We start from the raw sequence: 57671 nt of genomic DNA, 5'->3' as shown, positions 1-57671 counted from the left end.
GATGTAATGCAGATTATTGTTTACGCAGGTAATGCCAAGTCATTGGCAATGAATGCAATTAAAGAGGCAAAAGGTGGAGAAATAGCAAGTGCGAAAAAAATATTTGAGGAGAGTAAACAAAATTTAAAAGTTGCTCATCAGCATCATACAGATATTTTACAAAAATTTGCGAGTCATCCAGAAGAAACAGCTAATATGTTTTTGACTCATGCACAAGATCACATGATGGCGGCGATAACAGCCACAGATTTTACAAAAGAATTTATTGATTTACATGAAGAACTGCAACAATTGCGTATATTATTTAAAGAAGATGCAAAAAATTAAATGAAAAAGGATGATTAGGATGAAAATTACATTAGCATGTGCAGGCGGAATGTCAACAGGAATGTTAGTTAAAAAAATGGAGGATTATGCGGACTCACAAGGAATTGATGCAGATATTTCTGCTTGTGGACTTAGTGAATTAGAAGAAAAAGTATTGGGATCAGATATTATTCTATTAGGTCCTCAAGTTGGTTATCAACTGGAGGATGTAAAAAAAGAATATCCAGATATTCCAGTACTTGTCATTGAAATGATGGATTATGGCATGATGAATGGAGAAAAAGTTTTTAAAAAGGCTCAAGAGGTTATTGCACCTAATTAGGGGTAGTTAAAGGAGGAAGACGAATGTCTGAAACAAAAAAAAGTTCATTTATTAACGGATTGAATGTTTTTGTCAATAAGTTTTCAAATAATACGTTTGTTAAAAGTATAGCGAACGGCATGATGATGACCTTGCCGATTACAATAGTAGGAAGTCTTACAACGATAATTGGCATGATTCCGGGGTTACCTGAGCTTGTTTTGAAAGCTTGTTCTTTGGGAACGTCTATTTCGAGTAATTTAATTACAATCTACGTGATTATTGGTATTTCTTGTGCAATGGCAAGAGAGAAAAAAGGGGATACGATTGCTTCGATTATTTTGTCTTTAGCAACGTTCTTCGTTTTAACACCAATAACTGCTTTTGATATTGGAAAAGAAAAACCTGTATTGGCTTTTGAATTGACTTATCTAGGATCAAAAGGAATCTTTGTCGGAATGATCGTAGCGTTGGTTGTCACTTGGATTTTTGCTAAGATGGTGGAAAAACGCATTACATTTAGAATGCCTGATAGTGTACCAACCGCAATCGCTAAGACTTTTGAAGCAATTGTTCCTGCTGCAATTATTTTTATCGTTGCTATCGTGATCAGTACCGCATTTGCTGAAACTAAATTTGGGAATATTCATGACTTTATTTATACTAATCTACAAACACCACTAGAAGCTTTAGGTGGATCTGTTTGTTCAGCGTTATTTATTATGTTTCTATCAGAATTATTGTGGTTCTTCGGTATTCATGGAAGTATGGTAGTAAGTTCTGTGATTGCAGTTTTATTTACAACACAAGCATATGCAAATATGGAAGCAGTAGCAGCAGGAGAAGCAGCTACAAACATTATTAACTCATTTTTCTTAGATGCATTTAAAGGCCCAAGAGCGTTAGCATTAGCAGTTATTTTAGTTTGGATGAGTAGAAGTGAAAAGTTTAAATCAATCGGGAAAATTTCCTTAGTTCCTAGTATATTTGGAATCACTGAACCAATGAAATTTGGTATTCCTATGATTATGAATGCAGTCATTTTTATTCCCTTGACTCTTTCAGCAGCTGTTTGCGTAGGAATTGCTTACTTGGCAACGATTATTGGTTTTCTACCAGTTATTAGTGTTAATGTTCCTAAAAATTTACCGACATTCTTATCTGGTTTTATGGCAGCAGGTTGGCAAGGATTAGTCGTTCAACTGATTCAATTTGTTGTGGTATTATTACTGTATTTGCCATTTATGAAAAAATTAGATAGTCAAGGGATTGCAGAAGAAATAGCAAACCTTGAGAAACTTTAGGAGCGTGAAAAATGCAAACACTTCAAGTGAAAAGAGATGCCGATCAATTATCAATCTATATACCAGAGGTAGCAGAACTTCCTGCTAAAATTTATTATGGAACTGACATTTCAGTAATAAATAATACTTGCTATATCGAATTTGCAAGAAAAGGATGGCAAAGTTTTAAAGATCCTAATCCTAAAACACGCCTTTATTTTAAATTAGAAATAGATTCAGAGTTATTTATCGGAGCAGAACGGCGCTTGCCTTTAAATAATTTATATAATTGTCGTGACATGGGAGGCTATTATACAAAGGAAGACCGTTTAACACGCTGGGGAAATGTTTATCGTTCAGATGCTTTACATCAAATAGAGGAGACGGGTCAAGCCTATATTGTGGGAATGGGAGTGAAGACAATTGTTGATTTTCGTTCACCAGAAGAAATATCCAAAGATCCAAATAAATTGATTTGGACAAGTGAGGTATTCAATTTCAATCCTCATGCAGACATTGCACAGCAAGCTAGTACGCAATCTGTTTCAAGGAAAGATGAAGAGAAGATAGCTCAATTAGAAATAATGGTTCAAACTCAAGAAGGTAAGGAACAACTGATCAAAAATCGAAATGTAATGATCAAACAAATGGAGCAGCTAGTTTTAGGAACAAATGCAATCAAAGCGTATAAGCAATTTTTTAAAAAGCTTTTAGAAGACGATGTAACTCCACTGATCTTTCATTGTCAAGGTGGAAAAGATCGAACAGGCTGGGCAGCGGCTTTATATTTAGGTGCTTTAGGAGTTGACAAAGATCAAATCTATCAGGATTATTTACTAACAGATAAAATGAATGCGCCAAGAAATGCAAAAAGAATGGCTATCTACAAAAAATATACAGAAAATGAAGACGTGTTAGCGTTTCTAAGTTCTTTGCAGCAAACGAGAAAAGATTATCTGGATGGGGCTTACAACACCGTAGAAAAGCACTATGGCACGATAACTGATTATTTAAAAGAAGAATTAGAACTAGATAATGGACTATTAGAAAGACTAAAAAGTAAATACTTGTATTGATATACAACTATTATTAGCAAGATAGAATAACTAAATCTGTCTTGCTAATGTCTATTTATTGTAAGTAATGATAGTATTGAATAGAAGTCACCTTTTTTTTAGCTAAAAGATGTTTTTCACTTTGTTGACAACGCTTTATTTTCATGTTTTAATAACAAGAGAAATCAAGATTGTTACTGAATGTTCAGGCTATACTTTATTTCTTTTTGTTAACATTAATTAGCTAGCTGATCTAATCTCATTGAGGAGATATTATGAAAGTAAAAAAAGTAATCAACAATAATATTGTAAAGTCTCTTGATGCTGACAATAATGAAGTACTAGTGATGGGGAAAGGTATTGGCTTTAAAAAAAATGTCGGTGATGTTATTGAGGATGTTCTTGTTGAAAAAGTATATACAAGTAATCCCGATTTAAATACAAATAAGCTCACTCAACTACTTTCCAATGTTCGTTTAGAACATTTACAGGTTGCTAATGAAATTATAGGATTTGCTAAAGTTTCCTTAGGCAAAAAGTTGAATGAAAATATCTATCTTACATTAACTGATCATATCGATTATGCAATTGAGCGACATAATAGTGGACTCCCCGTTAGAAACGCACTACTTTGGGAAATCAAGCGTTTTTATAATCATGAATATTTAATCGGAAAAGAAGCATTGAATATCATATCCAATCGACTGAATATTTCACTTCCAGAAGATGAAGCTGGTTTTATTGCATTACATATCGTAAATGCAGAACTAGATTTGTCACAAGTGAGTCAAGTGTCTGAAATGACAAAAGTCATTCAAAAAATCATTAATATTGTGAAATATCATTATAAGACCGATTTGGATGAATACACGCTAAATTATGAGCGATTTATTACCCATTTGAAGTTTTTTGTTCAACGTTTGTTTAGTGGAATAGAATTGGATAAAGATAAAGATGAAGGCTTCTTGTTTATGTTAAAGGAAAAGTACCAAGAAGAATACCTTTGTGCGTTGAAAATTCGTGAGTATATAGGAAAAGAATTTGATCGAGATCTGCAAGAGGATGAGATGATTTATCTGACTATCCATATCAGAAGAATAACCAACAATTAAAGGATTGTTACTGCGTCAAAGCAGGCTATACCTAAGAAAAATCTCTTTTAAATGAGAGGTTTCTTAGGTATTTTTTTATGGATTTCTGTTTATAGTAAAAGTCTATTACTTGTTTAAAATTAATTAACTCTAAGATTAAACTTTTAAAATTAGGAGGATAAATGATGAATTATCAAGAATTAGCTCAAACGATTATTGAAAAAATTGGTGGAGAGAAAAATATTTCTGGTTTAACACATTGTGCTACAAGATTACGTTTCAATTTGAAAGAAGAAGGAAAAGCACAAACAGACCTATTGAAACAAACAGATGGAGTGATGGGGGTTGTTTCAAAAGGTGGACAATACCAAATAATTATTGGTAGTGATGTAAGCAGTGTCTATAAAGAAATTTTAAAAGAAATACCTGTCTTAGATGGAGAGCACGTTGAAGCGAATGAAAAGGACGAACGTGGTACAGCTTCGAAAATTATAGATACGATTACAGGTATATTTACACCTATTTTGCCGGCGATTACTGCTGCCGGAATGTTAAAAGCTGTTTTGTCTCTTTTAGTTGTTTTTAATGCGATCGACAAAACAGGACAAACATATATTATTATCGATTTTATGGCAGATTCTGCATTTTACTTTTTACCTATTCTGTTAGCAGCATCGTCTGCCCAGAAATTTAAAACAAATATGTATCTAGCTATGATGGTTGGAGGGATTTTGTTACATCCAAACTTTGTTGGAATGGTGAATGCCATTAAGGAAGCTGGTGAAGGTGGTATTCATCTTTTCGGATTACCAATATCTGCAGTAACCTACGGATCATCAGTTATTCCGATTATTTTAGCGGTCTGGTTTATGTCTTTTGTTGAACCGATGGCGGATAAAGTATCACCTAAAGCAATCAAATTCTTTAGTAAACCGTTGATTACGATTGCAATTGTTGGAACTGTTTCTTTAGTAGTTGTTGGACCGTTGGGTTATTTCATTAGTGACGCCATTTCAAATGGAATCAAAGCATTGGAAAACTTTAGTCCGTGGTTAGTTCCAACGATTATTGGTTCGTTGACACCATTATTTGTAGCAACAGGAACACATTACGGTTTAGTACCGATCGGGATTAACAATCGTATGACAAGCGGCTATGATAGCGTGATCTATCCAGGAATGTTAGCATCGAACCTAGGTCAAGGAGCTGCTTCTTTGGCTGTAGGTGTGAAAAGTAAAGATTCTTCGATTAAACAATTAGCAGCTTCCGCTGGTCTAACAGGTTTGTTTGGCATTACAGAGCCTGCTTTATATGGGGTTAACTTGAGATTTAAAACACCTTTATATGCAGCAATGATTGGTGGAGGATTCGGTGGTTTATTTATGGGCATCACACGTGTTAAGAATTTTACTGGAGGTTCACCAGGCTTATTGACACTGCCAAGTTATATTGGTGATGATACGCTGAAACATTTATATATGGCTTGTATTGGTGCAGCCATCAGTATTGTGCTTTCATTTGTCATTTCCTATATTTTATACAGAGACCCAGTGACTGAAACTTCAAAAACAACGATTAAAAACAGCGAAGGAAACACCATTTCTAAAGAGAATGTTATCACAGAAGTTGTCACACCGATCAAAGGTGAAGTAGTGGACTTGAAAGAAGTTGAAGACGGAATGTTTTCAGAAGAAATTTTAGGAAAAGGTTTTGCAGTAAAGCCTATAGAAGGTGTTGTCTATGCACCAGTTTCAGGAACAGTAACTGCAGTGTTTGATTCCAAACATGCAATTGGTTTAACGAGTGATTCTGGTTTGGAGCTCTTGATTCATATTGGGATCGATACTGTTAAATTAAATGGTGTAGGATATGAATACTTTGTTGAAAAAGGTCAAAACATTAAAATAGGGGACAAACTTATTGAATTTGACTTAGAAAAAATCGCTGAAAAAGGCTATAATATAATTACGCCTGTTGTTTTAACAAATTCAACTGATTTTGGTGATATTATTACTTTAACTAAAACTTTGGCTGAACCAGGAGAACAAGTAATGAAAGTCATTCGTTAATAAGACTTTTATTCAAATAAATTAGTGGAGGATGAATGAAATGGCATTTAGAAAAGATTTTTTATGGGGCGGCGCAACAGCTGCCAATCAATGTGAAGGTGGCTATAAAGAAGGCGGACGTGGGTTAGCGAATGTAGATCTAGCACCTGTTGGACCAGATCGTTTTCCAGTGATCACAGGCGAGAAAAAAATGTTTGCGTTTGATGAGGACCATTTTTACCCAGCTCAAAATGCGATCGATATGTACCATCGTTATAAAGAAGATATTGCACTATTTGGCGAAATGGGTTTTAAGACGTACCGGTTATCGATTGCTTGGAGTCGTATTTTCCCTCTAGGAGACGAAACAGAGCCGAATGAAGAAGGCTTGAAGTTCTATGAGGATTTGTTCAAAGAATGCCGCAAACACAATATAGAGCCCCTTGTAACCATTACGCACTTTGACTGTCCAATGCATTTAGTAGAGAAATATGGCGCATGGCGCAGCCGTGAAATGGTTGGCTTTTATGAGAACTTATGTCACGCGATTTTCAACCGATACAAAGGCTTAGTAAAATATTGGCTGACCTTCAATGAAATCAATATGATTTTACACGCACCGTTTATGGGCGCTGGTCTTTACTTTGAAGAAGGCGAAAACAAAGAACAAGTCAAATATCAAGCGGCTCACCATGAATTGTTGGCAAGTGCAATCGCAACAAAAATTGCGCATGAAGTCGATCCAGAAAACCAAGTGGGCTGTATGTTAGCGGCAGGCACAAACTATGCCTATACTTGTAAACCAGAAGATGTTTGGGCAGCGAAAAAAGCGGATCGTGAGAATTTCTTCTTTATCGATGTGCAATCTCGTGGGGAATACCCAGCATATGCACTGAAAGAGTTAGAACGTGACGGGATTGTATTACCGATTGAAGAAGGTGATTTGGAACTACTGAAAGAACATACGGTAGACTTTATTTCATTCTCTTACTATTCATCTCGTGTGCAATCAACAGATCCAGCAGTCAATGAAAAAACAGCCGGCAATATTTTCGCTTCAGTGAAAAACCCATATTTAGAAGCAAGCGAATGGGGTTGGCAGATTGATCCGTTAGGATTGCGTGTGACAATGAATGACTTGTACGATCGTTATCAAAAACCATTATTTATTGTTGAAAACGGCTTAGGTGCTGTTGATACACCAGATGAAAATGGCAATGTGATTGATGATTATCGAATCGAGTATTTAGCAGCGCACATCCAAGCGATGAAAGATGCGGTAGAGCTAGATGGCGTCGACTTATTAGGGTACACAACATGGGGCTGTATCGATCTTGTCTCTGCCGGAACAGGCGAAATGAAAAAACGCTATGGTTTTATCTATGTCGACCGCGATAATGAGGGAAATGGCACCTTGAACCGTTCGAAGAAAAAATCATTTGACTGGTACAAAAAAGTGATTGCGACGAATGGAGAAGATCTGACGAACTAGATCTATTTCAATAAAAAATAGCAAAAGGTAAGGACGAATTTTGATACTCGTTCTTACCTTTACTTATTTGTTAATAAATAGACAGCGAAGAAGAAGGAGAATATCTCTTGGTTCTAAATAACTAACTTGATATTATTTGCGAGATGCTTATCAAAAATATACATAAAAAAGTTGTCTTGAACAAAAATCGATCAGGACAACTTTTTGATTATAATTTACCATAGTCATGTTGATGTTTTGGTGTATATTTCAAAAATGAATAGGCAGCAATAGTGATTGCCGATAGAGTTGCTCCTGTAACGAATATTTTTTTCATAGAACATCCTTCCTTTCAGTTAGAAATAACAACTATATAAATCAAGTGCAAAAGTTCTGCACATACGTGGACGGTAGGATTCGAACCTACACCTCATCAGGTCGAGAATAAACATCCGTTAGTCCTCAAAGAGTTTTAACACCACGTTCATCCACAAAGTTATTGGCTGTTTACCATGATTAAACTATACCCTTAACAGATTAAATCAAACATAAAAAAGCTTGAAAAAAGTGTGAATTCGTTTGAATTTGCTATGAAGAGTATGAATATATTACCGAATAAAAAAACAAAACCGTATGTTAAAACAGCTTCACTATATCAAGCAGGTAAAAGGTAGTATTCAAATTTTATAAGCAGAAACCGATAGTGAAAAGAAATAATAAGTCTATGGTATAATAAGTAACAATTAATAAATTTCTTATTTATAAAACATAGAAAAGAGTGTGAACTGAAAATGTGGAAAACCAAAGAGGAAAAGAGCGCGACATACCAACTTTTAGTACAACAACAAGCCGTGATTATTGAAATTGAGCATGACAAAATCGCTAATCTTGCTAATTCTTCTGCACTACTAGCAGATGCATTACCTAATACCGTTTTTGCTGGTTATTACTTGTTTGATGGAGAAGAACTAGTCTTAGGTCCTTTTCAAGGGAAAGTTTCATGTACCCGAATTAAAATGGGAAAAGGTGTATGTGGAGAATCCGCAGAAAAGTGTGTAACATTGATAGTTGATGATGTAAAAAATCATAAAAATTATATCTCTTGTGATTCAGCTGCTCTATCCGAAATCGTTGTACCAATGGTCAAGGACGGAAAATTACTTGGCGTTTTAGATTTAGATAGTTCCGTAACACATGGTTATGATGAAATAGATCAGGAGTACTTAGAGCAATTTGTTCAAACGCTTTTAAAAGATACAGATTTTTAGGAGAGTACGAGCAAGCTTTTCGCTTAAGCTATTTTTACTTGAGATAATGTTAAACATAGATAGAGTGGATGATATCCAGGTTAGAAATATACTTGAATTTTAAGAACGATTTTATGAAACAGTATTTGTTGCAAGTAGACGAGGAGGAAAACTTTTTTGATAGGGTATGGATATCTTTTTATCGCTATAATAAGCGAAGTTATTGCGACAAATTTATTAAAAGCGACAGATGGATTCAGCAAATTATTGCCATCAGTTGAATGTTTGGTTGCGTATCTTGTCTGTTTTTATAGCTTATCTAAAGCAATAAAATATATGCCTTTAAATGTAGCATACGCATTATGGGGAGCGATTGGAATTATTTTGATCACGATTTTTTCGGTTGTATATTGGAAAGAACAGATCAATACACCAACAATTATTGGTATTGGTTTTATCATTATTGGAACGATTCTAGTCAATACTTTTGGAACGGGGCATTAATTTTTTGTCCAGAAATTACTCAAAGAGTGTTATTCGGCTGTAATAGAAAGGTAAAGAAACAAAAGCTGATCCTTTAAAATGCCAGAAAATTATGTTATACTATTAAAAGCGTATATTATGCTATTTAATCTTAACGGGGACGTTACGGATTCGACAGGCATAGTTGAGCTTGAATTGCGTTTCGTAGGTTACGTCTACGTAAAAACGTTACAGTTAAATATAACTGCTAAAAACGAAAACAATACTTTCGCTCTAGCTGCGTAAAAACAGCGGGTGAAGATCCTCCCGGCATCGCCCATGTGCTCGGGTAAGGGTCTCAAATTAAGTGGGATACGCTAAATTTTTCAGTCTGTAAAATTTAGAAGAGAACATCAGACTAGCGAGAGTTTGGGCCTGTTATGCGGCATAAACTTCAGCGAAGCCTTAAAATAGTATGACTATGAGCGTAGAAGTTTAAGTGACAATGTGTTTGGACGCGGGTTCGACTCCCGCCGTCTCCATTTTTAGTAAATGTGAGAAGAAAAGTTGAAACGTAAAAACAGTTATAAATACCTGTCTATTGGTATTTATAGGCTCTTTGTCAACTAATGTTGGTGAAGAATTCCAAAGAATTAAATCACTAATGAAGCCTAGAGGGAAATTCCTCTAGGTTTTTCTATTTGATTGAAAAAGAACAGTGCCAAAGCATAAAGTAATTCTCAATTTAAAATTATAGAAGTTACGGAAGCCATAGGCGTTTCTCTTTAATACTTTTATATGGTTATTCAAGCATTCTAATGGTCCGTTGGAATAAGGCAAATTCAACGCATTTTTAATGCCCGTTTGAACTTTTTTAAAGGTAGTAATGGTCGTTTGATAATAAGCTGGAAGCCTAGAATGATCTTGTTCTAATAACGCATGAAACCGTGTGTAATTTCTTGTTTGTATGGCATAGAGAAAATTCTGATAACAGGTGTAGCCAGCTTTCAAATTTTCATCATAAGCAAGTAACAGATCTACGAGTTCTATTTCTGTTAAATAGGCACGGAAGGAAGGACTTCTGGCAAGGTGAGTCGATTGATTTTTTTCGGTTCGTAAAACTGTTTCAATACGCGATACACAGAAGAAACGGAGACTTTTTTTGACGGGCAATTTCGCTCATAGTCGTGGTTTTTCTTAAACGATTGGCAATCGAGAGCTTTACATTATTCGAGATCGAACAACACTTTTCGATAAGATTTGTTTCAGCGACAAAGGTTCTATCACAAGAATGACAGAAGAAAGGTTGTTTCTATAAGCGTAAATACGTTTGGTATTCAGAAACATCATTGACTAAAATCAGACCCGTTGTAAAGTTCCAACGAATAATCGATCCGTCTTCTTTGGCACCACAATGAGGACAGGAGTGGGCTAAATAGTTCAGCATATCGGCTTTAGTCGACTTAATTCTAAAGGTTATCAGGGTGTCTTTTCTAATAGTTTGTATAAAAAAATAAAAAAAGATGCCGGTGATTGTTCACCAACATCAGAAAGTATAGAGCCGTTATAAATGCCTGACTATTGGTATTTATAGCTGTTTTTTATTTTCTCATTAAGTCTAAATAAGCCTTAACGAATAGATTTTTAAAAATGTAACCATTTCAAATGAAGTAAAAATTTGTTGTAAAGTACAGATTTGATTCTTTAATAAGTTGAGGCAGAGAGAATTAAACCAATTTTAGTAGACGTAAAAATTCTTTTGAAGCACGTGAAAAAATTTTATCTTTTTTCCAAACGATAGTGATATTCGCAGTTAATGCTGGTGAAAAGGGAATAAAGGTTAGGTTTGTATTCGCCGTATTCACAATACCGTCAATGCAAAGGGCACTTGCGACACCTTCTTTTACCAGCAGTGAGGCATTATAAAGTAAGTTATATGTACCAACAACATTAAGGAGTTCGATATTTCCTCCAAACCATTCAGACAGTTGTTTATCAACTAGTGATTGATTTGAAATGAGTAAGGGAGTGTCCTTAAGATCATTTGGTGTGACTGAACTTTTCTTTGTTAGAGAATTTGATTTATTGACTAAAATCCCCCAATGATCAATGACAGGTAAACGTAGATAGTCATATTTTTGCTTTTCTACAGGATCAATAACAAGTCCGAAATCTATTAGCCCTTTATCAATTTTTTGCAAGACATCATCAGCATTTCCGCTATAAAGATGTATGCCAATTTCTGGATAGGTATCTCTTAGTTTATGCAAAATAGTTCCAATAAACGTAAATGCTTGTGTTTCTCCTCCGCCAATTGTTATTTCTCCAGTTATGATATCATTTTTGACAAGGTTTGTTGTTGTTGACTCAACTAAAGCTAGAATTTCTTTTCCTCTGTTCATTAAATAAATACCATCTTCTGTCAACGTGATTGATCGATTTCCTCGGATAAATAGTGTAACATCTAGCTCTTCTTCTAATTCTTTTAATTGTTTTGACAGAGTTGGCTGAGACAAATGTAAAACCTCAGCAGCTTTACTAATTGTTTTTTCTCTTGCAACAGTTAAAAAATAAGTTAACACACGAAGTTCCATGTAATACTCCTTCCTATAACTAAAAAGAATAGTTGCGTATAAGTTATTAGTATTAGTTAAGTATAAACGATTCAGGTATAATTTAGATAGTATAAATTAAAAGGACACTAGGAGGTAAAAGGAATGACAGATAGTGATTTACAAAAGAAAATTGTAGGGAAAGAGATTTTAAAAGATTCACCTCTATTCAACGAAATTCATTTGATAAAAAAAGAGAACGAGCAACTGATCATGATGCTGAATGCGCAATATTATCCTAATGAAGAGATCTTACAGTATTTAGAGAAAATTACTGGCCAAACAATTGCTTCATCAGTAACAGTTTCACAGCCATTTTACAGTGATTTTGGCAAGCATATCACGTTTGGAAAAGATATATTTATAAATCAAAATGTGACCTTTGTAGATTTAGGAGGCATTATGATTGAGGACCAAGTTTTAATTGGTCCAGGATCTAGGTTAATCACAGTTAATCATTTGATTTCTCCTAAAAATAGACGCGGAATCAAAGTAGAGCCTATACGTATTAAGAAGAATGCATGGCTTGGAACAAATGTGACTGTTTTACCTGGGGTTACAGTTGGAGAAAATTCGATTGTTGCTGCGGATTCTACAGTGACAAAAGATGTTCCAGATAATGTAATCGTAGTAGGAAGTCCAGCTAAAGTGATAAGGAAAATTGAGGAAGAGGAAGTATAAGAGTCTTTAGAGTTTTATTTTTCTAAGCAAACTATTTTTTAGGAAATCATAAAAAATGACGTTTATAGGCAAAAAAATGCAGTTGTTGAACCTGAGTGACGTACAACGCATCAAATAAATAGAAAAGTAAGTTTATAAATAGAAGTGCAATTAAAAATATTTATTAACTAAAGGGTTGATATTTATAACATTGTGTAGTATTATAAATATACCCTAATAGTATTTTCATTTTACTCAATCCGAGTAATACTCCTTATCCCATCTTGAAAGAGATGGGATATTCTTATTTTTACGTAAACTAAGATTCTTTTAATAACCCGACTGCATAGTTATTTAGCATTTTTTCACTGTCTCGTTCATGTATCAGCATCTTCACTTCTTTTTTTACCTGTTCGGCTTGTAACGTATCACCTGTGTTTTCTAATAAATGTATAAAATCATACACACGTTCCATATAAACAGGCTCACCTTCAATAATATAGTTTAACAGATTAGTTAGATACTGGAGGTTTAATTTAAAACTGTAATTTTCATTCTGTTTATCTTGCTTTTTTGCAAGTTTTATATATTTTTCTGCGCTCTCATAGTCTTTTGCATATAACCGCATTGATATTAAATTGATAAGGATATTATGAGCAAATTTTTTAGTTGTAAAATCTCGTTGTTCTTCATATTTTATCGGAAACATCCGTGCAAGTAATAGATCAGATTGTTTTGCATTGAAAAAGCGAGCCAGATTTGCAGTAATAATATAGTCATATTGAAGGTAAAAAGATTTATTTAATAAATCTTCAAAAATATTTGTTATTTCCTCAGAAGTTACAGAATCAACTTCTTCCCAATGCGCATTGAAAAAGTTTTTAATCCCAATATAATTTGATAATTCTCGCAGTGTTTTTTTATTGTTGGCTTCTAATGAAAAATAATAGTTAAGTAATTTTTGTTTGGTACTCTTATTTTCTAGATGAGCACCGCAGTAATAAAAAATCTCTCGGAAATCTTGTTGGCGCTTATCAAAAGTTGTGAAACTAAAAAATTCGTCGACACTAATTGAAGTTTGATTTAAGATTTCTTCTAATTCATTTACCTTAAGAGAGCGTTTACCACTTTCAATTTTAGAATAGGTGGAGGGATCAGTATATTCAGACATCATTTCTCTTTGAGTTAACTTCAATTTCAGTCTGAAAAAACGTAATGTTTCTATGATATTCAAGACTTTCTCTCCCTTCTTATGCGATTATAGCATGAAACGAGTAGAAAATTCATATTTTTAATAAAAAAGTGAATATTTTATTTGTTTTTAATGCCAATTTCGCACTTTTCACGTTTACTACTTTATTTTTCGGCCCTTGTTTGTTATTCTTTACCTAAGGAAAATTATTTGTTTGCAAACGTTGATTTCAAAAAAAGGAAGTGGAGGTGTGTTAATGATTTCATTAATAGCAGTTCTTACAAGCGTTATTTCTGTATATGTTGTTACAGGAGGAGTCTAAAACATATTTAAACTATTTCATTTTTAAGTAAAGCAATTTTGTAAACAAACAATTTAACTAAAAAAACTAAAATGTATAAGTAAAAAGTGCGTACCAAAAAAAGTGCAAAATAATAGTTTCTGATTTACTTTTCCTGTTGAATGAAGTAAATCAGAGGCTATTATTTATTTTTTTCAATTATTTCTTATAAGAAACGGTATATTGTTCTATAGTGTATTTGTTTGCCAACGTTTTTGAAAAGGGTTTTTCTTGAACCAATTTGATGTAGTTAAAAATGCAACTCCAGTCTCAGTTGGTTTCTCTCTGGATATAACGTCTTTGTCGTAGGTTAAGGCAATCGATTCAGAATAGTAATAAGAGTTATTCCTGTATTATGGAATGTAGTGGTTACTTTGATTAAATGCTATTTCTCCAATCGTAAAGAATATATTCTTTTTTCGTTTATATCAATAGCCTGTATTGATGAACAAAAAGATCTGTGTAATCATTTTTTATACTTTCAATAGTAAAGACGTGGTTAAAGATTTTTTGAATCTCATTGAAGATTGTTTCTCCTCCTTTTTTTTGATATGATAAAATGACAGAAGCGATTAAAGGAGTAAAGAACATGAAAAAGATTACAACTAAGATGTTTATCAGCTTGTTGGAAAATAAAGAAGAACGATTTGCGGTTATTATCAATCATTGGTTTTATTACATAGAAAAAGGTCGTGTCTATCGATTTCAGCAACACTCTAATACAAAAATGTTAACCATAGTGGGTTCATTTTATGAAGATGAAATAGATAGTGAAACGATGGTTGTTGAGCTAAAAAAAAGTATTATCAATCAAATTCAATATGACTGGTTTACGGATGTCTGGATGGAAACGATTGTTGAACGTGTTAGTCGTTCTCCGTATGATTTGGAAGTTTTCTTTTTTTAGAAATCTAAAAATAGTTATCCAAACTTTACTTTATGTCGTAAGTGTTTTGGGTTGTTTTTCTTCTTTTCGGATAAAGGATACTCGTAAAGCGGTTGTAATATTTGTTTTTTTTTGCTAAGATAAGAGCATATTAATAAAAATGGTTGGGCGCAAGCTTCAAGGATCAAGTTCTTCAAGGGGTGAGAAGAACGGTTTTTTGAACTTACGTCCTTTTTTTGTCTACTCAAAAAATAAGGGAATAAGTTGTGTTCTTAAAGAGTAAAAGCACGAGTTATTCTCTTTTTATTTGTAAAAAGAAGGCTAGGTTCAATAAGTAATATGATGACTAGATCATCAAATGATAGGGGTGAAAAAATGGTTTTAGAAGCATTGGATAGAATCCGTGAGGCTGAAGATAAAGTTGAAAAAATGAGACAAGTTGCCAAAGAAGAGCTTGGAAAATATGAGAAAAAAAAGTCAGAAGAATTTCAGAGAAGACAGGAAAAAAGTCAAGCAAAAGTGACAGCGTTACTTCACGAATTAGAAACACAACAAAATGAAGAACTTCAAAAAGATAAAGAAATTTTACTAAGCGAAGCGAAAGAACAAAATCAAAATTTTAGAGCAAAATATGAAAAGAACAAAGAAGCGATTATCGATCATGTAATAGAAAGGGTGAAAAAAGTCTATGGCAGTCAATAAAATGGAAAAAATGACGATCATTGCGGCCGCTGAAAGAGAAGAAGAGATTCTCCAAGCAGTTCAAGGAATGCAAGCAATTGAGATCAAAGATTTTTTTCATTCCAATGTAGATAGCTCTTATCTAGAAAAACACTTTTCGACAACTTTTCTGGAAACTGAAGAAAGTAAAAAGAATCATTTCCAAGCCTTATTAACAGAAATTCAAGATTCATTGACATTTATTGAACGTTTTTCAGAAAGTACATCGAAAAAGAAATCAATCAAAAGACAAATCCGTACATTACATTCTTTAGAACAAGATTTTGATGAGCAGATTATAAGGAAGTATCTAAAAGAAATAACCTCACTGAAAAGTAAGCTCACACTGATTGAGACAACTAGAAAAGACTTGTTATCAAAAGAAAAATGGTTGGCTCGCTGGCAATATTTAGATATTATTCCAAAAGAAAATTCTTCTGAAAGTACAGATATTTTGTTAGGTTCGATTAGTTCAGCCAGTCAGATAGATTTTTTAGCAGATTTAGAATGTCTTTCCTCTGTTTATGTAGAAGAAATCTATCAGAGTCAAAATCACGTATATTACAGTTTGATTTATTTGAGAAGTCAATTAGCAGACTTGGATAAAATTATAAGTAGGTATAGTTTTATCCAATTTGAATATCCGTATGATATTTTACCAAATGAAGCTTATCAAAAAAATAAAGAAGAATTAGCTTCACTTGTTAAAGAAGAGCAGCAACTGAAAAGTAATTTAGCTTCTTATCGCAATCATTTAGCAGAAATATATTTAGCTGAAGAAATGACCTATGCGTTTATTAATCGAGAAGAAGCTAAGAAACATTTGTTGAATACGTCTTACTTTTTTATCATGCAAGGTTGGATTCCTGTGGATGAGAAACAGCAATTGTCTACAGCGTTACAACGAGTATTACCCAAGGAGGAAGTATATATCGCTTTTGACGAGCCAACCAATGATGAGATTCAAGCGGATATTCCAGTAAAACTGAAAAACAATTCCTTGGTAGCACCATTTGAGATGCTTACTGAGATGTATAGTTTGCCAAAATATGACGAAATCGATCCGACACCAATCATGACACCTTTTTATATGGTATTTTTCGGAATGATGGTAGCAGATATTGGATACGGTTTGTTGATGTTGTTTGGAGCATTCCTTGCGTTGAAGTTGATGGTTTTACCACGAGGAATGAAGCGCTTTGCAGATTTCTTTCTAATACTATCGTTTCCAACAATTGTTTGGGGGTTTATCTATGGATCTATTTTTGGGGCCACGTTACCGAAAGTGTTTCTAGGAATCGATTTACCATTTCCGATATTATCCACGACAGAAGACGTGAACACCATTTTAATTTTATCTGTTATTTTTGGGTTTGTTCAGCTATTGACAGGATTGATGGTCAACGGAATTGAATTGACGAAACGCAAGCGTTACTTAGAAAGTATAAGTGAGAGCTTTGCATGGCAGGGTTTGTTGATAGGGATTTTGATTGTAGTAGTGGGTATGCTGATTTTCAGTAATGATGGTTTGGTTACAGCAGGAATTATTGTGGCAGCTATTTCAGCCTTATCAATCGTCATCGTTCCAGTTATCCAATCTAAATCAAAAGTAAAAGGATTCGCTAAAGGACTATATGGATTATATGGTTTAACTGGTTATATAGGTGATTTAGTGAGTTACACACGCTTGATGGCTTTGGGGATTTCAGGCGGAAGTATTGCAGCCGCTTTTAACATGCTAGTAGCATTCATGCCACCAGCGGCGCGGTTTACAGTGGGTATCGTATTAATCATTGCCCTGCATGCATTGAATCTTTTTTTAAGTTTATTAAGTGCGTATGTTCATGGCGCGCGTCTGCAGTACGTAGAGTTTTTCGGGAAATTTTATACAGGCGGTGGTCGTGCTTTCAAGCCGTTGAAAACAGAAGAGAAGTACGTAAATATTGAAAAAACAAAAGTAGAAGAATAGTGGAGGAATAATGATATGATAGATTACTTAATTAACAACAATGGTGGAATTCTTTTTGCAGTATTAGGAATGGCAATGGCGACAATTTTAGCAGGAATTGGTTCTGCTAAAGGCGTTGGATTTACAGGAGAAGCAGCGGCGGCACTAACAACAGAACAGCCAGAAAAATTCGGACAAGCCTTGATCTTACAATTATTGCCAGGGACACAAGGGTTATATGGTTTTGTAATTGCCTTTTTAATTTTTATTAACTTGAATAATGATATGACAATGGTTCAAGGATTGGATTATTTTGTTGCATCATTGCCAATCGCATTTGCTGGTTTATTCTCTGGAATTGCACAAGGACGTGTTGCAGCAGCTGGTATTCAAATTTTAGCTAAAAAACCTGAGCACGCAACAAAAGGGATTATTTACGCTGCTATGGTTGAAACTTATGCGATTCTTGGGTTTGTTATCTCATTCTTACTTGTACTAAATGTGAAGTAAAAGGAGGAAAAACATGGATGCTATTGAAAAAATTGTCGAACAAATTCTTGAAAAAGGGCAAGCAGAAGTTTCAAAAATGAAAAAAGTTGAAATAGATCGTATTGATCGAGAGTATCAAGAACAAGAAGAAGCGCTTTTTTTACAAGAGCGCAAGCTAGTCGAAAAAAACCAGGAACAAACCAATAAATCGTTTAAACAAAAAGAGAATCGCCAACAATTAGAAATTAAGCAAGCAACACTGAACCAAAAGCAAGGCTATCTCGAACTGCTTTTTTCAGAATCTATTGAGCGAATGAATCATTGGACAGAATCTGAATTTCAACATTTTGTTGAACAAATCGTCATTCAATTACCAGTTGAAGGGGAGGCTTACGTAACATTAGGTGAGTTTTCAAAAGATAAGTTGTCCGATCAATGGGTAGTAGAACACTCTAATGATAGAGTGAGGTTGCTACTGGAAAAAGATGTTATTCCAAACGATGGCGGATTTATTGTATCCAAAGAAGGCATTGAATATAACTTCTTATTTTCAAGTCTAGTTCAAGAAATTAAAAAAATGGAAAGTTTTAAAATAGCAGAATTGCTGTTTCAATAAAAGAATTTCTCCACCTTATATGATGGGAGGGTCATAATGAAAGAGACTGCATATAATCAAATTAACCCTTTGATTCGTCTTAAAGAAACAGAACTTTTAAGCAATGCCCAGTATGAACAATTAGTAAATGCGAAAAATTTAGATGAGTTAAAAGATAGTTTAAAAAATACGGTATACGCTACGTACATGACGGACGATTTTGCAGAAAATTTTGAGTATATTTATTCAAAAGAAAAAGGGAAACTTTATGAGTGGCTCTATGAAATGGCACCAGAACCAGAAGTCATCACGATTTATACGTCGAGAGCGACATTTCATAATTTAAAAGTTTTAACAAAAGCAGAGCTAACAGGTCAAAATTTAGACTATTTGTATATTGAGGATGGTCGTTATTCGATAGAAACATTGAAAAGCGCGATTCGTACTCGTGTCTCAACTGAATTACCACAACCGTTAATGAAGGCAGTCCTTGAAGTGTTGGATTATTTTCAGGAATCTTCTACTCTTCAGGCAATCGACATCATTTATGATCGGAATTTTTTAACATTTCAACGACAATTGGCTGAAAAATTAGGGGATAAAGATATCATAGCGGAAGTTACAGCGTTTATTGATTTGACGAATATTTCAACGATGGCTAGAGGAATTCTTCAAGGGCAAAATGAAAATTTTTTGTCTACTGTATTATCTAGTTCAGGAACTATTCCAAAAACAACCTTTTTAAAGTATACGCAAGAATCGTTAGCTGTTTTTACCGATTATGTTCTTAGCACGACATATAGCGGACTTTTAGCGCCGATTGCTTCGGCTGAAACAAAAGAATTAGACTTGATAGCATTTGAAAAAGTCAAAGATGATTATCTAACTAGTATGTATGATAAAGCTAAAATTATGGCTTTTGGCCCATTGCCTTTACTCGCATTTCTAAACGCTAAAGAAGTGGAATGGAAGAATTTACGTTTGATTCTAGTCAGTAAACGAAGTAACTTCCCAGTAGAAGTTGTTAGAGAAAGGATGCGTAGGACAGATGACATATAAAATTGGTGTTATTGGCGATAGAGATTCTGTTATGCCACTCAAACTTTTTGGTTTTGAGGTTGTTTACGCAAGTTCACCAAAACAAGTCAGAGACACAATCGAAGCAATGGCAAAAAATAATTTTGGCGTTATTTTCATTACAGAAGATGCATCGGAATTAGCTGTTGAAACAATCGACCGTTATAAAAGTGACGTTACACCAGCAATTATCTTGATCCCAAGCCACAATGGCTCAAAAGGGATTGGTTTGAAAGAAATTCAAGATAATGTTGAGAGAGCTGTTGGGCAAAATATATTGTAAAAGTTGGAGAATTTTTTTAACTTTACATATAATCTAGCTTCGTAGGCTAGCCTTTTTAAGAAAAGCTAAAATATTCCAATGATAAAATATATCATTAGATTTTTCTTGTCAAGGTTGATCAAGCCCGCTCAGCTTTACTGAATAGGAGGAATGATTTTGCAAACTGGTAGAATTATTAAAGTATCCGGTCCTTTGGTTATGGCTGAGAATATGTCTGATGCAAGTATTCAGGACATTTGTCATGTAGGAGAACTGGGTGTTATAGGAGAGATTATTGAGATGCGAGGAGATGTCGCGTCTATTCAAGTATATGAAGAAACAACTGGAATTGGACCTGGAGAACCTGTAGTAACGACAGGAGAAGCGTTGTCTGTTGAGCTAGCACCTGGTTTGATTTCTGAAATGTTTGATGGGATTCAGCGTCCTTTAGATACCTTTTCGGAAGTTACAGAAAGTAATTTTTTAAGCAGAGGCGTCCAGATTCCGGCGTTGGATAGAATGAAAAAATGGTCATTTGAGCCAACTGTTTCTATTGGAGATGATGTATCCACAGGAGATGTCATTGGATTAGTACAAGAGACAAAAGTGATCCCACATAAAATCATGGTCCCATTTGGTATTAGCGGTGTTGTGAAAGACGTCAAACAAGGGGAGTTCACGATTGAAGAGACGGTTTATATTATAGAAACAGCCACTGGTGTAAAAGAATTTACAATGATGCAAAAATGGCCAGTCCGCCGCAGTCGTCCCATTTTAGAAAAATTAAATCCAGATGTACCGCTTCTTACAGGACAACGTGTTATAGATACTTTTTTCCCGGTGACAAAAGGGGGAGCGGCAGCCGTTCCAGGACCTTTTGGTGCTGGAAAAACAGTCGTGCAACACCAAATTGCTAAATGGGCAGATGTTGATCTAGTTGTTTATGTTGGTTGTGGGGAACGTGGGAACGAAATGACCGATGTATTAAATGAATTTCCAGAGCTGATCGATCCGAGTACGGGGGAATCAGTGATGGAAAGAACTGTCTTGATTGCGAATACCTCTAATATGCCTGTAGCCGCACGTGAAGCATCCATCTATACAGGAATCACAATTGCGGAATACTTCCGTGATATGGGCTATTCTGTAGCTATTATGGCAGATTCCACTTCTCGTTGGGCAGAAGCATTACGCGAAATGAGCGGACGTTTGGAAGAAATGCCTGGGGATGAAGGGTATCCTGCATACTTAGGTAGCCGTTTAGCAGAATATTATGAACGAGCTGGACAAGTGGTGGCTTTAGGCAAAGATCATCGTGAAGGTAGTATTACAGCAATCAGTGCCGTTTCACCATCGGGTGGTGATATTTCTGAACCAGTCACTCAAAATACATTACGTGTTGTCAAAGTGTTCTGGGGATTAGATGCAACATTAGCACAAAAACGTCATTTTCCATCCATAAATTGGCTTCAAAGTTACTCTTTATACGATTCAGAAGTTGGTAAATATTTAGATCAACAACTTCAAGTCAACTGGTCTGAGATGGTTACGGAAGGTATGCGCATTTTACAAGAAGAATCACAACTTGAAGAAATCGTTCGATTAGTTGGGATCGATTCACTGTCCGATAGAGATCGTTTGACATTAGAAGTCGCAAAATCGATTCGTGAAGATTATTTACAGCAAAATGCGTTTGATGACGTTGATACGTTTACCTCAAGAGAAAAACAATATAAAATGTTGTATTTGATTCTGACTTTCTACAAAGAAGGACAACATGCATTGGATCTAGGGGCATATCTATCTGAAATCATGACTGGAACAGTTGGGTTAAGAGATCAAATTGCCAGAAGTAAATATGTACCAGAGGAACAAATCGACCAATTAGATAACTTAGTTGGTGAGATGAAGCAAACATTGAAACAAATTATTGCAGATGGAGGGATGACAAATGATTAAAGAGTATCGTACGATTAATGAAGTTGTCGGCCCCTTGATGATTGTTGAAAAAGTTGAAGGCGTAAAATATGAAGAATTGATTGAAGTTCGTATGCAAAATGGTGAAATCCGTCGTGGTCAAGTACTGGAAATTAACGGTGATAAAGCAATGGTTCAGATTTTTGAAGGAACAAGTGGTATCAATCTTCGTGATTCAAAGGTTCGTTTTTTAGGTCATCCTTTGGAATTGGGTGTTTCAGAAGATATGGTCGGGCGTATTTTTGATGGTTTAGGTCGTCCTAAGGATAATGGACCAGAAATTTTACCAGAAAAAATGGTTGATATCAATGGTGAAGTAATCAATCCAGTTGCTAGAGATTATCCAGATGAATTTATTCAAACTGGTATTTCCGCTATCGATCATTTAAATACTTTGGTTCGTGGACAAAAATTACCTGTTTTTTCAGGTTCTGGTTTGCCGCATAAAGAGTTAGCAGCTCAAATCGCTCGTCAAGCAAATGTCTTAAATAGTGATGAAGAGTTTGCCGTTGTTTTTGCAGCAATTGGTATCACATTTGAAGAAGCTGAATTTTTCATGGAAGATTTCCGTCAAACAGGTGCAATCGATCGGTCTGTAATGTTTATGAATCTAGCCAATGATCCAGCGATTGAGCGAATTGCTACGCCGAGAATGGCATTGACAGCAGCTGAATATTTAGCCTACGAAAAAGGGATGCACGTTCTTGTGATCATGACAGATATGACCAATTATTGTGAAGCGTTACGCGAAATTTCCGCTGCCCGTCGTGAAGTGCCAGGACGTCGTGGATACCCAGGTTATCTTTATACTAATTTAGCCACGTTGTATGAACGTGCTGGCCGTATTCGAGGATTGAAAGGTTCTGTGACGCAGATTCCGATTTTAACAATGCCAGAGGACGATAAAACTCATCCAATTCCTGATCTAACGGGTTATATCACTGAGGGACAAATTATTTTATCTAGAGATTTATATAAGAGTGGAATCCAGCCTCCGATTGATGTGCTGCCATCTTTGTCTCGTTTAAAGGATAAAGGAACCGGTGAAGGGAAGACTCGGATCGATCATGCGCCAACGATGAATCAATTATTTGCAGCATATGCACAGGGAAAACAAGCGAAAGAACTAGCAGTTGTCCTTGGAGAATCAGCATTGTCAGAAGTAGATAAAATTTATGCAAAATTTGCGGATCGTTTTGAAAAAGAATACGTCAATCAAGGTTTTTATGCGAATCGTTCCATCAATGAAACACTTGATTTGGGTTGGGAACTATTGTCAATGCTTCCAAGAACTGAATTGAAGCGTATTAAAGATGATATGCTGGACGAGTATTTGACTGAAGGGGAGTGATCGATTATGACTCGGTTAAATGTGAATCCTACTCGAATGGAACTCTCTCGTTTAAAGAAACAACTTGGAACGGCAAGTCGTGGACACAAATTATTAAAAGATAAACAAGATGAATTGATGCGTCGGTTTATTTTACTTGTGAAAAAGAATAATAAGTTGCGAATCGATGTAGAAGAAAAGTTGACAGAAGCCTTATCTAATTTCGTGTTAGCTAATGCGACATTGAATGAAGCGTTTATCGAAGAACTTGTGGCTGTTCCAGCCGCCGATGTCACACTCGATGTGATTGAAAAAAATATTATGAGCGTAACGGTTCCAATCATGAATTTTCACTATGACGAAACAGTAGCTGAAGCACCACTAAACTATGGTTATCTGAATTCCAATGCAGAATTGGATCATGTTTTTAGTAAAATTTCGACTGTTTTGCCCAAATTGTTGGAATTAGCAGAAGTGGAAAAGACCTGTCAGTTGATGGCTGAAGAAATCGAGAAGACGCGTCGTCGTGTAAATGCGTTAGAATATATGACGATTCCTCAATTAGAAGAAACAATTTACTATATTCAAATGAAATTAGAAGAAAATGAACGTAGCGAAATCACTCGTTTGATCAAGATCAAAAATATGGGTAGTAAAGCATGATAATTTAAAAATAGAGTAACGATAACAGAAGGACGTTATCGCTACTCTATTTTTTTGGGTGCTCATCCCTTTGTATATTCCACAATTGATCTGTAATGGTTGAAATAAATGAGATGCCAGCATCAGTCGGTCCGTTTGTAAACACAGTTAAAATAAATGGATGCTCCGTTTCCAAGATGCCGATGTCATGTAAGAAAGTAGCGTATGAACCGATCTTGTGTGCCACTTTACCTGATGTTGTCGGCGTATCCATACGCTCATGGAAAACGGTATTTTTCATATAATCATAAATTGTTTGATATTCTTGATTGGACGATTTCTCTTCGTATAACATTTTAAGGATTTTTGCAGCATCCTCAGAAGTAAACTTTGCATCGTCCCAATCTGTTTCTTTCTGTAAGAAGTGTGCATAAAGAGCTTTTTTAGCTTCAACATCTCCGCCGAATGTATCGTAAAGCATATTTTTAGCAATATTATCGGAATAAGTAATGTTATACTCCTGTAACGTTCTTAATGAGTAGGTTGGTTGAATGTTATTAATAATAATGCCTGTACCATCCTCATAATCCTCTTTTTCATTGAAGGTCAATTGATCGTCCCATTTTAAATCGCCATTTTGAACTTTGTCAGCAATCATCATTGCTAAAGGAACTTTGATTGTGCTCGCGCTATAGAATTCTTTTGTTCCATTAATTGAAACCTGTTTCCCTGTTGTCAAATCTACGTAAGTCATCCCGACATCTCCATTAAAACTTTTAGCAGTATCGGTCATTATTTGTTCGATCTTATGATAAAAAGCGGTCAGTTCGGGACTGTCCTTTTCCTCAGAAGCAGGGGATTCAACTGTGGAAGCCGATGTATTTTTTATTGGAGCAGTAATTTTTTCACTCGTTTCCGTTTCGTTTGCGTAATCTACTGTATGAGTAGAAAAAAAGAACGAAACAATCAAAAAGAAACAAATAGAGAAAATCATCCCATATAGAGTCATTTTCTGCTTTTTCAAATCGCGTTCGTTCCTTTCAAAATTTTAGAATCGTCATGATTAGAACAAAAAATCATTATAGAAAATGTATCGCCTATAAATAATTTAGCTAAAAATACGACCACAACCATTTAATCACTTTTTCTATGGATTTGCAAGGTTCGTTTTAGTGGGAATGGATAAATAAAATTCTCTTTAAGGTTTGTTTAAGGTAAGGAGAATAAAGTAATACCTGTTCACGAGTACTTTCAAATGAAAGCATGTAAGAAACAAAGCATAAGCTTGAAAGTCTCTGTTATAGTCAAACAGGCTATCTTACCTATATTTAAGGAGGAATTAAAGTCCATGAATTTTATCAAACGTGCAATGTTAAGTATGAAGACAAAGAAAGGGCGAACATTTCTATTATGTGCTGTCTTTTCAGCTATTTTGATTTTTGTTTTAGCTGGTTTAACGATTCAAAGTGCAGCTTTGACTGCAACAGAAAATGCTAAAAAAAGTGTAGGTGCAACAGTTACTTTGTCAGCTAATCGAGAAGCGGCGATGAAAAAAAGCCAAGAAGGGACCACAGGGGAAAAACCAAATCCAGGTAGTTTTAGTTTAACACCCGTTTCTTTAACTCAAGCAGAAAAGATAGCTAATTTGACTAATGTAAAATCGTATTCATTTTTATCTTCATCTTCTGCAGGAGCAGGAGAGGGCATTACCCCAATTTCTACTGAATCCGACAGTGAGACTACAACTTCATCGGCAGACAGTAATGATCAAACGAGCAGTGAAGTTGAAGGTGCACCTCAAGCTGGTGGACGAATGGGTGGAGGACCAACGTCTGACATGAATGAAAGTGATTTTCAGGTAAGTGGTGTTATGAATTTGTCAATGACAAGTAACTTTTCTGATGCTACCTCTGAAATGACTAGCGGTGAAGCGATCAATGATTCAGACAAAGACACAAATAATGTGGTGATCGAGCAAACTTTAGCTGATGCAAATGAGCTAAAAGTCGGTGACACATTTAAGGTGACAGATCCAGAAAATAATACAAAAACTTATGAAGTAAAGATTAAAGGGATTTATAAAACTACTGAAAATGGTGACAGTATGGGGATGATGTTTAATTTTTTAAATCCAGCCAATACGTTGTATACATCTTATACATTTGCGAATACTTTAAAAGGTGATGATGCAAAAGATACCATTGACTCAGCTTCGTACACATTAGACGATCCCAAACAAATGGATACGTTTGTTAAAGCTGCAGAAAAAGTGATCGATACAGAAAGTTATAGTCTGCAAACAAATGATCAAGCCTACCAACAAATGCTACAACCGTTAAACAATGTTGCGAGCTTTGCCAAAAATATTGTTATTTTAGTTGCTGCAGCTGGCGTTATTATATTGACGTTGATCGTGATGATGACAATTAGAGAACGACGTTATGAAATCGGCGTATTATTATCACTTGGAGAATCTCGATTCAAGGTTGTTTTACAATTTTTTAGCGAAATCATTATTTGTATGTTTGTCGCGCTAGTAATTGCAACCTTTAGCGGAAATATTGTAGGAAATGTAGTTGGTGAGCAGTTGATCAACCAACAAACAGAATCGGTTCAACAATCTGTAAATAATCAAGGCCGACCAACTGAAAAAGATGGTAGAGGCGGTGAACAAAGACAAGGAGGACCAGCTGCCGGTGGTATGAGTAGAATGGGTGCTAGTTCCGCAGAAGCAGCGAAAGCAATCGAAGAATTAAAGATTTCTGTTCAACCAAAAGAAATCGCAACATTAGCTGGATTAGGATTGTTAATCAGTTTCTTCTCGATTGTATTGTCATCTATTGGAATTTTAAGACTACAGCCTAAAAAAATCTTAACCACATAGAAAAGAGGGAATGGAATGTTACAAACAAAAGACGTAGGATATTGGTATAAAAATGAAGATGAATTTCTCTATAAGAATGTAAATTTAGAATTTCAACGTGGAAAGATGTATGCTATTTTAGGAGCAAGTGGGTCTGGCAAGACAACGTTTCTTTCATTAATAGCAGGATTAGACGTGCCTAAGACAGGAACAATTCTTTACAACGGAGATGCGCTCACCAAAATCGGTTTAAGAAACTATCGAAAAAGCGATGTATCAATTATATTTCAAGCATATAATCTATTGCCTTATATGTCAGCATTAGATAATGTTTTAACTGCAATGGCGATTTCTAGCTCAAAACAAGATGATAAGAGAGCGTATGCGTTGGAAAATTTAGCTAATGTAGGGATTGATGAAATACTTGCTAAGAAGAATGTGAATCAGCTCTCTGGAGGTCAACAGCAACGTGTAGCAATCGTTAGAGCACTATGTTGTGATCATGAACTTATTGTAGCGGATGAGCCGACTGGTAATTTAGATGAAAAGACGTCAAAAGATATTGTTCAGTTATTTCAAAAAGTAGCGCATGATCAAAAAAAATGTATTATTATCGTGACACATGAACAAGAAGTAGCAAAAGCATGTGATGAAGTCTATGAATTAAAAAATCAAGCTTTTGAATTGATCGAGTAAAAATAAGAACTAAAGTGTAAATCAATACGCTTTAGTTCTTATTTTTTATTTAGAAGGAGAAAGTTTATTATGACTTAATTGTTGGTTTAGTTTTCTAGTTTCATCGATTAGTGATAGACCAATTGTGGTATCTTTTACTTTTAATCGCGTTAATTGGCGATCAACAATTTGCCGTGTAGAAATGATATCATCGTTGTTTTCAATCGTTGTTTTTTTATCGGAAAAAGGTTTATGAGCAGCTAGTTGCATACCAAAAGAATTATATAAAAGAGTATAGCCGCCAATTCCCGTTATTTTTTGGTAGGATTTTGAAAAGCCACCATCTATAACGATCATTTTACCAGCGGCTTTGATTGGAGATTCTCCTTTGATCAGTTTAACGGGAGTATGTCCATTGATGATATGTGCATCTGAATCAGTAATAGAAAAGGCTTTTAAAATACGTTGACATACTTCAGCGTTATTTCTTAGGTCATAGTAAGGATTCTTTTCTTCCACATGGGTTTCACTATCTTCGATAAAATAACGTTCAAAGGTCTTCATCGCTTTTTTTCCAAAGAGAGAAGAACTTTCACCGCACCACAGGTACCAAACAATATCAGTTGAAAAATCTTCGCTTTTCCACGGTTCTTCAAAAGCTTGTTTGATATTTACCTCAAAGAAATCGAGTAAGCTTTTGCCAGCATAGCATTTTCCGTTAAAGACCATAGATTGAAACGTGCTATCTTTATTTAGGGGAATACAACCGTGAATCAATAAATTGTGATTGTACGAAAGGTAAAGCGAGCCTTTTTCAACAAGAAAAGTCATCTGTTGCTTCAACTTTTTAGCGTGTTGAAATTGGTCCATTAGATCGTTTACAATCATTTCTTCTTCCTCAGACAATTGATAAGGATCACACCAATCAATTGTTTGAAAACAGGAATTGACCAACTTGTAGGATTGACCATCAACTAAAATCTGATTATCAGATATTTTATCTAAGAGCAAACGGTGATCCATTTGAAATTCTGGGCGACGTTTGATCAGTTGACCTTCAAGTTTCTCTTGAATGATCGCCATTGATTGTTGAATTTTCATAGCATCAGTTACTTCTGAAATTCTAAGTTTCCTATAAGGATTTTTCTTAGGCATAAATTGACTATTGTCCAGATATGTTTTGCGACTGTATGATTTTAGCAAATTCAAATCAATCCCATAGGCATCCTCTAGAAGGTCAAGATTACCATAGCGAGCACAAATACGTAAGACATTGGCCAAACAAGCTTTTGAACCACTCATGGCGCCTAGCCAGATGATATCATGATTTCCCCATTGAATATCAAGAGAATGATATCCAATCAAAGTGTCCATGATTTTATCAGGATATGGTCCCCGATCAAAAATATCTCCGATTACATGAAGGTGGTCGATCACAAAGCGCTGAGTTAGATAAGCTAGATCTGTTATAAATCGTTCCCCTTCACCAAGGTCAATGATTTTTTGAATGATTTGTTTGTAGTATGCCTTTTTATTGGTGGTTTCATCATATTGATAAATCAATTCCTCTAAAATATATGCATAAGTTTGAGGCAATGCTTTGCGAACTTTAGAGCGAGTGTATTTACTTGATGAAAAACGAACAACAATCAAAAGATAGTTAATGGTTTCAAACCACCAATTGTCAGAGAGTGATTGCTGAACTGTCAAAGACTGAATTTTTTCTTCAGGATAATAAATCAAAAAACACAGTTCATCTATTTGCTCCTCTGAAAGCACTTGATTAAAAAGAGTTGTAACCTTGTCACGAATACTCCCAGAGCCATTTCTTAAAATATGGTTGAACGCTTCAAATTCTCCATGAAGGTCACTGATAAAATGTTCAGTTCCTTTGGGTAAATTCAAAATAGCTTCTAAATTTATAATTTCAGCAATTAGTTCATTAGAGCGAGCGTTATTCATAGTGGGACTCCTTGTTATTTATTTTGGGTTAAGTCTTCGATGATGGTTGTTGTTTCTTCAATCGATTTCTTATCAACATTTATCACAAGAGCGTTGTATTTTTCGAAAATGCTAGTAGCATAGTCTAGTTCTTCTTGAATTCGATCGGCATTCGTGTAGGCTGAATCTTCTTTTAAGCCTAATGAATGTAAACGAGATTTACGGATGTTCATCAAACTATCAATACTAGTTGTTAAACCAATGATTTTTTTAGGATTGATTTGATCCAATTCAGCTGGTAAAGGAACTTCTGGAATCAATGGTAAATTGGCAACTTTATGATTTCGGTTAGCCATGTACATGCTTAATGGTGTTTTAGACGTACGAGAAACACCCAATAATACATAATCAGCTTCTAAAAAGCCCTTTGAATCTTTGCCATCATCGTATCTGACTGCAAATTCGATGGCTGAAACTCGGCTGAAATATTGCTCGTTCAATTTATGGATGGCACCTGGTTCTTGTAATGGTTGAATGCCAAACGTTCCTTCCACAATCTCACTTAGTGGGCTCATGTAATCGACAAACTGTAATCCAGTTCGTTGAGCAAAGTCTTTGACTAAAAGTACTAGTTTTTTATTCACTAATGTCGTAACAACAACAGCTTTGTCATGTAAAGCGTCTCTCAAAATAGGTTTCAATAATTCTTCATCTGTGATAAATGGAAAACGTTGAATATCGCTCATATCAATACTCGGGTACTGAGCTGAGACGGCTGAAATGATTTTTTGAGCCGTTTCTCCAACTGAATCTGATACTAAATAAATATTGATTTTTTTTTTTTGCATGTATGCACTCTCCTAATTTTTGAGGTTTGATACGTGAGTATTTTTTATTTCATTCTCACAGATCATCAATAGTTTTCTTTTTCAATATCGTTGCCAGCATGAATAAAGTAAGACATTATTCTAGTTTTTGTCACTTTTCCTATGACTTTCTTCGGTTGATTGGTTTCAACAACGGGTATGGTGTCGATATTGTGTTGCATCAAAAGACTACCGGCTTCTAAAATCGTGCGATCACGATGGATCGTGATGATGTTTGGCATGCGACTCATAATCATCGCAACGGGTGTCTTTTCAGTATTAGGATTACTAATAGCAGCACGTAGTAAGTCTTTACGTGATAGAACACCAATCAATTCATCATTGTCATCTTTAACATATAATGAACCAACATCGTACATAAATAAATTTGTGACAGCGTCATAAACCGTTGTACTTTGATGGATAAGTATTGGCGGCAGCATAATATCTTCGACTGTTTTTTTGTAGAGTCTTTCATAAAGTAAGGGCTCAATTGCCTGACCCGTATAAAAATAACCAACTTTTGGTCTAGCATCAAGCAAACCAGTCATCGTCAAAATAGCTAAATCACTTCGCAGGGTTGCTCGGCTTAAACCAAGTGTTTTTGCAATATTATCACCACTGATTGGTTCATTTTCCTTAACGATCTTGATGATCTCCAATTGTCTTGAGGTAAGTTTCATTTTATCGACCTACTTTCTTAATATGACACACTAATTATTATATATTTCTTATAAAAATAAAGCAACAATAAAAATAAGCCATACTAATACAAGTTGACAATGAATAATACACACTATATAATCGTTTTTAAGTTAAATGTGATACACTATAAAACGCGAAAAGGAGAATTTTTTTATGAGATATGTAATTGATTTTTCAGAGGGTAGTAAAGAACAAGCCGATTTATTAGGAGGTAAGGGGGCAAATTTAGCTGAAATGACAAAAATGAATCTCCCGGTTCCAACAGGATTTACGATCACAACTGAAGCTTGTTTAGAGTACTTAAAAAAGAAGGAAACGATGTCAACGGATATTCACTCAGAAATACATCAACATGTTTTGAGTATGGAGGAACGAACGAAGAAGAGATTAGGCGACTCTTCAGAACCCTTGTTAGTTTCTGTGAGAAGTGGTTCAAAATTCTCAATGCCTGGTATGATGGACACTATTTTGAATTTAGGGTTAAATGATGAAACGGTTTTAGGATTAAGTCAAAAAACAGGTGATAGTCGTTTTGCTTTTGATTGTTATCGGAGACTTCTTCAAATGTATGGTGACGTCGTTTGCGGGATCGATAAAAATCGCTTTGATCAACAGCTTGAATTTTACAAAGAGAAAAAAGGATACCTATTAGACTCTGAGATGCAAGCGAAAGATTGGCAAAAATTGGTAGCGGTGTATAAAAATATTTTTCTTGAGGTAACACATCAAGCATTCCCACAAGATCCATACGAGCAATTAATGTCAGCTGTGGAAGCTGTTTTTCGTTCATGGGATAACCGTAGAGCGGTTACTTACCGTCGTTTACACGATATATCTGATTCATTGGGAACGGCAGTCAATATTCAAGAGATGGTTTTTGGCAATTTTGGTGTCAAAAGTGGGACAGGTGTTGCATTCACTAGAAATCCTGCAACAGGAGAGAAAGGAATTTTCGGTGAATTTTTATTAAATGCCCAAGGAGAAGATGTCGTTGCCGGTATACGAACACCTAAACCAATCAGTGCACTTGAAACGTTGATGCCAGATGTTTATCAAGAATTTTTAACGTTGAGCCATTTGCTGGAAAGTCATTACAAAGATATGCAAGATATCGAATTTACGATAGAGAATGGGCAGCTTTATCTTTTGCAAACTAGAACTGGAAAACGAACGGCTAAATCCGCGTTTAAAATCTGTATTCAGTTAGTTGAAGAAGGCATAATATCAAAAAATGAAGCGATCAAACGAATTAATCCAACGATGATCACTCGGTTACTTTATCCTGTTTTTGAACCAAATGAACTAAAAAATGCGGTGGTTTTTGCGAAAGGGTTACCTGCCGGCCCAGGTGCTGCTAATGGGGCTGTTTATTTTACAGCAGAACAAGCAAAAAAAGCGAGCGAACAAGGTGAAAAAGTTATTTTGATCCGTCAAGAAACCTCTCCTGAAGACATTGAAGGTATGGTGGTAAGTGAAGCAATCGTGACTTCTAGAGGTGGAATGACTTCTCATGCGGCTGTCGTAGCCAGAGGAATGGGGGTTTGTTGTGTTGTTGGGTGTGAAGAAGTCTATGTAGATCAGTTTTTAACACAAGCAAGAGTAGGCGATGTTTTAGTCCGTCAAGGAGATACCATTTCAGTCGATGGAACAACAGGAACCATCTATCTTGGTAGCATTCCGTACATTGAAGGGGATGAATGGCAGTTATTAAAAACCGTCACGAACTGGGCAAAAGAAGGAGCAAGTATCGATGTTAAGGCGAATGCAGAAACGCCAACCGACATTAAAACAGCCCTGAAATTAGGTGCACATGGAATTGGTTTAGTAAGAACAGAGCATATGTTTTTCGGAGAAGAAAGAATAAGTGAAATGCGTAAAATGATTCTTGCGGAAAACAAGCAAGCACTGCTGTCTCCTTTAGAGCGACTTAAAGAATTTCAAAAAAATGATTTTCGTGCAATGTTTACTGTATTGAAAGAAAAATCTTGCACGATCCGCTTGCTAGATCCACCGTTGCATGAATTTTTACCACAGACAGAAGGAAGACATCCTTCATTTAGCAAATGCAACACAACGCACAACCAGTGAAATTAAGCATCGTATTGAAGAACTACACGAGCAAAATCCTATGCTTGGACATCGTGGTTGTCGTTTAGCTATTACAACCCCTGAAATCTATGAAATGCAGGTAGCGGCCATTATTGAAAGCGCAATAGAAGTTAGTCAAAAAGATGCAACACTAAATATTGCACCAGAAATCATGATTCCTCTAATCGGTAGTAAAGAAGAGCTAGCATTTCTAAGAAAGCACTTAGAGCAAACCATCCAAACGATTTTTGCCAAAATGGACCAAATTATTCCGTATAAAATTGGGACGATGCTAGAGATACCTAGAGCTTGTTTAACAGCTGGAAAAATAGCTGAAGTTTCTGATTTTTTCAGCTTTGGAACGAATGATTTAACGCAATTGACATATGGTTTTTCACGTGATGATTCTGGTAAATTTATCGGAGTCTATCAAGATAAACTGTTAGTAAAAGAAGATCCATTTCAGCACATCGATGAAGAAGGCGTGGGTACCTTGATGAAAATGGCTGTAGATAAAATTAGAGCGTTTGATCCGACGATTAAAATCGGCGTCTGTGGTGAAGTAGGCGGAGACCCTCAAACGATTCACTTTTTGAAAAAAATGGGTGTAGATTATATCTCTTGTTCACCATATAGAATTCCAGCTGCTATATTGACGATTGCCCAAGAACTATAAAAAAAGAGAAGGGCTAAGATGACTTTTAAAGCGGTTGTTTTAGTCCTTTTTTAATTCTTTTTTCTTAGGAGTCTGCTTTTTTTCAGTAGATGGTATAATTTATTGAACGTGGCTCAAGAAAGAAGGGAACGAGATGGGAATGCGGTGGAAATGGTCCATTGCAGGAGGGGTGGTTTTATTACTTATGCTCCTGTTAGCGAGTTGGTATTTTAATAAAGAAAATCGTGTTTTTGTAAATCATTTATCAGAAAAGCAACAACTGAATCAAAAAGACGATATTGCGAGCTCTGACAATAAAAATAAAATCAATCAGATAATCAATAAAGCCCATTTTCAAGGTTCGGCTTTGCTTGTCAAAAAAGATCAGATTTTTTATCAACAAAGTTACGGATATGCAGATGCACAGAATAAGCGTCCAAATAAAAAAGATGGTATTTTTCCAATTGCTTCTTTACAGAAAATAATCACAGGCGCGCTTATTTTAGAGTTGGTGAAAGAAGGAAAACTTACATTAGATACTACTTTAGATCGTTTTTATCCGGAAATCACCTCAAGTCAGACAATTACGATTCAGCAATTGCTTGATCACAATTCAGGTATTAGTATGGCAGAAGAAGAACCTGAAACGCTTTTGATCAATCAGGAAACCCAGATAAATCATGTTTTAGCAACTTTGATTGTGGTAGAAAGTAAAGAGTTTCATTACACTAATAGTAACTATACCTTGCTTGCTGGCATTATTTCCAACGTAACAGGACAACCCTATGATCAAGTTGTGCAAAAAAGAGTAATCGATAAGTTGTCATTGAAACATACTTATTTTTGGGACGATTTACCAAAAAAAGAAACAATACCGATTCCTTATTTTTATAGAGAAAAGGATTACCAAGCGGATCCTTCACCTGCAAATGAAAAATTATTTTCTAGTTTGTTAGGTGCTGGTAATATGTATATGTCAACGAAAGACTTTTGGGTCTTTCTTCAAAGTTTAACCAATGGGAAACTTTTTGACCAAGATGAATATGAGCAACTTGCAAATGTTAAGGCACAAGGGTATCAGTCAGGGATGATCTATTATGATGGCCTGAAATATTCAGAAGGTAGTTTAGGTGGTTATGGAACAATTATTTATGGCGATCAGGGGAATAAAAATCTGGTCATTCTTTTTGGAAATCAACCGGCAAAAGATGGGATGAAAGGGTTAGGGGAAGAGTTATATAAACAATTACTAAAAATGTAGGTTACCTTTTTAGAAATGAGTGAAAAAGAGATAGGAAGTTTTTCATTTTTATGCTATTATTTTTAATAAATCCATTGAAGAAGGTGAAGAGATGCCACTATTAGTTGGAACGGCAGAATTTAACGAACAAGAGCATTTAACGATTGGTGGATGTGATACCGTTCGTTTGGCTGAGAAATATGGAACGCCATTATTTGTCTATGATGTTGCCCATATTCGAGAACGTGCAAGAGGGTTTAAACAAACGTTTAACTCTTTAGGCGTAAAAAATAAGGTTATATACGCAAGTAAAGCATTTTGCTGTTTAGCAATGTATAAACTTTTAGAAGAAGAAGAACTTGGGTGTGATGTGGTTTCTGCTGGAGAAATCTTTACGGCAATTAAGGGTGGTATGTCACCTAAGAATATAGAATTTCATGGAAATAATAAGACTAAAGAAGAACTACTCTATGCAGTTGAACAAGGTGTAGGGATGATCATTATTGATAATTTTTATGAAATTGAGCTATTAAGTGCTATTTTAAAAGAAACTGGGAAGAAACAACACGTCATGTTTCGTATTACACCAGGTGTAGATGCCGAAACGCATGAATATATCTTAACTGGACAAGAAGATTCTAAATTTGGTTTCGATGTAAATAGTGGACAAGCAACTCAAGCACTAGAAAAAATTTTGGCTGATGAGCGTTTAATTTTAAAAGGAGCTCATTGTCATATAGGTTCACAAATTTTTTCTGCTGAAGGGTTTTTAGCTGCTGTTGAAAAAATGTTACTCATCTTAAATGACTGGAAAAAAGCATTTAACTATACGGTCGATGTTTTAAATATGGGCGGTGGTTTTGGTGTGCAGTATACAGAAGCAGATGATCCACTAGAACCAGAAGCATTTGTTAAAGCTATCGTCAATGCAGTAAAAGGGCAGTGCGAATTGTTAGATTATACATTTCCTGAAATCTGGATTGAACCTGGTCGGAGCATTATCGCCGAAGCAGGCACAACGATTTATACAGTTGGCTCACAAAAAGTCATTCCAGATGTACGTCACTATGTATCAGTAGATGGTGGAATGGGGGATAATATTCGTCCTGCTTTATACGATGCAATTTATGATGGATTTTTAGCAAACAGAATTAGTAAAGAGACGCCAGAAGAAATGAGAATTGTCGGTAAATATTGTGAATCGGGAGATATTTTAATTAAAACTATCGAGTTGCCTCCTCTAAAACCAGAAGATTTATTTGCTATGACAAGCACAGGGGCATATGGTTACTCAATGGCAAATAATTATAATCGTAATCTAAAACCTGCTGTTGTTTTTGTAGAAAACGGTCAAGATAAACTCGTGATTCGTCGCGAAACGTATGAAGATTTGATTGCATTGGATTGCGAATAATAAGAATTTTAAGAGGTTGGGACAACGTGTTCATTTTCAATCCATTTCTAGGTGCTAAAGCAATAAGAATTTGATGTGATAGAAGCAAAGCACGGTAGTTGCTTCTGCTTTCACTGTTTGTCCGGATTCCTTAGGTGTAGGGTGTGACTCGTAGAGTCATATCCTACACCTTTTTTGTTTTGAGTACATTCATACTCTTTTTCTTAAATAAGAGTATAATTAAATAAGGAATTAAATTTTCAGAATAGAGGTGTCTCGTTTGATATGGATTGTATTGATTCTAGTTGTTTTTGCGATTTTGATTATTGGAATTTCCATTTATGCAGCGAATTTTTTCTTAAATGTAGCACTTTTTAGACATAACAATTGGTATGACAAGACAGGGCATAAAATGATGAATCCAGATAATTTTAATAAAGGAAAATCTCATTATGACCTTACTGAAGAGAAACAAAAGCAGCAAGGGGACATATTTTGGCAACAATCATTTGCAAAAGATCATTGGATAGAAACAGACGGAGAGAAACTATATAGTCGCTTGATCATTCCGCATCCTGAAAGTAAAAAATGGGTAATCTGTGTTCATGGTTATCGTTCGTTTGGACAGCGCGATATGGCCTATGTTGCCTCTAAGTTTTCAGAGCAACAATATAATATTTTGGTTCCTGATTTAAGAGCACATGGCAAAAGCACAGGAAATATCATTGGAATGGGGTGGCTTGATCGTTTAGACTTATTAAAATGGGTTCAAGAAGTGATTGCATTTGAACCGACAGCAGAGATTGTGTTGTTTGGCGGTTCGATGGGGGCCTCAACAGTGATGATGACAAGTGGAGAATCTTTGCCAAAAAATATAAAAGGACTAGTGTTAGATTGTGGGTATTCCTCGGTCTATAGCGAGTTTGGTGCTATGTTACGATCGGCATTTAAATTACCCGCATTTCCGATTTTGACAATTGCCAATGTATTAGCAAAAAAGAAAGTAGGCTATTCACTTAAAGAAGCTTCTTCTGTCGCGCAGTTGGCTAAGAATAAGTTGCCGATATTATTTATTCATGGTACTGGGGACAAGTTTGTTCCTCATCAAATGCTCTATGAAAATATAGAGGCAACTACAGGGGTGAAGGAAAGTTTGATTATTGAAAAAGCGCCGCATTTGTCTTCTTTTATCTATGAACCAGAACATTATTTTGCGACTGTTTTTGAATTTATTCATCGTTATTGTTAGGAGAGGAGAAATCATATGGATGCTAGAAATAAACAACAAAAGTTGAGCTTAGGGATTCTGTTGATTCTTATTGCGGCTACATTGAGTAGTTTAGGTCAGTTGGCGTGGAAATTTGGTGCTGATGGCACGGGGAGTTATGCACTCTTTTTATATGCGATTGGTTTCGTAGCTGCCGGTGCTGGGATGTTTTTTATGATGGTGGCGTTCCGCTACGGTGAAGTCTCTATTTTACAACCAATGATGAGTTTGGGTTTTGCGCTGTCAATCGTTTTAGGGGCATTATTTTTAAATGAACATATTACGTGGTATAAAATATTAGGAACAGGATTTATCATTATAGGTTCGATTCTTTTAGGCATTGAAGTAAACGAGGAGAAAATATGATGGATTACGCAGCAATTTTGACGATTTTGGTCATTACAACCTTCTCAGGCAGTGCAGGTGCGTTGGCTTTGAAAAAAGGGATGAATGATCTGCCCCAATTAAGTCTCAAATTGGTATTGAGGAATGGTTGGATTTATTTAGGGTCATTTTTGTACATTTTAAGTGCTGTAACTAATATTGTTCTATTAAAATTTTTAGACTATTCAATTGCTTTTCCCATGACATCATTGACATATGTTTGGACCGTTATTATTAGCTATTTTATTTTCAAAGAAAAACTGAGTATTCGAAAAGTTCTAGCTGTGATTTTGATTATTATTGGCGTTTTTATTATCAGTCAGTAAAGCGTGTCATTGGTAATGAAATCATTCTAGTTGTAGTATGGATTTATAAACAACAGGAGGGTTATTATGACCGTTAAATCAAAAGGAATGGACAAAATCAAATTATTGCAGGCTGTAACAACAATTGTTACGGGAGTCATCATGTTAAATGCTGTATTGAAAGCAAACAAAAAATAAATAGGTTTATTGAAAGGTGTTACTGCAAATGCTCTTGTAATGGGCATTTACAGTAATGCTTTTTTTTGCAATACGTACTGAAAGTAAAAAGAGAGTCAGAGTGATTATGTTTCATCACCTTGACTCTTGCTACTGACTATTAAAGATTTAACGAATACCCAAAGCGATTCGAGCATAACGTGACATTTTATCCGTTGTCCAAGCTGGATACCAAACCAATTTCACCTCTGGATTTTTTACTTCTGGAATTTCTTTTAATGCTTCATGGATCTGTTCAGTCAGGACATCAGCTAAGGGACACCCCATAGTAGTTAAAGTCATCTTGACAACAGTATCGCCATTTTGTGCAAAGTCAATTTCATAAATCAATCCTAAATTAACGATATCGATTCCAAGTTCAGGATCGATTACGGTTTCCAGAGCGGTTAAAATTTGTTCCTTGATATCTTCAATTTCTTCAGCAGACCATTCTTGGTTTAGTTCAGTCATTGTATCTACTCCTTTTTGTAGTCGTCCGATGACTCTATATGAATTACTTCGTATGAGCTTACACGGCACCCCTTTACAGTTTGTTCTTTCCATATGATACCTTTTTTTAAATGCTTTGTAAATGAGAATCTTTTTCAATAAAAAGGGATTGGTCAGTGCAATTAGTTGGGGATTGCTGACGAAAATTTAAAATTGCATAGTAAACAGCATCAACTCATTTTCGGTTGCATTTACGATATTATGTTGCGTATAGGCTTCTAAAAATATCGCATCTCCCTCATGTAAAATAAGAACGTCATCTTTTAGTTCGATGGTTGCTTCTCCTTTTATAACGTAATTGATCTCACAAAGATTATGTGCAATTTTTTTACCACTTGATGATGATTGCGCATCAATATAAATTTTTGAGATGACCATATTATTTGTATGTACTGGTAAATTAAACAAAGTATCATAATACGTTGAGTTTGTTTGCCATGGATTATAAATTGTACCAGAAGAGTTTCGAATAACTTTGTATCCATTTTTAGAGGGTTCATTATCTTGCATAACCTGAGGTGCTTCATTGGCTAAAAGTGAAGCCACAGTAACACCAAGTGCGTCAGCAATTTTTCTCAATGCTTCAAGTGACGGGCGATTAATACCGCGTTCAATTTGCGACAAGAAGCTGGCGGAGTATCCTGTCTTTTCACCTAGTTCAGTCAAAGTGATCCTTTGTTCTTTCCTTAAATTCTTGATTTTCCTAAATTCCATTTATAGCCGTCCTTTGTTTAGAGTCCTTTTTTTCTTCATATTATCTCGGATTCATCAAAAAATTACAAGTACTTACTATTTGATTAAAAAAAACACACTATAATCTCATTATTATGTTGACATTTACATAGAGTAAACTTAAAATTGTAACCAATAATTCAATTTTTGTAGAAGAAATTAATTCAAAATTAAAAAAAGTGTATTTATTGTTCCCTTTAGGTTGATTTAGTTTTTTTGAGAATAATTAGAATTTAGTATAAAAACAAGCTGTCGGATTAAAGTGAATATTGGGGGAAATGAATTGAAAATAACAAAAATCAACGTAGCGCCAAAATCAGTAAAGTTAAAAGAACCAATCACGATTTCGTTGGGAACGATTGACCATTCAATGAGTGCAATAGTTGAAATTGAAACAGATGAAGGAATTATAGGCTATGGTGAAGGGTCACCAGGAATTTTAATTACAGGTGAAACACTAAAAGGAACAGCAGAATGTATTCAATTATTTGAAAAGCAATTAATAGGTGTTGATCCCTTAGATACTGAGAAAATTCATAGTTTAATGAATTCTGTGGCGGCACTTGCGCCTTCTGCGAAGACTGCGGTCGATATTGCTTGTTATGATTTATTTGGAAAAAAGGCAAATCTGCCCGTTTATAAACTTTTAGGCGGTTTTGATTCGAATGTCAGGACAGATATGACCATTGGAATCGATGATCCAGAAAGAATGGCTGAAAAAGCAAAATTAGCAGTTTCACAGGGGTTTGACACTTTAAAAATCAAAGTAGGAACAGGTTTTACAGCGGATATCGCTCGCATTAAAACAATCAGAGATGCGGTTGGTTCTAATATAAATCTGCGTTTAGATGCTAATCAAGCTTGGAAGCCGAAAGAAGCTGTCAATACTATTAATCATCTATCACAGTATGGAATTGAATTAGTAGAACAGCCAGTGGCTTATTACGATATTGAAGGGCTGACTTTTGTTACAAATAATGTATCAACACCCATCATGTCAGATGAAAGCTGTTTTAATTCCAAAGATGCGTTGCGTTTGATTAAAGCACGTGCTGTTGACTTTGTGAATATTAAATTGATGAAGTGTGGTGGGATTCATGAAGCCCTTAAAATCAATAGTATTTGTGAAGCAGCTGGAGTCGAATGTATGATTGGATGTATGGTAGAAGAAACAAATATTGGTGTGACTGCCGCAGCTCATTTAGCGGCAGCAACTAAAAACATCACGAGAGCAGATTTAGATGCAACCTTTGGACTGAATGAAGTGGCAATACCTGGTGGTGTAGGATTGGAAGCTACTAGTCTAATTTCATTATCTGATAAAGCTGGTTTAGGTTTGAGTAAATAAGAAAGGTGAGTGTCTTATGTATTACGATTTAAAATTTATGAGTGTCCCATTACCCGAAGACATCGTTAAGTTAAAAGCCTATGGTGATTTTGAAGGTGCTGAAAAATTGATTGAACACTTACTATCAACTGAACTTCCAGTTGCATTGAGAAAGCGTTTGGAAATAGAGCAAGACATTATTCGAATTGTTGGAATCAATGAGTATCCGTTTGATTTTAACGAGGCGAATAAAATGATGAAAGAAACATTCAAAGAGTATCAAGACCACGAATTAACGAAACTAAAAGAAACTGGAAAAGTAGACTGGCTTTATATTGATGGAAAGATTCATTTTCAACGTCGCTTTTTACTGAATCTAATCAAGACTCAAGCTGATTATGAAGCAAGATTAATTGTAAAAGAAGACAGTGAAGTGGATTGTTTACGAAAGCAAGAGCTGACTCAAAATGTTCAACAAATGAAAGGAAAAGGAAGCAGAAAAGTAAGAATCCATTTAAAAACGAGTATTCAAGTGAAAAAAGAGTACGAACGTCCAGGAGAAACGGTCAAAGTGTATTTACCTTTGCCAAAAGAGTGTAAACAAGTATCAGATATCGAGATTTTAAACACGACCCCTAAAGCTACGTTCATTGCACCGGAAAACACAGCGCAACGAACTGTTTATTTTGAAACGGTTTTAGAAGAAAATCAAATTTTTTCAGTAGAGTATAGCTACATAAATCAAGTAGATTATGTAGAACTAGATCCAGAAAAATCATCTGATTTACAACCTGAATTTGAATTAAGTGAAGAATTGCCACACATTCGTTTTACACCATATTTGGAACAGTTACTGGATGAAATTCTATCTGGTGAAACGAATCCAATAAAAAAAGCACGAAAAATCTATGATTTTATCACAACAAAAGTCAATTATTCATTTATGCGGGAGTATTTTACGATCGAAAATATTTCAGAGTATGCTGCTGTTAATTTAAAAGGGGACTGTGGCGTTCAAGCGATTCTATTCATTACGTTATGCCGAATGGCTAATATCCCCGCAAAATGGCAGTCAGGGCTGTATGTATCGCAATACTACACCGGTTGTCATGACTGGGCGCAATTTTACGTGGCACCGTATGGTTGGGTTTTCGCTGATTTATCTTTTGGTGGTGGGGCACGTCGGAATGGGGATTTAGATCGTTGGAATTATTATTTTGGCAATCTAGATATTTTCAGAATGCCTGCCAATAGTGAGATTCAACAAGATTTCAATCCGCCAAAACGATTTTTACGAGCAGATCCAATCGACAATCAACGTGGAGAATTCGAATATGAAAACCAAGGTCTTCCATATGCTTACTTAGAGGTACAACAAGAGTTAATTTCAATGGAGGAACTTGTATAAAATAAAAAATGTGAAGGAAAAGGTGGAACGTATGAAAAAAGGGTTAAAACAAAGTATGACATTGATTACAACGGTGCTGTTGCTTTCAGCTTGCGGGGGAAATACAAGCAATAAAGCAGCAGATAGTACAAACAACAAGACATCAACCGGTCAAAAATCATCGAGAGTGCTCAATTTAATGGAAGCTTCAGAAGTGGGATCGATGGACACGATTTTCACACAAGATGAGCCGAGTGTAAATGCTCAATCTAACGTTTTTGAGGGATTGTATCAATTAGATGAAAAAGACAATGTTATTCCAGCAGTAGCGAAAGAAATGCCCGAAATTTCCGAAGATGGTAAGACATATAAAATTAAATTAAGAGAGGATGCAAAGTGGTCAAATGGAGATAACGTAACAGCCAATGATTTTGTTTTTGCATGGAAAAAAATGGCTGATCCCAAAAATCAAGCTAATTACTTTTTCTTGATGGATGGTACGATTCTTAACGGAACTGAGATTGTGAATGAAGAAAAATCAGCTGATGAATTAGGCGTGAAGGCCTTAGATGACTATACGCTTGAAATCAAAATGGAAAAACCTGTCACCTATTTCACCTCTTTACTAGCATTTTCACCTTTTTTCCCGCAAAATGAAAAGTTTGTGACGGAAAAAGGTAAGCAATACGGAACATCCAGTGACAATATCGTTTCTAATGGCCCCTTCTTGATGGAAAACTGGGACCAATCGTCAATGTCTTGGGATCTAGTTCAAAATCCGAATTACTACGATGCAGACAAAGTCAAATCAGAAAAAATTCATTTTGAAGTCTTAAAAGAAACGAATACGGTCTTCAATTTGTATGAATCTGGCGAATTAGATGTGGCGATCCTTACAGGAGATTTTGCCAAACAAAATAAAGACAATCCAGACTACGAAGCCATTCAACGATCTAAGGTTTATTCTCTAAGAATGAATCAAAAAAGAAATGACAAACCATCGATTTTTGCAAATGAAAATGTTCGTAAAGCGATTGCCTATGCTCTTGATAAAAAAAGTTTAGTAGAGAATATTTTAGCTGATGGTTCAAAAGACATTTATGGCTATATTCCAAAAGATTTTGTGTCTAATCCTGAAACAGGAGAAGACTTTAGAAAAGAAGCGGGAAATTTAGTCAAAACAGATGAAAAATTAGCGAACGACTATTTAGATAAAGCGAAAAAAGAATTAAATGGAGATGTAACGATTGAACTATTGTCTAAAGACGGCGATGGTGACAAGAAAGTCGCAGAGTTTATTCAAGGGCAATTAGAAAAAACATTGCCAGGGTTAAAAATCAATGTAAAGACAGTTCCTTTAAATAATTCAATCGAACTAATGAAAAAAGGAGACTATGAACTTTCTGTTAGCATGTGGGGACCTGATTACCAAGATCCAATGACATTTTTAGAAAGCTCGGTTAGTACAAAAAATAAAACTAGTTACCATAGTGAAAAATATGATCAATTGATCGATGAAGCATCTAACAAATATGCGAATGAACCTGAAAAACGTTGGGAAACCTTGATTGCCGCAGAAAAAGTCTTAGTAGAAGAAGATGTTGCTTTAATTCCATTATACCAACAAGCCAGAGGACAATTAGTTCGACCAGGTGTTGAAGGGATCGATTATCACAACTTTGGAGCAACTAGCACTTATAAAAATGCTTACATCAAAGAATAATTGAGCCAAGGTGTAAAAGTTTGCTAAAAAACCAAAAATCTTCTAACAGAAATGCTTGACCTTAATTAGATTTGCTTGTATTATACTACTTGGGCACCTTTGAGAAGGTCAGAAGTTTACAACAAATTCCAGCTCCCTATTCTTTTTGGATAGGGAGCTTTTGTTTTTTATGTTTGCAAAAGTAAGCTGTTCGTTGTTCACTTCTCTCTACAAATCTATTTCGAGAAAGGGTTTTTTATATTATGACAAAATATATCTTTGTTACAGGCGGCGTAGTTTCTTCAATCGGTAAAGGAATTGTCGCAGCATCTTTAGGACGATTATTAAAAAATCGTGGCTTAAAAGTAACGATTCAAAAATTTGATCCATATATTAATGTGGATCCAGGAACAATGAGTCCTTACCAACATGGAGAAGTTTTTGTCACAGACGATGGTGCCGAAACAGACTTAGATCTTGGTCACTATGAACGATTTATTGATATCAACTTAAATAAATATTCAAATGTCACAACAGGAAAAATTTATTCAGAAGTACTTAGAAAAGAGCGTAAAGGTGAGTATTTAGGCGCAACTGTCCAAGTTATTCCGCACATTACAAATGAAATCAAAGATAAAATCATGCGTGCAGCTAGCATGACAGACGCTGATATCATTATTACCGAAGTTGGCGGTACAGTTGGCGATATTGAATCTTTACCATTTTTAGAAGCATTACGCCAAATGAAAGCAGAAGTAGGAAGTGATAATGTGATGTACATCCATACAACATTGATCCCTTACTTAAAAGCAGCTGGCGAAATGAAAACTAAACCAACACAACATAGCGTAAAAGAATTACGCAGTTTAGGGATTCAACCAAATATTTTAGTTGTTCGTACAGAATTACCCGTTTCTCAAGGAACAAAAAATAAATTAGCTCAATTCTGTGATGTGGAACCAGAAGCGGTTATTGAGTCACGTGATGTCGAAACGCTTTATTCTATTCCGTTGGCGCTCCAGGCACAAAATATGGATCAAATTGTCTGCGATCATTTAAAATTAGAAGCTCCAGTTGCTGATATGACCGAATGGCGTGCATTGGAAGAAAAAGTATTAGGCTTGAAGAAAACAACTAGAATTGCCTTGGTTGGTAAATATGTAGAACTTCCTGATGCCTATCTTTCAGTGGTTGAAGCCTTGAAGCATGCAGGTTTTGCATTTGATTCTGATATTGCAATCGATTGGATCGACTCACAAGAATTGACGGAAGAAAACGTTGCAGAGATTTTAAAAGATGCTGATGGAATCCTTGTACCAGGCGGTTTTGGTGATCGTGGAGTAGAAGGTAAAATCGAAGCGATTCGCTTTGCTCGTGAAAACGATGTACCATTTTTAGGTATTTGTCTGGGAATGCAAATGGCCTGCGTTGAATTTGCTCGTAACGTTGTAAAACTTGAAGATGCTGGTTCTGCTGAGAATAATCCTGATATTCTTAACAATATTATTGATTTGATGGCAGACCAAGAAAATGTTGAGAATTTAGGTGGGACATTACGTTTAGGCTTGTATCCATGTAAACTTAAAAAAGGTACGGTTACAGCAGCAGCTTATGAAGGACAAGAAGTTGTGCAAGAACGTCACCGTCATCGCTATGAGTTTAACAATAAATACCGTGAATTATTTGAAGAAAATGGGTTAGTCTTTTCAGGTGTGTCACCAGATAACCGCTTAGTTGAAATTGTTGAATTACCAGAGAAGAAATTCTTTGTTGCGTGCCAATTCCATCCAGAATTGATTTCTAGACCAAATAGACCACAGCATTTGATCAAAGGATTTGTTGAAGCGTCTTTAAATAACCAATAACAAAAAAAGGTCCAATACCTCTAAATGAGGTATCGGACCTTTTTAATTTGTATCAGTCTGGAGAGGGTCTTCTTCTAGCTGAATTATTTTGCACAACTGGAGGCGTAGACGACTCTTCTGGAGGGTCAGAGCTCGGTGGTGTCACCTCAGGTGGCGTTGTTGATGACGAAGGCTCTGTTTGTTGAGTAGAAGTAGCTGGCGCTTCGCTAGATTGGGATACTGATGGTTCGGTCTGTGAAGGGACGGTAGAACTACTAGTAGTCCCTGGATCAGAACTTACAGGATTTTCCCATGACGACGAACTTTCATAACCAGAATTTGAAGGTAATAATTGTTCTTCATAGGCTCCTTTAACATATAATTCACTACCAGATCGTATAACACTATCTGGCATGACCCAATCGTCAGTGGAGACACCTTCAGATAAGTAAGTCATCATTTCTCGGTACACATCAGAAGCCGTTCCCCAATATTCGTAAGGAATGGGTGTTAATCGCTGTTTATAGCCTGTCCAAACAGAAACAGCATAATGTGGTGTATAACCAACAAACGTGCTGTCAGGAGCAATACTAGACGATGCAGAGGCACCTATTTTAGCAAGATCATCTTCTGTATAATTGGCAGTCCCAGTTTTTCCAGCTTGAATCAACCCAGGAACTCCTGCATTAAAAGCTGTACCGCCAGAGATGACATCTTTAAGCATATCGGTCATCATATAGGCTGTTGAATCTTTCATAGCACGTTTACTTTCAGTTTCAGTTACATCTTCGGAGCCATCTTGATAAACTACTTTGCTTACGTAATAAGGTTTATTGTAGACACCCATATTTGCAAAAGCAGCATATGCTGCAGCTAATTTCAAGGAAGATACACCGTATTTATTGCCACCTAAATCACTGGTATTACTAGAAATTGCATTTGCCGCAACAAAATCTTTGAACTCAATGCCTAAATCTTTAAGGAAATCGGCTGATTTATCACTACCAACGGCATCGAACGTTTGAATGGCCGTTGTATTTCGAGAATACATAATCGCTTTACGCATCGTCAAAGCACCATAATACTGCATATCCGCATTAGTTACAGGAATATTGGTTCCTTCATAAGTAGTCGGTTGATCCATCATAATACGACCAGTTGAATAGTTTAAGTTTTCAATAGCAGGGCCATAATCAGCTATTGGCTTCATTGTTGATCCGACATCACGATCTGTTTCAATTGCCAAATTCGAGCCTAATTGCACATCATCTGGAATATTCCGACCTCCGATCTGAGCTTTTACTTGACCTGTTTTCACGTCGATCACAGTAGAAGCAACTTGGAAATCTGCATCAGGATAGTCTACATAAGTATCACTATTGATGATGTCATAAAGACGTTTTTGAGCGTTCATATCAAGATTAGTATGAATATCTAAACCGTCTGTATAGGGATTTTTGCCTAGACTTTCTACTTCAGCGATAACTTCTTTGATGTAGTTGTCAACGACTTTACGGTTTTCGTTTGATTGTTTTAAAGGTTGTAGCCCGTCATCGATCGGCGTTGCTTTAGCATCTTCATATTCTTTTTGTGTGATCTTATCATTTTCTTTCATAGTGTATAAAACAACGTCTCGTCGTTCTTTTGCTACATCTGGTTTAACATATGGATCGTAATCATTAGGTGCCTGAGGCATTCCTGCTAAGAGAGCAGTCTGAGGAAGAGTTAGCTCAGCTAACGGTTTTCCGTAATAAGATTGAGCCGCAGTTTCCATGCCGTACAGACCATTTGCCATATAGACCTTGTTGATATAGTAAGTTAAAATCTCTTCTTTTGATTTTTCTTTTTCTAATTGTATAGCAAGCCAAGCTTCTTGCGCTTTTCGTTTGAGATTTTGATCTTTTTCTTTTGTAGAGAAGTACGAAAGCTTGATCAATTGCTGGGTTAACGTACTACCACCTTGAAGACCACCCGTTTTAAAGTTTGAAAAGGCAGAACCTAAAATTCGTATCGGGTCAACACCACTATGTTTGTAAAAACGTTTATCCTCAACGGATACGACTGCATCTTTAAGTAATTGCGGCACATCTGTTGGTTTGATCATTTCACGTTTTTCAGCGCCTAATTCTTCAAAAACTTCGTTATTGGCATCGTATAATTTTGAAGAAACAGTTGCGCTAAGTTTTTCATCTTCTAATTTAGGTGCATCCTTCGCGTATGACCAAAATAGACCTAAACCAGCTAAAAGACCTAAAACCCCAAGCAGAACTAGTCCCAAGAATATTTTTAGAAAAATTCGTTTTTTCTTTGGTTTTTTTCCGCCATTTGAGGGTGTGTTTCCTGTGCTGTTAGAAGCCGAAGTACGTCCGTATCTTGCAGCACGTGATCCTATTTCATCAGTTGTCATTCATCGCAACTCCTTTGTTTGATTGAATATGTAACTTGACTGCATCCAAGTAAGGAACTCTAGGCGCAATTCCGATGTTGATTTCTATTCCCTTTTTTTCAATGACAGTTAAAGGCAATGATTTTTTTCCAGTGCTTTCTTGTTCTGACCAAAAGGTTACTAATTTTTCTCCGCTAAAAAAGAAACATCTGTTCAATGAAGAAAACCACAACAGAACAAAGCAAATGCCTTTTTGAGTCATACATTGTTGGATATGATCGATCTGGTGCTGATGAAAGTTTTTCAAAGGAAATGAGGTTTTATTCTTCGTTTCCTTTGCTTCAAAATCCAGATAATATCCATTGTAGACACCGTTATAATCAGTTGTGGAAGCTTGTCTAAAGTAAGCTTCCTTAATTACGGCAGCACTGCGGCTGGGGTAATCAACTTTAACAATTTGAACTGGAGTGGGCTTTTTGTGGATCACCGCTTCATTGCGCATTAAATAATACGCATTGCTTTTGTTGATTTCTTCTTCAAAGTCCATTCCACGTTTTCCAAATTGAATCGATTTTTGGTTTTTTACTTGTTTTTTTGATTTGGGTGCCTCATGATTGTTATAGGGAGTACCATTAGGATAATGAAAAGCCATTTCTATCACACTCCTAGCCAACATTATAACAAAAAATCTTTATGAAAGAAAAGGAATGTCTATGGAAAACGTAAAAACACTTTATGTGACTGGTTACAAAAGCTTTGAAATCGGGGCTTTTCAAGACAATGACCCTAAAATTACAGTTATTAAAAATGTATTAAAAAAGGAAATTATGGGCTATTTGGACACTGGATTGGAGTGGGTTTTAGTTTCTGGCAATCTTGGAACAGAGATTTGGGCAGCAGAAGTTGTAGCCGAATTGAAAAATGATTACCCAGAATTGAAATTAGGACTTATTTATCCTTTTAAAGATTTTGGAAGTAACTGGAATGAGAAAAATCGTGGAAATTTAGAAAAAATAGAAGTCTTAGCAGATTATGTGAATTCAGTTAGCCATCAGCCCTATAAATCACCAGCGCAATTAAAAATGCATACCCAATTTTTATTGGAACATTCTGGCGCTAGTTTATTAGTTTATGATAAAGAATATCCTGGTAAAACGGAGTATTTCTTAAAGGATGCTGAACTTTTTTCTGAAAGATTTCCTTATGAAATACGCTTGATAACAATGGATGATTTACAAAACTCGATGGAATAGTGAGAATCTGTTTGATTTTCTGACGATTTTCCTATACAATAATGCTGTTGAACTATGAACTTTTATCCTAATCAAAGAAAATAATGAGGTGTAAGTATGGCAAATTTAGTATACAGTCCCAAAGATATTTTACAAAAAGAATTTAAAACAAAAATGCGCGGCTATGATCCGGTTGAAGTTGATGAATTTTTAGATAACGTAATCAAAGATTATGAAGCGTACAACAAAGAAATTTTAACATTACAAGAAGAAAACAATCGTTTATTAGCGAAGCTTGATCAAGCATCTAAAGTACAACAATCAATGCCACCGCGTGGCGGACAAGAGATGCCTAAGAGTGCAGCTGTGACAAATTTTGATATTCTAAAACGTCTGTCAAACTTAGAGCGCGAAGTATTTGGCAAAAAATTGGATGACACACCAGTTTCTAATCCTATCTCAGGAATGAGCCACTCTAATTCGTACGACAGCAATTTACACAATTCTTATGAGCGTGAAATAGACAACTCAGAAACACGTCAATTTTAATTAATTGCATCAAACTTTTTGTAATTTTCGGGTGATCGCGGTTTGAATTTATTCAAGCTGAGGAAAGTCCATGCTCGCACAGACTGAGATGTCTGTAGTGTTCGTGCTTAGCGAAATCATAAGCTAAGGTACTTGATTTAGTAAGGTCTGCAAGTTTTTAAACGAGCTGATTTTACTTTTTAAAGTAACGGCAGGAAAAATGACTAAGGTTTCGGCTATGTCAAAGTACCCTTGAAAGTGCCACAGTGACGAAGCAATTTTGGAAACGGGATTGGTGGAACGCGGTAAACCCCTCGAGCGAGCAACCCAAACAATGGTAGGGGCACTCTTCTAAAGGAAATGAACGAGTAGAAGAGGCAGATTGATTTCTGCAGATAGATGATGACCGTCGAGTGTCTTTCCCTGAGAGGCATTCGATACAGAACATGGCTTACAGAAAATTACAAGTATTCAGGATGACCTTCCAACTTTGTTGTGAAGGCTTTTTTTAAAGTAAGAGACAAACAAAGTTTTATTATAGAGTAACGAGCAGTTCTTAACGATAACAAGAACAAGAGGAGATATAATGACAAAAGAAAAAACATTTAAACTTGTCGCAACAGCTGCAAGTGGTTTAGAAGCATTAGTAGGCAAAGAATTAAGAGATTTAGGTATTCCTTGTGAAGTAGAAAATGGTAAGGCTTTATTTGAAGGGACAATGGAAACAATCGCTACGGCTAACTTATGGCTTAGAACAGCAGATCGCATCAAAATCATTGTTGGTGAATTTGATGCGTTTAGCTTCGATGAATTATTTGAAAAAGTCAAAGCGTTGCCTTGGGAAGATTATTTGCCAATGGATGCAGAATTTCCTGTGGCTGGAAAATCAATTAAATCTAAATTATACAGCACACCAGACTGTCAATCAATCACTAAAAAAGCAATCGTTAATCGTTTAAGAGAAGTGTATCATCGCCCAGCAACAGTGCCTTTAGCTGAAACTGGTGCCTTTTTTCAATTAGAAGTTGCTCTTTTAAAAGATCATGTAACGGTAACGATCGATACAACTGGACCAAGTTTATTTAAACGAGGTTATCGTATTGAAAAAGGTGGGGCACCATTAAAAGAAAATATGGCAGCGGCTTTAGTGACGTTAACGAATTGGCGCAAAGATCGTCCGTTTTTTGATCCTGTTTGTGGCTCGGGTACGATTTGTATTGAGGCCGCTTTGATTGGTCATAATATTGCACCAGGTTTTAACCGTGAGTTTGTCTGTGAAACTTGGGATTGGTTTGATTCCGCTGTTTTTGAAAAAGTTCGCAAAGAAGCTGATGAAAAGGCAGATTACGATGTCGAATTAGACATTATGGGATCTGATATCAACGGAAAAATGATCGAAATCGCTAAAGCAAATGCAGAAGAAATCGGGTTAGGCGATTCTATTACGTTTAAACAGTTAGCATTGCGTGATTTTACAACGGAAAAAGAATATGGCGTGATGGTTGCGAATCCACCTTATGGAGAGCGTTTAGGTGAAGAGGAATCTGTACGTAAGTTGTATAAAGAAATGGGCGAAGTATTCCGCCCACTAAAAACATGGAGCAAATATATTTTAACGAGTGATTTGACGTTTGAACAATATTACGGTGCAAGAGCGACGAAGAAAAGAAAGTTATACAATGGTGCATTACGTACTGATTTGTTCCAATACTGGGGTGAAAGACCACCGAGAAAACCAAGGGAAGAGTAGGTGAAGAGACATGAAAGAACAAGAATTTTTACAAGAAATCAAAGAAATTGAGTTGTTAAACGCAGCTTTAGGTTTATTAGAATGGGATAGTCAAACTGGTATGCCAGAAGCGAGCAGTGAATTCAGAGGAGAAGCTGTCGGTTATTTATCGGGTATGTCATTTGAGCGCAGTGTGGGCCCAAAAGTTCAAGAAGCTCTTGCCTATTTTGACACACATTCAGATGAGTTATCAGAGGTTGGATTAGCTGTTTATAAGAAGATCAAAGAAGATTACGAACTCAACCATAGTATACCAGCTGAGCGGATGCAGGCGTACAATACAGCATTAACAAATGCTCACACAGCTTGGTTGAAAGCCAGAAACGTAAAAGATTTTGCTGAGATGAAAAACGAAATTCAAGCGATCATCGATTTCCTAAAGGAGTTTATTCCTTATTGGAAAAAAGAGGAAGCAACGAATTATGATGTTTTATTGAATCAATACGAACCTGGATTGACAGTTGAAAAATTAGATCAGATTTTTGATCAAGTAAAAACTGGAATCTTGGAAATCAGAGCTACATTAGCTGAAAAAGGGACTGTACCTCGTACGGACTTTTTATCTAGACGTGTTACGAAAGAGCAACAACGAACTTTTGTTATAGGAGTGGCAGAGCAATTAGGCTATGACTTTTCTCGTGGTCGTTTAGACGATACGGTTCATCCATTTATGTTGGATTTAAATCGTAACGATGCACGGATCACTACACGTTGGGATGAGACCAATTTTTCAATGGCAACTTTTGGGGTCATTCATGAAGCAGGTCATGGGATTTATGAGCAAAGTATCGACCCTAAATATGATTATACGCCACTTTCTACAGGAGCTTCTATGGGGATTCACGAATCTCAATCGTTGTTTAATGAAATTATTATCGGGAGTAATAAACAATTTTGGCAAAAACAATTTTCGTTTTTTAAAGAATGCACAGAGGGTACTTTTGACGACATTGATTTTGATACTTTTTATAATTCCTTAAAAGAGACCAAAGCGAGCTTGGTACGAATTGAAGCAGATAGTTTAACGTATCCACTTCATATTATTATTCGTTATGAAATTGAGAAAATGATTTTTAATGAGGGCGTTTCAGTTGATGATCTACCTCAAATTTGGAATGACAAATATGAGGAATATTTAGGGATCCGACCAGAGAATGATTTAGAAGGAATCGTACAGGATGTTCATTGGTCTGGTGGCAGTTTTGGTTATTTCCCATCATACGCTTTAGGCTACATGTACGCTGCTCAGTTACGCCACGCAATGGGGCAAGAAATGGATGTAGATGCGGTGTTAGCGAGTGATGATTATTCATCGATCAAAAACTGGTTGACAGAGCATATTCATCAATATGGCGCATCAAGAAAGCCAAATCAATTGATTTTAGATGCAACAGGTGAAGCGTTGAATCCGCAATACTTGATCGACTATATGAAATCAATTTATTATGATGTTTATAAAATAAATGAATAACTTTTTTAGCAAGCAACAGAAACGAGGGAGCAGTTATGTTATCAATCAACGAATACCTGAAGGCCGGTGAAACGACTGTTTCCAATTTAGTTATTGAGAATTATCAAAAAATTGGTTTAACAGACGAAGAATTTTTATTTTGGTTGCAGTTGTTCCGTTCCCAATCAAAAGGTGATTTATTTCCAGATTTAATTGAAATCAGTCAAATGATGGGGAAACCTATCGATGTTATTTATAAATTGATGAATGAGCTTGTAACGCGTGGTTTTTTGGTTATTGAAACGAAACAAAATGATCAAGGTCAGATGATGGATACGTATGATTTATTCCCAATTTTCGAAAAAATTGATCTTTTGCAACAAAAGCTAACTGAAAAAGAAAAAGAAGTGACGTCAGAAGAAACAATCAAACAACTTTATCAAGGGTTTGAAAAAGAGTTTGGTCGCCAACTATCTCCAATAGAACTGGAGATGATTGGTCAGTGGTTAGAAACAGATCATTATAAACCTGAACTTATCAGACTAGCGTTAAGAGAAGCAGTGTTAAATCAAGCGTATAGTTTAAAATATATCGATCGGATCTTGTTGGCTTGGGAACGTAAAAATATTACGACGAAAGAGCAAGTAGCGGAAGATCAAAAACGTCGGAAGCAAGTGTTGATTCAAAAGGAAAGCGAGCAACAGGGGACCCAAAATGAGCCAATTCCTAAAGTGACACTTCATAATTGGCTTAATCCGGAAGATAGTGAATAGGAGGTAGATAAATGCTTTCTAAAGAAAAAACGATGGAAGCAATAGAAATCATGTACGATATGTTCCCAGATGCTGCATGTGAGCTGACCCATAAAAGTCCATTTCAACTATTGATTGCTGTTATTTTAAGTGCACAAGCAACAGATGTTTCTGTGAATAAAGCAACACCTGCATTATTTGCCGCATATCCAACACCAGAGGCACTTGCAACAGCGCCATTAGAAGATATCATTCAAAAAATCAAAACGATCGGGTTATATCGAAATAAAGCAAAGAATATTAAAGCGTGTGCTGCCCAATTACTGGATCAGTTTGACGGAAAAGTACCTGAATCACGTGAAGAGCTAGTTTCATTACCCGGTGTTGGTCGTAAAACGGCTAATGTGGTGATGGGAGATGCTTTTGGTGAACCAGCTATCGCGGTTGATACGCATGTAGAACGAGTGTCAAAGCGTTTACGTATTTGCAAGTTAGATGCCAATGTGATGGAAGTCGAGCGAACATTGATGAGAAAAATTCCTAAAGAATTATGGGTCAAAACCCATCATACAATGATTTTTTTCGGACGTTATCACTGTTTAGCACGAAATCCTAAATGCCATAGTTGTCCGCTTTTGTATATGTGCCAAGAGGGTAAAACAAGAATGAACACAAAATAAATAGAGTGACGTAAACGGATAATTAGTTTACGTTGCTCTATTTATTTATGTTATTTTAACCAATTCCAACAACGAAATGGAATAATTTATCTGAATAAGTAAGCTCATCTAAATCAACTTTAATCGTTTCATTCAGTAATTTCAGTTCATCTGTAACAATCCCATCTACACCATAAAACATCATTCGCGTCATCGTATCTTCATCATTAACGGTCCAAGCATAGACTTTTTTCCCATCATTATGAGCTGCGTTAATAAAGTTACGATTTAAAGTAGTATATTCCATCGTGAAGAAATCTACATTAGAAATGGGTGGTCCAACAATATTGAAAGGCAAAATATAACCAACGTAAAATTCGGGTTCTTGTTCTTTTAATTGTGTTGCTGTATCAAAAGTCAAAGTATGGAGAATGTGTTTTTCCGTTAGAATCACTTTCCGATATTTTTTGATAAATCGTTTAACGAGATCTGGACTATCTTGTGGTGTTGTTTTGATCTCAATCAGTAATTTTTGGTTGAGTTCCTTTGCTTTTTCGAGATAGTCATCAAAGGAGCAAACGTTTGCTTCCATGCCATTCTCTTTCGCTATTAACTTAGTTAATTCATCTAAGGTTAGCTGATTTGGTCTTTTATCAACGCCAGTAAGTTTTTTTAAATTAAAATCATGCATGACGACAAATTGTTTGTCTTTGGTTTCTTGTATATCCATCTCGACATAGGTAGGATGCTCTAAACTTGTTTTTTCAAGAGAGGGCAATGTATTTTGAACACCATTTTCTGCATCAACACCGCGGTGAGAGATTGTTAGCGGTTCGGTTACGGAAGGATTACTTAAATAATTCGTATTATAAGTACCAACACCAATGCCGAACAAAGCTGCTATAAAAGCAAATGAACCAATTTTGAAAACAGTCCATTCTTTCTTTGGTTGTTTGGGCTGATCGTAAAACCACTGTGGTAGCTCGGGTAAAAAGCCTTCATCATCCATGTAATCAATGGTGATATAGAAAATCCCTACTGTCGAAAAGACAATATTAAGAAGTAAAATAAATTGTAAAAGCGTCATAGCAATCACCGCACTAACTAGCGCATAATCAGGAATAGCCATCTCGATAATAGCCTGTACACTTAGAATCACGGTATAACTAAGAACGAAAACGACAAGAATACTTCCACCGATTATAATAAATTGTCCTAGGATCCTAAAAAAGTGATGTTTAGTTGAGCGCCAACTTTCTTTAACAGCTTGACGAAAGGGAACATCTCTTAAAATCATTTCAGGTAATGCAAAAATCAAACGAATTGAAAGATAGAAGAAAAGTAAATAACCTAGACCAACTAATGCAATAATCGTGACACGATTGGCGAAAATAAAGTCCATGATAAAGGCTGGAATTTTTATTTTTGCCAGTAGATCCGAGTTGAATCCTAATCCACTAAGTGGTAACACTAAGAAGAAATAGAACAGGAAAAAAAGAATTGTACTAAAGCGAATTTTCTTAAGTTGAAGAATCGTACCTTTAAGTAAATTGGTTAGAGAAATGGGTTCTTTTTTCTTGATAAAAAAAATGCTCAAGAGTAAAAAAGTAAATTCGAAGAAGACTGCAATCACGATTGCCAGTAATACAAGAATCAATGCAATCAAGACACCAGGATGCTTGAAAAATATCAGTTGAATCGTATCATAAGATAGATAATCAATCTTCCCTTGTCTCAATATAAATCGAGTCGAACTAGCTAAAAGAGGGAGTAACACAAAGAGCATAAACCCGTGCATCAACAAGACATCTCGAAAATATGCTGAGGTACCCGCAAAAAAATCAATCATGTTTTTAAAACTATTTTTTAAGTATTTCATTGTTTATTCCACCCCTACAAAACGAATAAAAGAAGATAGGATACTGTTGCATCCTATCCCAACTCTGTTTTTATTATATATTTTTATGCTTTAAAAGCCTAATAAACCGTTTAAGAATGTCCCACCGTATATCAATGCTAAACTATACAAGAAGATTGAGACGGGTTTTGCTAAGATGATGATCAATGTAAATTTCTTTAAGGACATTTTTGTCAAACCGGCCATTAAACAAAGCGCATCATCCGGCGCAATCGGTAGGAAAATAGCTAAAGCAAAGAGACGTTCAAAGCGTTTCTCATTGTCTAACCAGCCAATATATTTATTGTATGTCTTATCACTGACTAAACTTAAAATAAATGGTTTTCCGTATTGACGACCTAAAAGGAAAATAATCACAGACCCAATTGCGATTCCGACATAGTTATAGATAAAGCCAGCAAATGGTCCGAAAATAAGAACACCGGCAGCGCAACTGATACCGCCTGGTATAATTGGAATAACGACCTGAATGATCTGGATCAACATAAACAATATAGGACCTAAGATAACAGAGTCACCGACTAATCCTCTCAATGCGTCTACATCTTTAAAAACACCTAATCGTATAAAATAAATGGTCACAGCAATCGTTGCTATAATTCCCACGATTGAAATGCAGTTAATAATTTTTCTTGAAAGCGCGATGCTCATATCTATCATCTCCTTAGTTTATAAGCGTAATGGCTCGTTTAATCTCGTAGAACAATTAGAAAACAAGGTTGTCATGGACAATAGCTTATTTTTTCCTAGAGACTAACAAATATTTTGTTAAATTAATTATTTATAGTATAAAAGTCTTTGAATTATTTTACCATTGTTACTTAGCAAATTTCACGAACAAA

At 35.6% G+C, this 57671-nt stretch carries 49 protein-coding genes, 2 other RNA genes, 3 pseudogenes and 1 other annotated feature (1 of these 55 only partly in view); of the genes and pseudogenes, 40 read left to right on the top strand and 14 right to left on the bottom strand.

What is annotated here, in order from left to right:
* From IGJ34_RS08990 to ssrA, 10 genes are all read left to right on the top strand, one after another.
* On the top strand, positions 1-327 hold the 3' portion of the coding sequence (locus IGJ34_RS08990) for a PTS lactose/cellobiose transporter subunit IIA (protein ID WP_430597257.1). The gene continues 15 nt to the left of window position 1, outside the view; the window shows 327 of its 342 coding nt (coding positions 16-342); its start codon lies off the left edge, out of view; it ends in the stop codon at positions 325-327.
* Positions 328-346: 19 nt separating this feature from the next.
* Positions 347-649 carry a PTS sugar transporter subunit IIB gene (locus IGJ34_RS08985; RefSeq protein ID WP_206850417.1) on the top strand — a complete coding sequence of 101 codons (303 nt, stop codon included), beginning with the start codon at positions 347-349 and terminating at the stop codon, positions 647-649.
* 23 nt (positions 650-672) lie between these two features.
* Positions 673-1932, top strand: coding sequence for a PTS sugar transporter subunit IIC (locus IGJ34_RS08980; RefSeq protein WP_430597256.1), 1260 nt, complete (start codon positions 673-675; stop codon positions 1930-1932).
* 11 nt (positions 1933-1943) lie between these two features.
* Positions 1944-2987: a tyrosine-protein phosphatase gene (locus IGJ34_RS08975; RefSeq protein ID WP_430597255.1), complete on the top strand. Its 1044-nt coding sequence runs from the start codon at positions 1944-1946 to the stop codon at positions 2985-2987.
* Between the two features lie 254 nt (positions 2988-3241).
* Positions 3242-4078 (top strand): BglG family transcription antiterminator LicT, encoded by an 837-nt coding sequence (licT, locus tag IGJ34_RS08970; protein ID WP_069654713.1) that lies wholly within the window; start codon positions 3242-3244, stop codon positions 4076-4078.
* Positions 4079-4242: 164 nt separating this feature from the next.
* Positions 4243-6126 (top strand): beta-glucoside-specific PTS transporter subunit IIABC, encoded by a 1884-nt coding sequence (locus IGJ34_RS08965; RefSeq protein WP_430597254.1) that lies wholly within the window; start codon positions 4243-4245, stop codon positions 6124-6126.
* Between the two features lie 40 nt (positions 6127-6166).
* Positions 6167-7597, top strand: a complete 1431-nt coding sequence (locus IGJ34_RS08960) for a 6-phospho-beta-glucosidase (RefSeq protein ID WP_430597253.1) — start codon at positions 6167-6169, stop codon at positions 7595-7597.
* Between the two features lie 770 nt (positions 7598-8367).
* On the top strand, positions 8368-8844 hold the full coding sequence (locus tag IGJ34_RS08955; protein WP_206838704.1) for a GAF domain-containing protein: 477 nt from the start codon (positions 8368-8370) through the stop codon (positions 8842-8844).
* Between the two features lie 159 nt (positions 8845-9003).
* Entirely contained in the window at positions 9004-9327 is a 324-nt protein-coding gene (locus IGJ34_RS08950) for a DMT family transporter (protein ID WP_069654915.1), read from the top strand.
* A 135-nt stretch (positions 9328-9462) separates the two neighbouring features.
* Positions 9463-9830: a transfer-messenger RNA gene (gene ssrA / locus IGJ34_RS08945) on the top strand.
* Between the two features lie 142 nt (positions 9831-9972).
* On the opposite strand, the pseudogene IGJ34_RS08940 reads toward ssrA, so the two are convergent.
* The 3 genes and pseudogenes from IGJ34_RS08940 to IGJ34_RS08930 form a co-directional block, all read right to left on the bottom strand.
* Positions 9973-10359: pseudogene (locus tag IGJ34_RS08940) on the bottom strand (transposase); the annotation flags it as partial.
* A 238-nt stretch (positions 10360-10597) separates the two neighbouring features.
* On the bottom strand, positions 10598-10732 hold the full coding sequence (locus IGJ34_RS08935) for a hypothetical protein (RefSeq protein ID WP_276205058.1): 135 nt from the start codon (positions 10730-10732) through the stop codon (positions 10598-10600).
* Positions 10733-11012: 280 nt separating this feature from the next.
* The gene (locus IGJ34_RS08930; RefSeq protein ID WP_206834792.1) at positions 11013-11879 is read right to left on the bottom strand and encodes a LysR family transcriptional regulator; all 867 of its coding nucleotides are present in this window, start codon (positions 11877-11879) and stop codon (positions 11013-11015) included.
* 123 nt (positions 11880-12002) lie between these two features.
* Between IGJ34_RS08930 and IGJ34_RS08925 the strand changes: the two genes are divergently transcribed.
* The gene (locus IGJ34_RS08925; RefSeq protein ID WP_069654734.1) at positions 12003-12578 is read left to right on the top strand and encodes a DapH/DapD/GlmU-related protein; all 576 of its coding nucleotides are present in this window, start codon (positions 12003-12005) and stop codon (positions 12576-12578) included.
* Positions 12579-12876: 298 nt separating this feature from the next.
* On the opposite strand, the gene IGJ34_RS08920 is transcribed toward IGJ34_RS08925, so the two are convergent.
* The gene (locus IGJ34_RS08920) at positions 12877-13791 is read right to left on the bottom strand and encodes a helix-turn-helix domain-containing protein (RefSeq protein ID WP_069654735.1); all 915 of its coding nucleotides are present in this window, start codon (positions 13789-13791) and stop codon (positions 12877-12879) included.
* An 887-nt stretch (positions 13792-14678) separates the two neighbouring features.
* Here IGJ34_RS08920 and IGJ34_RS08915 point away from each other — a divergent pair.
* The 10 genes from IGJ34_RS08915 (at position 14679) to IGJ34_RS08870 (ending at position 24036) form a co-directional block, all read left to right on the top strand.
* The gene (locus IGJ34_RS08915; RefSeq protein WP_430597252.1) at positions 14679-14996 is read left to right on the top strand and encodes a hypothetical protein; all 318 of its coding nucleotides are present in this window, start codon (positions 14679-14681) and stop codon (positions 14994-14996) included.
* A 141-nt stretch (positions 14997-15137) separates the two neighbouring features.
* Positions 15138-15185 (top strand) — a sequence feature (sodium ion sensor (DUF1646 type); this cis-regulatory element may regulate processes involved in with the transportation of sodium ions).
* A 165-nt stretch (positions 15186-15350) separates the two neighbouring features.
* Positions 15351-15677, top strand: a complete 327-nt coding sequence (locus IGJ34_RS08910) for a hypothetical protein (RefSeq protein ID WP_430597251.1) — start codon at positions 15351-15353, stop codon at positions 15675-15677.
* Positions 15664-17664 carry a V-type ATP synthase subunit I gene (locus tag IGJ34_RS08905; protein WP_430597250.1) on the top strand — a complete coding sequence of 667 codons (2001 nt, stop codon included), beginning with the start codon at positions 15664-15666 and terminating at the stop codon, positions 17662-17664. Before IGJ34_RS08910 ends, IGJ34_RS08905 begins: the two co-directional genes overlap by 14 nt.
* Before the next feature lie 15 nt (positions 17665-17679).
* Positions 17680-18153 (top strand): V-type ATP synthase subunit K, encoded by a 474-nt coding sequence (locus tag IGJ34_RS08900; RefSeq protein WP_010760283.1) that lies wholly within the window; start codon positions 17680-17682, stop codon positions 18151-18153.
* Positions 18154-18166: 13 nt separating this feature from the next.
* Positions 18167-18748 carry a hypothetical protein gene (locus IGJ34_RS08895; protein ID WP_069654739.1) on the top strand — a complete coding sequence of 194 codons (582 nt, stop codon included), beginning with the start codon at positions 18167-18169 and terminating at the stop codon, positions 18746-18748.
* A 36-nt stretch (positions 18749-18784) separates the two neighbouring features.
* The gene (locus tag IGJ34_RS08890; RefSeq protein ID WP_206834800.1) at positions 18785-19786 is read left to right on the top strand and encodes a V-type ATPase subunit; all 1002 of its coding nucleotides are present in this window, start codon (positions 18785-18787) and stop codon (positions 19784-19786) included.
* The gene (locus IGJ34_RS08885; protein WP_069654741.1) at positions 19776-20087 is read left to right on the top strand and encodes a V-type ATP synthase subunit F; all 312 of its coding nucleotides are present in this window, start codon (positions 19776-19778) and stop codon (positions 20085-20087) included. The genes IGJ34_RS08890 and IGJ34_RS08885 overlap by 11 nt, the downstream gene beginning before the upstream one ends.
* A gap of 156 nt (positions 20088-20243) precedes the next feature.
* Positions 20244-22025 (top strand): V-type ATP synthase subunit A, encoded by a 1782-nt coding sequence (locus tag IGJ34_RS08880; RefSeq protein ID WP_430597249.1) that lies wholly within the window; start codon positions 20244-20246, stop codon positions 22023-22025.
* Positions 22018-23394, top strand: a complete 1377-nt coding sequence (locus tag IGJ34_RS08875) for a V-type ATP synthase subunit B (RefSeq protein ID WP_206834803.1) — start codon at positions 22018-22020, stop codon at positions 23392-23394. Before IGJ34_RS08880 ends, IGJ34_RS08875 begins: the two co-directional genes overlap by 8 nt.
* 6 nt (positions 23395-23400) lie before the next feature.
* The gene (locus IGJ34_RS08870; RefSeq protein ID WP_069654744.1) at positions 23401-24036 is read left to right on the top strand and encodes a V-type ATP synthase subunit D; all 636 of its coding nucleotides are present in this window, start codon (positions 23401-23403) and stop codon (positions 24034-24036) included.
* Between the two features lie 46 nt (positions 24037-24082).
* Here the strand turns inward: IGJ34_RS08870 and IGJ34_RS08865 are convergent, their stop codons facing one another.
* Positions 24083-25039 (bottom strand): serine hydrolase, encoded by a 957-nt coding sequence (locus IGJ34_RS08865; protein WP_167351526.1) that lies wholly within the window; start codon positions 25037-25039, stop codon positions 24083-24085.
* Positions 25040-25363: 324 nt separating this feature from the next.
* Between IGJ34_RS08865 and IGJ34_RS08860 the strand changes: the two genes are divergently transcribed.
* The gene (locus IGJ34_RS08860) at positions 25364-26899 is read left to right on the top strand and encodes an ABC transporter permease (protein WP_430597248.1); all 1536 of its coding nucleotides are present in this window, start codon (positions 25364-25366) and stop codon (positions 26897-26899) included.
* A gap of 15 nt (positions 26900-26914) precedes the next feature.
* Positions 26915-27574 carry an ABC transporter ATP-binding protein gene (locus IGJ34_RS08855; RefSeq protein WP_069654746.1) on the top strand — a complete coding sequence of 220 codons (660 nt, stop codon included), beginning with the start codon at positions 26915-26917 and terminating at the stop codon, positions 27572-27574.
* A gap of 45 nt (positions 27575-27619) precedes the next feature.
* On the opposite strand, the gene IGJ34_RS08850 is transcribed toward IGJ34_RS08855, so the two are convergent.
* The 3 genes from IGJ34_RS08850 to IGJ34_RS08840 all read right to left on the bottom strand — a co-directional run bounded on the left by IGJ34_RS08850 (position 27620) and on the right by IGJ34_RS08840 (position 31043).
* Positions 27620-29515, bottom strand: coding sequence for a fructose-bisphosphatase class III (locus tag IGJ34_RS08850; protein ID WP_069654747.1), 1896 nt, complete (start codon positions 29513-29515; stop codon positions 27620-27622).
* A gap of 14 nt (positions 29516-29529) precedes the next feature.
* Positions 29530-30342, bottom strand: a complete 813-nt coding sequence (locus IGJ34_RS08845) for a pyruvate, water dikinase regulatory protein (protein ID WP_430597247.1) — start codon at positions 30340-30342, stop codon at positions 29530-29532.
* A 65-nt stretch (positions 30343-30407) separates the two neighbouring features.
* On the bottom strand, positions 30408-31043 hold the full coding sequence (locus IGJ34_RS08840) for a helix-turn-helix transcriptional regulator (protein ID WP_069654749.1): 636 nt from the start codon (positions 31041-31043) through the stop codon (positions 30408-30410).
* 175 nt (positions 31044-31218) lie between these two features.
* On the opposite strand from IGJ34_RS08840, the pseudogene ppdK reads away from it, so the two are divergent.
* From ppdK to IGJ34_RS08810, 6 genes and pseudogenes are all read left to right on the top strand, one after another.
* A pseudogene (ppdK, locus tag IGJ34_RS08835) lies at positions 31219-33829 on the top strand (pyruvate, phosphate dikinase).
* Positions 33830-33962: 133 nt separating this feature from the next.
* Entirely contained in the window at positions 33963-35069 is a 1107-nt protein-coding gene (locus IGJ34_RS08830; protein ID WP_083241816.1) for a serine hydrolase domain-containing protein, read from the top strand.
* A gap of 91 nt (positions 35070-35160) precedes the next feature.
* Positions 35161-36462, top strand: coding sequence for a diaminopimelate decarboxylase (gene lysA, locus IGJ34_RS08825; protein WP_069654751.1), 1302 nt, complete (start codon positions 35161-35163; stop codon positions 36460-36462).
* Between the two features lie 259 nt (positions 36463-36721).
* A complete protein-coding gene (locus IGJ34_RS08820) occupies positions 36722-37690 on the top strand; it encodes an alpha/beta hydrolase (RefSeq protein ID WP_430597246.1) in 969 nt (322 codons plus the stop codon).
* 15 nt (positions 37691-37705) lie between these two features.
* Positions 37706-38074, top strand: a complete 369-nt coding sequence (locus tag IGJ34_RS08815) for an EamA family transporter (RefSeq protein WP_430597245.1) — start codon at positions 37706-37708, stop codon at positions 38072-38074.
* Positions 38074-38418, top strand: a complete 345-nt coding sequence (locus tag IGJ34_RS08810; protein WP_240485874.1) for an EamA family transporter — start codon at positions 38074-38076, stop codon at positions 38416-38418. Before IGJ34_RS08815 ends, IGJ34_RS08810 begins: the two co-directional genes overlap by 1 nt.
* A 324-nt stretch (positions 38419-38742) precedes the next feature.
* On the opposite strand, the gene IGJ34_RS08805 is transcribed toward IGJ34_RS08810, so the two are convergent.
* Both IGJ34_RS08805 and IGJ34_RS08800 read right to left on the bottom strand, forming a co-directional pair.
* Positions 38743-39084 (bottom strand): metal-sulfur cluster assembly factor, encoded by a 342-nt coding sequence (locus IGJ34_RS08805; RefSeq protein WP_069654755.1) that lies wholly within the window; start codon positions 39082-39084, stop codon positions 38743-38745.
* Positions 39085-39270: 186 nt separating this feature from the next.
* Positions 39271-39837 (bottom strand): helix-turn-helix domain-containing protein, encoded by a 567-nt coding sequence (locus tag IGJ34_RS08800; RefSeq protein WP_069654756.1) that lies wholly within the window; start codon positions 39835-39837, stop codon positions 39271-39273.
* Positions 39838-40138: 301 nt separating this feature from the next.
* Here IGJ34_RS08800 and IGJ34_RS08795 point away from each other — a divergent pair, with 301 nt between their 5' ends.
* The 4 genes from IGJ34_RS08795 (at position 40139) to IGJ34_RS08780 (ending at position 46136) form a co-directional block, all read left to right on the top strand.
* A complete protein-coding gene (locus tag IGJ34_RS08795; protein WP_430597244.1) occupies positions 40139-41203 on the top strand; it encodes a dipeptide epimerase in 1065 nt (354 codons plus the stop codon).
* A gap of 16 nt (positions 41204-41219) precedes the next feature.
* Positions 41220-42590 carry a transglutaminase-like domain-containing protein gene (locus IGJ34_RS08790; protein WP_430597243.1) on the top strand — a complete coding sequence of 457 codons (1371 nt, stop codon included), beginning with the start codon at positions 41220-41222 and terminating at the stop codon, positions 42588-42590.
* 31 nt (positions 42591-42621) lie between these two features.
* A complete protein-coding gene (locus tag IGJ34_RS08785; RefSeq protein ID WP_206834833.1) occupies positions 42622-44292 on the top strand; it encodes a peptide ABC transporter substrate-binding protein in 1671 nt (556 codons plus the stop codon).
* Positions 44293-44534: 242 nt separating this feature from the next.
* On the top strand, positions 44535-46136 hold the full coding sequence (locus IGJ34_RS08780) for a CTP synthase (RefSeq protein WP_111247828.1): 1602 nt from the start codon (positions 44535-44537) through the stop codon (positions 46134-46136).
* A gap of 52 nt (positions 46137-46188) precedes the next feature.
* Here IGJ34_RS08780 and IGJ34_RS08775 read toward each other — a convergent pair whose 3' ends face one another.
* Entirely contained in the window at positions 46189-48522 is a 2334-nt protein-coding gene (locus IGJ34_RS08775) for a PBP1A family penicillin-binding protein (RefSeq protein WP_069654760.1), read from the bottom strand.
* A complete protein-coding gene (recU, locus tag IGJ34_RS08770; protein WP_069654761.1) occupies positions 48512-49153 on the bottom strand; it encodes a Holliday junction resolvase RecU in 642 nt (213 codons plus the stop codon). The genes IGJ34_RS08775 and recU overlap by 11 nt, the downstream gene beginning before the upstream one ends.
* 61 nt (positions 49154-49214) lie before the next feature.
* Between recU and IGJ34_RS08765 the strand changes: the two genes are divergently transcribed.
* The 7 genes from IGJ34_RS08765 to nth all read left to right on the top strand — a co-directional run bounded on the left by IGJ34_RS08765 (position 49215) and on the right by nth (position 54932).
* Entirely contained in the window at positions 49215-49754 is a 540-nt protein-coding gene (locus tag IGJ34_RS08765) for a DUF1273 domain-containing protein (protein WP_069654762.1), read from the top strand.
* Between the two features lie 96 nt (positions 49755-49850).
* Positions 49851-50282, top strand: coding sequence for a cell division regulator GpsB (gene gpsB / locus IGJ34_RS08760; protein WP_069654763.1), 432 nt, complete (start codon positions 49851-49853; stop codon positions 50280-50282).
* Positions 50283-50305: 23 nt separating this feature from the next.
* Positions 50306-50720, top strand: an RNA gene (gene rnpB / locus IGJ34_RS08755) — RNase P RNA component class B.
* Positions 50721-50847: 127 nt separating this feature from the next.
* The gene (locus tag IGJ34_RS08750; RefSeq protein ID WP_206834838.1) at positions 50848-52011 is read left to right on the top strand and encodes a THUMP domain-containing class I SAM-dependent RNA methyltransferase; all 1164 of its coding nucleotides are present in this window, start codon (positions 50848-50850) and stop codon (positions 52009-52011) included.
* Positions 52012-52021: 10 nt separating this feature from the next.
* Positions 52022-53521, top strand: a complete 1500-nt coding sequence (locus IGJ34_RS08745) for a carboxypeptidase M32 (RefSeq protein WP_430597242.1) — start codon at positions 52022-52024, stop codon at positions 53519-53521.
* Positions 53522-53556: 35 nt separating this feature from the next.
* Positions 53557-54273 (top strand): DnaD domain protein, encoded by a 717-nt coding sequence (locus IGJ34_RS08740; protein ID WP_430597241.1) that lies wholly within the window; start codon positions 53557-53559, stop codon positions 54271-54273.
* 11 nt (positions 54274-54284) lie between these two features.
* Positions 54285-54932, top strand: coding sequence for an endonuclease III (gene nth, locus IGJ34_RS08735; protein WP_430597240.1), 648 nt, complete (start codon positions 54285-54287; stop codon positions 54930-54932).
* Positions 54933-54987: 55 nt separating this feature from the next.
* Here nth and IGJ34_RS08730 read toward each other — a convergent pair whose 3' ends face one another.
* Positions 54988-56790, bottom strand: a complete 1803-nt coding sequence (locus IGJ34_RS08730) for a glycerophosphoryl diester phosphodiesterase membrane domain-containing protein (RefSeq protein ID WP_430597239.1) — start codon at positions 56788-56790, stop codon at positions 54988-54990.
* 90 nt (positions 56791-56880) lie between these two features.
* A pseudogene (locus IGJ34_RS08725) lies at positions 56881-57270 on the bottom strand (TVP38/TMEM64 family protein); the annotation flags it as partial.
* Positions 57271-57671: the final 401 nt, after the last annotated feature.

The organism is Enterococcus sp. AZ177 (assembly GCF_050544585.1).
Taxonomy (GTDB): domain Bacteria; phylum Bacillota; class Bacilli; order Lactobacillales; family Enterococcaceae; genus Enterococcus_L; species Enterococcus_L plantarum.
This window is presented reverse-complemented; position numbering and strand designations above follow the sequence as displayed.

What these genes read in the sequence shown, in the direction of transcription:
- IGJ34_RS08985 (WP_206850417.1), top strand. Translation starts at nt 347, where the DNA reads ATGAAAATTACATTAGCATGTGCAGGCGGAATGTCAACAGGAATGTTA.
- IGJ34_RS08980 (WP_430597256.1), top strand. Translation starts at nt 673, where the DNA reads ATGTCTGAAACAAAAAAAAGTTCATTTATTAACGGATTGAATGTTTTT.
- IGJ34_RS08975 (WP_430597255.1), top strand. Translation starts at nt 1,944, where the DNA reads ATGCAAACACTTCAAGTGAAAAGAGATGCCGATCAATTATCAATCTAT.
- licT (WP_069654713.1), top strand. Translation starts at nt 3,242, where the DNA reads ATGAAAGTAAAAAAAGTAATCAACAATAATATTGTAAAGTCTCTTGAT.
- IGJ34_RS08965 (WP_430597254.1), top strand. Translation starts at nt 4,243, where the DNA reads ATGAATTATCAAGAATTAGCTCAAACGATTATTGAAAAAATTGGTGGA.
- IGJ34_RS08960 (WP_430597253.1), top strand. Translation starts at nt 6,167, where the DNA reads ATGGCATTTAGAAAAGATTTTTTATGGGGCGGCGCAACAGCTGCCAAT.
- IGJ34_RS08955 (WP_206838704.1), top strand. Translation starts at nt 8,368, where the DNA reads ATGTGGAAAACCAAAGAGGAAAAGAGCGCGACATACCAACTTTTAGTA.
- IGJ34_RS08935 (WP_276205058.1), bottom strand. Translation starts at nt 10,732, where the DNA reads ATGCTGAACTATTTAGCCCACTCCTGTCCTCATTGTGGTGCCAAAGAA.
- IGJ34_RS08930 (WP_206834792.1), bottom strand. Translation starts at nt 11,879, where the DNA reads ATGGAACTTCGTGTGTTAACTTATTTTTTAACTGTTGCAAGAGAAAAA.
- IGJ34_RS08925 (WP_069654734.1), top strand. Translation starts at nt 12,003, where the DNA reads ATGACAGATAGTGATTTACAAAAGAAAATTGTAGGGAAAGAGATTTTA.
- IGJ34_RS08915 (WP_430597252.1), top strand. Translation starts at nt 14,679, where the DNA reads ATGAAAAAGATTACAACTAAGATGTTTATCAGCTTGTTGGAAAATAAA.
- IGJ34_RS08910 (WP_430597251.1), top strand. Translation starts at nt 15,351, where the DNA reads ATGGTTTTAGAAGCATTGGATAGAATCCGTGAGGCTGAAGATAAAGTT.
- IGJ34_RS08905 (WP_430597250.1), top strand. Translation starts at nt 15,664, where the DNA reads ATGGCAGTCAATAAAATGGAAAAAATGACGATCATTGCGGCCGCTGAA.
- IGJ34_RS08900 (WP_010760283.1), top strand. Translation starts at nt 17,680, where the DNA reads ATGATAGATTACTTAATTAACAACAATGGTGGAATTCTTTTTGCAGTA.
- IGJ34_RS08895 (WP_069654739.1), top strand. Translation starts at nt 18,167, where the DNA reads ATGGATGCTATTGAAAAAATTGTCGAACAAATTCTTGAAAAAGGGCAA.
- IGJ34_RS08890 (WP_206834800.1), top strand. Translation starts at nt 18,785, where the DNA reads ATGAAAGAGACTGCATATAATCAAATTAACCCTTTGATTCGTCTTAAA.
- IGJ34_RS08885 (WP_069654741.1), top strand. Translation starts at nt 19,776, where the DNA reads ATGACATATAAAATTGGTGTTATTGGCGATAGAGATTCTGTTATGCCA.
- IGJ34_RS08875 (WP_206834803.1), top strand. Translation starts at nt 22,018, where the DNA reads ATGATTAAAGAGTATCGTACGATTAATGAAGTTGTCGGCCCCTTGATG.
- IGJ34_RS08870 (WP_069654744.1), top strand. Translation starts at nt 23,401, where the DNA reads ATGACTCGGTTAAATGTGAATCCTACTCGAATGGAACTCTCTCGTTTA.
- IGJ34_RS08860 (WP_430597248.1), top strand. Translation starts at nt 25,364, where the DNA reads ATGAATTTTATCAAACGTGCAATGTTAAGTATGAAGACAAAGAAAGGG.
- IGJ34_RS08855 (WP_069654746.1), top strand. Translation starts at nt 26,915, where the DNA reads ATGTTACAAACAAAAGACGTAGGATATTGGTATAAAAATGAAGATGAA.
- IGJ34_RS08850 (WP_069654747.1), bottom strand. Translation starts at nt 29,515, where the DNA reads ATGAATAACGCTCGCTCTAATGAACTAATTGCTGAAATTATAAATTTA.
- IGJ34_RS08845 (WP_430597247.1), bottom strand. Translation starts at nt 30,342, where the DNA reads ATGCAAAAAAAAAAAATCAATATTTATTTAGTATCAGATTCAGTTGGA.
- IGJ34_RS08840 (WP_069654749.1), bottom strand. Translation starts at nt 31,043, where the DNA reads ATGAAACTTACCTCAAGACAATTGGAGATCATCAAGATCGTTAAGGAA.
- IGJ34_RS08830 (WP_083241816.1), top strand. Translation starts at nt 33,963, where the DNA reads ATGGGAATGCGGTGGAAATGGTCCATTGCAGGAGGGGTGGTTTTATTA.
- lysA (WP_069654751.1), top strand. Translation starts at nt 35,161, where the DNA reads ATGCCACTATTAGTTGGAACGGCAGAATTTAACGAACAAGAGCATTTA.
- IGJ34_RS08815 (WP_430597245.1), top strand. Translation starts at nt 37,706, where the DNA reads ATGGATGCTAGAAATAAACAACAAAAGTTGAGCTTAGGGATTCTGTTG.
- IGJ34_RS08810 (WP_240485874.1), top strand. Translation starts at nt 38,074, where the DNA reads ATGGATTACGCAGCAATTTTGACGATTTTGGTCATTACAACCTTCTCA.
- IGJ34_RS08805 (WP_069654755.1), bottom strand. Translation starts at nt 39,084, where the DNA reads ATGACTGAACTAAACCAAGAATGGTCTGCTGAAGAAATTGAAGATATC.
- IGJ34_RS08800 (WP_069654756.1), bottom strand. Translation starts at nt 39,837, where the DNA reads ATGGAATTTAGGAAAATCAAGAATTTAAGGAAAGAACAAAGGATCACT.
- IGJ34_RS08790 (WP_430597243.1), top strand. Translation starts at nt 41,220, where the DNA reads ATGTATTACGATTTAAAATTTATGAGTGTCCCATTACCCGAAGACATC.
- IGJ34_RS08785 (WP_206834833.1), top strand. Translation starts at nt 42,622, where the DNA reads ATGAAAAAAGGGTTAAAACAAAGTATGACATTGATTACAACGGTGCTG.
- IGJ34_RS08780 (WP_111247828.1), top strand. Translation starts at nt 44,535, where the DNA reads ATGACAAAATATATCTTTGTTACAGGCGGCGTAGTTTCTTCAATCGGT.
- IGJ34_RS08775 (WP_069654760.1), bottom strand. Translation starts at nt 48,522, where the DNA reads ATGACAACTGATGAAATAGGATCACGTGCTGCAAGATACGGACGTACT.
- recU (WP_069654761.1), bottom strand. Translation starts at nt 49,153, where the DNA reads ATGGCTTTTCATTATCCTAATGGTACTCCCTATAACAATCATGAGGCA.
- IGJ34_RS08765 (WP_069654762.1), top strand. Translation starts at nt 49,215, where the DNA reads ATGGAAAACGTAAAAACACTTTATGTGACTGGTTACAAAAGCTTTGAA.
- gpsB (WP_069654763.1), top strand. Translation starts at nt 49,851, where the DNA reads ATGGCAAATTTAGTATACAGTCCCAAAGATATTTTACAAAAAGAATTT.
- IGJ34_RS08750 (WP_206834838.1), top strand. Translation starts at nt 50,848, where the DNA reads ATGACAAAAGAAAAAACATTTAAACTTGTCGCAACAGCTGCAAGTGGT.
- IGJ34_RS08745 (WP_430597242.1), top strand. Translation starts at nt 52,022, where the DNA reads ATGAAAGAACAAGAATTTTTACAAGAAATCAAAGAAATTGAGTTGTTA.
- IGJ34_RS08740 (WP_430597241.1), top strand. Translation starts at nt 53,557, where the DNA reads ATGTTATCAATCAACGAATACCTGAAGGCCGGTGAAACGACTGTTTCC.
- nth (WP_430597240.1), top strand. Translation starts at nt 54,285, where the DNA reads ATGCTTTCTAAAGAAAAAACGATGGAAGCAATAGAAATCATGTACGAT.
- IGJ34_RS08730 (WP_430597239.1), bottom strand. Translation starts at nt 56,790, where the DNA reads ATGAAATACTTAAAAAATAGTTTTAAAAACATGATTGATTTTTTTGCG.